Genomic DNA, 55456 nt, shown 5'->3' with positions numbered 1-55456 from the left:
CCATGACAGTTGAGAAACCGCGCGGCAGAGGTATGCTCCCTTTGCCGCGGACTCGGTCGGATCTCGGGGTCGGATCCGCAGCCCTGCCATTTCAGCCCCTATTGGTTTAGCCGCGATGCGCGTTGTCGCCGCCGTTCTGTTGCTCGTGTCCGTCCTTCACGCCGGCATCTGGGGAGTCCTGCGCGACCGGGAACCCGCGCCTGACTTCAAGGGCCTGTTGCCGAGCGTCTCCTACGCGCCGTTCGAGGGCTCGGCCCATCCTGATATCGACAACATTCCGACCATCGAGAAAATCCGCTCAGACCTGAAGACGCTGTCGACGATGACGCGCGCAATCCGCCTCTATTCGTCGACGGGCGGTGTGGAGCTGGTGCCGCCGATCGCCGCCGAGTTCGGCCTCAAGGTCACCGTCGGCGCCTGGATCGACAAGGACCCGGATCGCAACGAGCGCGAGATCAAGGCCGCGATCGAGCTCGCGCGCAAGAACAGCAACGTCAACGGCGTCGTCGTCGGCAACGAGGTGATCTACCGCGGTGAGCAGAAGGTCGAAGACCTCATCGAGATGATCAAGAAGGTGAAGAGCGCGGTGCGCGTGCCCGTCACCACCGGCGAGATCTGGAACATCTGGCGCGACAATCCCGACCTTGCCTCCAACGTCGATTTCATCGCCGCGCACGTGCTGCCATATTGGGAGAACTTCCGCTCGGACCAGGCGGTCGATCAGGCCGTCGACCGCTACAACCTCCTGCGCAACCTGTTCCCGGGCAAACGCATCGTGATCGCCGAGTTCGGCTGGCCGAGCGCGGGCTACAATTTGCGCAACGCCGACCCGGGCCCGTTCCAGCAGGCGCTGACGCTGCGCAACTTCGTCAGCCGTGCCGAAGCCATGGGCATGGAATACAACATCGTCGAAGCGATCGATCAGCCCTGGAAATATTTTGAAGGCGGCGTCGGTCCGTACTGGGGCATCCTCAACGCCAGCCGCGAGCCGAAATTCGCCTGGACCGGCCCGGTCGAAAACCCTGATTATTGGAAGCTGATGACGATCGCGCTGCTGGTCGGCATCCTGATGTCGTTGCCGATCCTGCGGCTGGAGCAGCCGACCGCAAAACAGGCCTTCCTGCTATCGGCCACGGCCAACGGCGTCGGCGCCTGGGCCGCGACCGTGTTCGCATTCTGGAACGGCCATTATTTCATCTTCGGCTCGGCCTTCGCGCTGACGCTCGGCATGATTCTCCTCGTTCCTCTCGTCCTCATCGCGATGGCCCGCATCGACGAGATCGCGGCCGTCGCCTTCGGCCGGCCGCCGCAGCGGCTGCTCACCAAGGGCAAGGCGATCGAGAACGTGCCGGAGAATTACTATCCGAAGGTCTCGATCCATATCCCTGCGTATTACGAGCCGGTCGAGATGCTCAAGCAGACGCTCGATGCGCTGTCGCGGCTCGACTATCCGAACTACGAATGCGTCGTGATCATCAACAACACGCCGGACCCGGCGTTCTGGCAGCCGATCCAGGATCATTGCCGCGCGCTCGGTGAGCGCTTCAAGTTCATCAACGCCGAGAAGGTGCAGGGCTTCAAGGCCGGCGCGCTGCGCATCGCCATGGACCGCACCGCCGTTGACGCCGAGATCATCGGCATCCTCGATGCCGACTATGTGGTCGAGCCCGACTGGCTCAAGGACCTCGTGCCAGCCTTCGCCGATCCGCGCGTGGGCCTGGTGCAGGCGCCGCAGGAGCATCGCGACGGCGACCTCTCGATCATGCACTACATCATGAACGGCGAATATGCCGGCTTCTTCGACATCGGCATGGTCCAGCGCAACGAGCTCAACGCCGTCATCGTGCACGGCACGATGTGCCTGATTCGCCGCGCCGCGATGGACATGGCCGGCGGCTGGTCATCCGACACGATCTGCGAGGACTCCGATCTTGGCCTTGCGATCCAGGAGCTCGGCTGGACCACCCACTACACCAATTATCGCTACGGCAAGGGGCTGCTGCCCGACACCTACGAGGCCTTCAAGAAGCAGCGCCACCGCTGGGCCTATGGCGGCCTGCAGATCGTGAAGAAGCACTGGCGGCAGTTCCTGCCCGGACGGAGCCGGCTGACGCCCGACCAGAAGCGCGAATACGGCCTTGGCTGGCTCAACTGGTTGGGAGCCGAAAGCCTCGGCGTGGTCGTGGCGCTGCTCAACCTCGTCTGGGTGCCGATCGTCGCCTTCGCCGACATCGCCATTCCCGACAAGATCCTGACGCTGCCGATCATCGGCGCCTTCATCGTCTCTCTCGCGCACTTCCTGTCGATGTATCGCGCCCGCGTCGCGATCAAGCCCGGCCAGATGCTGGGCGCCATGATCGCCGCGATGAGCGTGCAATGGACGGTGTCGCGCGCAGTCGCGCAGGGCCTGATCACCGAACACATTGCGTTCGCCCGCACCTCCAAGGGTGGCCTCTCCAGGATGTCGATCGAGTTCCAGGCGTTCTGGGAGGCCGTGATCGGTGTCCTGCTTCTGGTCGGCGCCGGCGTGCTGATCGCCTCCAACTCTTTCCGGCAGATCACCGAGATCTATATCTTCGCCGGCGTGCTGGTGCTGCAGAGCCTGCCGTTCCTGGCCGCGGTTGCGATCGCGATCCTCGAGCTCAGCCGCATCAACTCGTTCCAGTTCTGGCGCGACAGCGCGATCCGCACCGCCGAGCTGATCGGTCTCCGCCCCGTCGCCCTGCCGGGGCCAGGCAACGCGCAGGCCGTGCCGAGCGAGGTGCAGCGGGAGGCGAACTGAGGGGGCGGATCGGCACCCGCTCCCCCCGCGAATGAAAGTTATGAGGTGTTTGGGCGTGGATGACGCCCCGCCAAACAGGTTCAAAACCTCGGCCTAAGCGGTGGAATCGCCAAGCAAATCCCCGCCTCTGCCGCGTGTTTCGGCAGCCAGCCTCGCTATTGACCTCAGCGCCTCATCCCCCTACACAGCGCGGGCCGAAAGCATGATCCGGAAACAGCCGGTTTTCCCCGCGACGCAAACTGAAGCGCAGCGGCAAGACATGCTTCTCGAATGTCCGAAGACGATGGCGATCTCGCAGCCATCAGCGGCCATGGGAGCGCGTAGCTCAGCCGGTAGAGCACGTGACTTTTAATCACGGGGTCCTGGGTTCGAGCCCCAGCGCGCTCACCAAGCTGAAATCGCTATTGATAATTTGACTCCGAGTGTCACAGCGGGGCTCGATTGTTGGAATGCCTCGCCCCCTCACCGCTGCACCTCAAAGCTGCCGCGCACCTTCGCGCAGGCGAGCCCGACCGTGTAGACGTGGATCCCCTCGATCACGCAATGGTCGGGATGGAGCGACAGGAGCCCGATCGCATTCGCGTCGTCGAGTGCCGTGGCCGAGCGGACGACGATACAGGGATAGTCCGCCGCGAGCTTCGCATAGCTCTCAGGACGGAAGTTGTTCTTGAGGACGTGCGTATAGGTGTTGTGGTCCAGCAGCGGCACTGTGAAGGCGCTGGCGTAGGCCGCCGAAAACCTCTCTCGCATCGCCTGGTCGCCCCAGAGCTGCAAGGTCATGTCCCAGCCGTGGTTCATGTCGTTCTCCGGCGCGCGCACGAACATGCCGGAAACATTGGCGCAGGCGGGTCCGGCCGCGAGGACGGCCTTCGAGAGCCTCGCCCCGACCGCGTTCAGGGCCGACCATTCCCGCGCAAGAGCGCTGGCCCCGATCAGCGTCGTCACGCTTGTGACGGCGCACAGGCAGCCCGCCAGCAGGTTCGGCGCGATCGGCCGCAGCGTCGGCACCAGCCGCCTGAGCTGCACCAGGACCAGCACCAGCACCCCCCCGGTCTGGACCCACGGGACCAGCATGTAGTGAAGCGCAAAATGCTTCGACGTCGCCACAAGGTGCGCAGCATAGATCAGGGCAGCGGCGCCGAGCGTCAGGCTGAGCGGATCGCGCCAGCTCCGGGTCCTAACGCTCCAGGTCAGCGCCGTGCCCGCAGCCGCCATGTAGACCCCGAACACGAGCGGCGCGGCTTTGATGATCTCGGCCATGTTCGACCAGAACGATGCGAAGTCAATGAACCCGCGCTCGCCCTCGCCATACTGCCCTTTATGCGTGGCGATCTGCGCCAGCCATCCGAAGCCGCGCGTGATCGTTCCCGGATTGAAGATCAGATTGAAGCCGATAAAGCCGACCGCACCGGAAATGGCGGCGGCAACGAAGGCGCGCCGGTTTCCGAGCAGGCACACGGCGAAAAGGGCCTGCGGGAGATAAAGATATTTGGTCGAGAACCCCAACGCGAAGATCACCCCCGCGACGACACCGAGGCCGGTTGCCGGCGGCTTCTCGTCGAGCGCAGTCTTGATCACGATCGCGATCCCGAATAGTGCGATCGCCGCCAACAGGCTTTCCGGAGCGAGCATCGTCTGGAGGTGAAACACTTCGGGATGCACGAACGCGCCGGCCTGAAACAGCATCGCAGCGATCGCGCTCTGCGTCGTCCGTCCGACAATGAGCCCGCCTGCAAGCAGCGCGCCGGCAAGCACCAGCGCCTCGCTGGTTCGCGCTGCCCATGTGATCGCATCGTAATGCTTGAGCCCGAACGCGACGATGTCCTCGGCCCGCGACATCAGGCCCCACACCCTGATGATCAGCTCGACGAGCAGCGTCGTCGTCGTTCCCGGATGGTCGAACTTCATCGAGCCGTATCCGGCGGCCGCCACGAGTCCGTTCATCGTGTAGGCCGATTCCGGATCGACCGGAAGACCCCAGACGGCCTGCCACGACGAATAGAGCAGCGTCGCCGCCAGGTAAAGCGACGGCAAGATAAGGATGAGTAGAGTCCTGGTCGACTGGCGAATGCGCACGTCCGGGAAAGAGGGAGTGTCAGACATGTACCGTGCTTCAAGTTTGGCCTGAGCGAACGAAGCACCGGACACCGGCACCGGCGCCGACAGGCTTTTCGACAAAGCCCGCGTCACGCATCCAGCGTTCCCGATCTGTCGTGACCGTGGCCGGATACAGGATCAGCAGAATCGGCCGGTCTGGGTGTGCGGCCAACGGGGCCGACGACGCACGGAAAAAATCATCCGGAGTGATCCTCAGACATTTCTCGGCGCCGCGGTTGAAATGAAAGGCGCAGGCCCAGCGCCATTCGGAGAAGATCATCAGGCGCGGACCAAGCTGCTGCATGAACGACAGCATCGGCTCGACCGGCCCGGGTTCTTCCGCCGCCAGCATTCGCAGCTCGATTGCGTTTTGCCGCTGGTGCATCCGTTCGGCGGTGAAGGTCATGCTGGCGCCAATGACCAGGGCCGACGCGACCGCGACAATAGTTGCGGCCAGACCATGTCGACTTGCGTAACCGCGGTTTGCCGCCGGGGGCTGCGGTTCTGATGCAAGACAAGACAGGGGGCGCTCCCGCGCGCTCGCGAAGCGCCGCAGTAACACGCCCGCGCCGGCGCTGGACGTCAGCGCGTACAGCGGCAGCGCCAGCGCGAGATTGCGCCGGTCATAGCTGAAATACACCGCCCATAAAGTGCTGAACGGAATATTGACGGCGAGCAGGATCCAGCGATAGCGCGCATTGAACAACACTGCGACATTGAGGGCAATGAAGCCCGCCAATCCAATCCCGATCACCGCGAACCTGCTAAAGCCGAGCAACGCGTAAACAAAGGTAATGGCGTCGATGGCGCGCGTCAGCTGGCTGCGGTTTTCATAGATGCCCTCGAACAGGTAGCCGAGTTCCGAGCTGTTGCTGCCATTGCGGATGGTCACGAAGGCATAGACGTAGATCGGGGCGCACAGCGCGATGGCCAGCGCCGTCCGCCAGGTCAGGGCGAGACCTTCCATGAACACGGGCGCCAGTCGCCGCTTTTCCTCGTAGGTCCAGCACAGGCACAGCAGCGGCACGGCGCCGATCATGTAGAGGCCGACCTGCTTGGTCATGGCCGCGCCGCTGGCCAGCAGCAAGGCCAGCGCAATCGCGCGCGGCCGCTCGTACGACGAAGCGAACAGCAGAATAGTGACCGTGCTGAGCAGAGCAAAGAACGCGACCGGGACGTCGATGAAATCCTGCACGGATGTGCCGCCGATGCCCCACCGCATCAGGACGAACGCGATCGGAATGCTCAGCAGCAGAACGAAATCGCGCGAGCGGACCGCGACGAAAGCCAGCGTCTCGAACGTCAGCAGCCAGAACACGAACTTGAACGAGGAAGAGAAGAACTCGACGGTCGAGTCGCCCATCAAGACATAAGGAACCGACCACAGCTGTGGGATGAGCTGGGGGTAGTGGTAAATCCGGTTCGGCAGCCGGTTGGCCGCCCAGTCCAGCGCCCACAAATTCCACTGTGCCACCGGATCGTAGCCGACCAGGATCGATCCGAACGAGGCGGCCAACAGGTTTAGCGTGTAGAGGAAAACCAGAACGGCGGCCAGACAGCTCACAAGCGGCAACGGCTGCAGGCGGCCGCCGGTCGGCTTCACGGCATTGCAAAGCCCGCACCAGGCCGCGCGAGCGCCCGTGGCAACCCTATCGAAGGCGAGCCTGCTGTCCTGGATCAGGGTTGCCAATGCCGCCGCCACCACGGCGCCGGCAATCACGCGGGCGACGGCCGTCGTGTAGATGCCGAACCAGACCGCGGATTCGACCATGACGCCGCTCGCGATCACGCTCAGGGCGAACGGGCCGGCCAGCGGCGGCAGCAGCCGCTCGATGCGAAATGCGCGGACGATCAGATAGCCGGGAGCAAAGGCCCCGAAGATGTAGCCGACCGCGCCCCAAAAGAATGTCATGGCAATCCAAGGCCGGCCCCGTGCCGGTCGGGAAGGGAGTTGCGTGCGCTTTAAGCAAATCAGCCCGGTCGCGGCAAGGCGGCTTCAGTTCGCGCCATCCGGATCGGCGGCGGTGCCGCGTCACTGTTTGCCCAGAACAACGAAGCCGTAGCCGGCGCGGGCCGAAAGCATGATCCGGAAACAGCCGGTTTTCCCCGCGACAAGCCAAATCAATGACTTACGGCAAAGTGGCGATCGGCCGAAAATACCCTGATGTCTGCGGTGTCTGCGTCGTGTCTGCAAACCGATCGCGGGCCTGCGCGTCGAGGATGGTGCCGCGATAATTGACTGCCAGCGCCAGCAATCCCGCGCGCTGCTCCGGCATGGCCGCCTGCCCTGCCAGCTGTTGGCAGATGCCCTCCATGCGCGCGAGTTCGTCGATGTCGTGCTGATGCCGTCCCATGTCGCGATCACCCGTGAAGCCCTCACGCGTGGATTTTGCATTTCTGCTGGGTGCGGTAAGATGTCCCCGGGTAGCCACTCACAGTTTGCTCTGGAGTGCATGATGCAGAACTTTGTCACCGGATGCGTTGTGGTCGCTGTGGGTTTTATGGTCTGGCTTGCCTACTCCCAAAAGCACCATCAATGCTGGAATGGGCACGTGCTCGAAGACTTGCACGAGCATGTGCTAACTCGTCAGCCTTGCGGATCCCTCAGTAGTTCCTCCATGTAGGAGTCCGCCGCTCGACGACTTTCGTCGCATCTTCGGCGGCAGCGTCACGCCGCCGATCCGCGCTGGCCAAATCTCTCTCAACCACGAATTCAAGTCGAGCTTCAGCGTGAACCCGCCGGTTCACGCAACATCGCCCCAGGCGATCTGCCCGCCCCTCAGCTCTCCGGCCCTGCAACCGTCGCCGGCGCACTGAGCGGAGCGCCACCGACCGACACCGGCCCGATCGAGACCGGCCCGATCGACTTCGGCTGCCGAACCATCCGCTTGCGCAGCAACAGCCGATCGCGCGCGCGCAAGCGCGGGATGGAGGCCGTGACGTCAGACATCATCGTGTTTTGCAGCGTGTCGATCTTCGCGATCAGCGTCGACAATTGCGGCGATATCTTCTTCACATCGCCGCGCTCGTCGGTGATGCTCTGGCGGAGCGACATCAGGGTCGTCGAATCCTGCTGACGCAGCGCCGTGTTCTGTTGCAGGGATGAACTGATCTCCTGCAGCGCGGCGGCCTGCTGCTGCTGGGCCGACTGGATTTCCTTCAGGGCGACGGCAACAGCATCGGGTTTCGGCGCGGGCTCTTGCTGGCGCGGAAACAGCGCGGCCAGGTTGCTGATGTCCGGCGAAGGCAGATCAAAGGGCAAGGTGTAGATGGCAGCGGAGCCGTTGATCGCCAGGGCACACACCGCGAAGGCCAGGACCGACTTCCGGCTGGAGCGCTTCAGCGGTACTGGAGCGTCCTGGGTCTCGCGCTCAGGCCGGGATTCAGATGCGGCGGCCGCAAGTGCCGCGGCGTCGAGGTGTTCGGCGAAGCCGAGCGTTTCGGATGTCGTGGTCATGCGCATTGACCTCATGAGCGAGCAAAAGGAGGCCGTCGCCGGAACGTCCTCTCGACGTCTCCTTTACGCAGCACTCACTTACACAACTGTCTAAAATTGTGAGCTTTTCGGATTAATTCCACGTTAGCGACGGGCATGTCCCGTGACCCCGGCCGATGACGTGGGCGCTGCGATGGACTTGCGGCGGCAGACGTTCAATTCCGTTCCATCCGCCTGATCCAAAAAAGCCAGGAGACATCAGACCCGAAAAGTGTAGGATTCGACAAAACTGGAGGGAACGGAATGTTTGAAATCACCGGTTTCGACACGGCAGGCGTCGTCAGCCTCAAGCGGGAGTCCCTCGCCGCCGCCCTGAAGAAGGCCAGGGAGCTGATCCAGGACGGGTGCCGCGACGTTCGGATCGTCGATCCCGATGGGCGGGTCCACACCTCCTTCGAGGAGCAGGCCGCCTAAGCCGCCTCACCCTCCCTCCCCAACGCATGCACCGTTGAGCGGCCCGACAACGGCCGCTAGGGTGAGCCTTTGCGGAGGCTCATTTGAAACAGGTCATTAGTGCTGTCGCAGTCCTAGCGCTGCTCTCCACCTCGTCTGCCCGCTCACAAGCCCTCGTCGATCCCAGCAAGGTGGCGCCGGAATACCGCGAGGCGGCCGAAAAGCGCCGCGCCGAGCAGATCCGCCAGCGCGAATGCGCGCAGAAGGCGGATCTGGTGAAGGTGTTGCCGCGAGACCGGACCGACTTTCTCATTCACTGCCTGGATGGGCAGGTGGCGAAGCAATAGCGCCTCGCACGGGATCGCGCGCCGGCGACGACAAAGCGGCAGCCGGCGTTGATGGTTTCTTCAGATGTTCGGCTCACCGTGGCTGCCGATTTCCATCATCATTGTCGCCGGCGCATGAGTTTCGTCCAGATCCAGTGCACGCGTTGCAAGACGATGTTTCGCGATCGCGCGGGACGGCTGCAGGACGGCTATTCAAGGCAATGTCCCTGTTGCGAGGTCGTGCTGTTCTTCGCTGACGACGCTCAACATCCCTTCATCAAGCGCGCGATGCAAAGCGCAAGGCAGGCGCGCAGAGAGCAGCGCGAAGCCGAGGCGATCAGGATCGCGGCGCCGGCAGAACCGCGTGTGGCGCCGCGGTCGAGGTCGTCATCGACGGGGCGGTCTCGGGTGCTGGGAAGATCGGAGTAGCGCCTGCTCGGCCTCCGACGTTGCCTCGATCCAGATCCCGGCGCTGCGGCAGTAGCAACAGTGGGCTGGATGCGAAAAACCCCAGTGCTTGGGGACACTGGGGTGTTTCAAAGACTATAAATTTCAGACTATAAATAAGTAAGGCAATGACACCTCTATAGCAGCCCTCTCCGTGGCGGCTTGTGAACTGGTTCACACCCGATGCGCGCCCGGTCGGACTCTTTGTCACACTCCTGGCTGCCACGCCCGCGGTTGTCGCACACCCCTCGCGGCTAGCTCCGGCGCGACTTCCGCGGAAACAGGCGATCCCTGATGTAGCGCGAGGTCGCGGTCAGGCGGATGCCGCGCGGCTTCTGCCAGGCTGCGCGGTCGATCTCCTTCTTATCGCCGATCGCAAGGCGTCCCTTGGCGCTCTTGGCGATGAAGATCGCGTCGCTCATCTTGCGGCCCGAACGCTTGTTCTTGGCCTTCACCTCTTTCCAGAGGCTGATCCGGCCGAGCTTCAGCTTCGGCAGCTCTTCCTTGATCTCGCGCCGCAGGCAGGCCTTCTCGGTTTCGCGCGCGCGCTTGCGGCCGCCCGGGAACATCCAGAGGCCGTCCGACCGTCTCCTGACCAACAAGACCTTGCCGCGCTTGGCGGCGACCAGCTTGGAAGACTTCGCCATTCCTGTCGCAAACCGAAAAAGAATCTGCGGCCATCGTAACTTGTCTAATTCATTAGACAAGTTACACGGCCGCCCTGAAGGCCACCGCCATCCCCAATTGTCCACACTCTGCGAAAAGCGTTTGGTCAGCGCCTAAGGCGCTATCGGACCTCGTCGGAAGCGGGTGATGCAGCCGTCCGCTTCCCCGTCTCGCTCCCGATCCACGCCGCCGCCATCTCCCACGCCACCGACAGGATGATCGGCCCGATGAACAGGCCGACAATGCCATGGGCCAGCGTGCCGCCGATCACGCCGACGAAGATGACGATGGTCGGCGTGTTGAGGCCGCGTCCCATGACGAGCGGCTTCAGCATGGTGTCGATGAAGCCGACGACGACGAAGAACACGGTGAGCACCAGCGCCGTGGTCACGTCCTTGGCGGTCCAGATCCAGATGATGACAGGCAGCAGCACGAGGAAGGCGCCGATCTGCACGATCGACAACAGCAGCACGAGAAAGGCCAGCAAGCCGGCACTCGGCACGGCCGCGAGCTTGAAGCCGATGCCGGCCAGCAGCGCCTGCACGATGGCAACGCCGATCACGCCTTGCGCCACCGCACGGATGGTGGCGCCGCCAAGCGTGAGGAAATGCTCGCTCTGCTCGGGCACGATGCGCGACAGGAAGCCGCGCCCGGCGGCAACCAGCCGCGGCCCGTGGGGAAACAGGAAGCCGGCCACGAACACCGAGACCAGGAATTGGAGCGTGCCAAGGCTGGCATCGCCAGCGAGCGTCAGCAGCGGTCCTGCCAGCGGCTGGAGATAGGGCGCCACCTCGCGCAGCACCGCGCGGATGTTGGTGTAGGCCTGGTCCCACAGCTCGAACAATGTCGGGCCGATCAGCGGCCATGACTTGATCTGTTCCGGAGCGGACTGCAGCGCGAGGTCACCGGTGCCGAGCTGATGCGCCAGCTCCCTGCCCCCGTCGACGGCACTCACGCCGAGCCAAGTCGCCGGGCCAAGGACGATGCCGAGCGTCACCAAGGTGAGGATGGCGGCTGCGGTCTTGGGCCGGCCGCCAAGCACTTTGGCCAGCCAGTTGAAGGCCGGATAGAACGCGACCGCGAGCACGCCGCTCCAGGCCAGGATCGGCACGAACGGCCGGATGATCAGGAATGTCCAGACGATCAACAGCGCCAACAGGCCGAGCCGGATCACCAGCTGGATGACGTCCTCGCCCGTCAGGAGCTGACGCAGACTTTTCACAGGCACGGCTTTCCTTGCGGCATCAACGCAGCTCCGGCGCTTGCGCGGCCCCGGGTTATTGCGAGCCCCGGGCCGGGCGTCAAGCCGGCCGGAGACGGGCTCGAGCCGCCGGGGTCCGCCAGATCCGGGAAATCCGGCAAGATCCGCCACGTGTGCCCGCATTGCCTAACGGCATTTAACCGGATTTCAGCCGACCAATTTACGCCGATGCAAAGGCTCGCGCCTATCCTTGCCGCAAGGTCCCAAAAACACTCGCGGTGCAATGGCCAATACCATCTGGACGATCGAAGAATTCACCTGCCCCGGTTGCGGCATGAACTACACCGCGACCCGGGAGGAGCATGCCGAGCCACACGCTGGCCAGTTCAAATGCAGCATCTGCAGCGGCGTGGTACACTCCTGGTCCGGCAAGCACCATTTCTTCGGCTGGCAGGCCGTGAAGTCCAAGCCGGCCGTGTTCGGCCGGCGCTGGGCCGGAGTGCAGTGGTAGCGCCGGCAGATCGCTTACCGGCGCACGCCAACGCGGTTGACGCCGCCATTCAGATTGGTCCCGCTCACGGTGCCGGCACGAACCGCGGCACGTGCAACAGGCCGCGGCCGTAGCACCACGCCAGCGCGTGCGACGCAGGACGGCGGATAATCGACATACTGGCAATAGACCACGGCCTTCGCGGGTGTCGGACTGAGGGTCACCCCCGCCGTCCCCAGCAGACCCGCAGCCGCAAGCGCTGCGACTGCTACTGACTTCATCGAACGACGCTTGCTCCGGCGCATGGCGATCCTCCCTCATTGCACGCGTGGATGATGATGGCTGCCGCCCCAGCCCGGCCAGAGGCAACGTGCGTCGCGGTGCACCGGCAATGTTGACCTAGATCAACGGTGGGTGCGGCATCGGAGCTGACCGAAAGCCGCCGCGGCCGCGATGTCATGCCTGCCATTCGGCGGACGATGCGCGGCTTTTGCTGAAGGGCGACACCGGTTAAGTTCGCCCTCTCCGCAACCGAAGCCGCTATGCAATGACCGCTCCTTTCGTCCCGCAGATTGCCCTTTATCGCGACTGGCTTGCCAAGCAGCGTGGCCTCACCTTCGCTGACTACGAGGCGATGCGGCAATGGTCGGTGCGGGATCTCGATGCGTTCTGGCGCAGCATCTGGGACTATTACGACCTGCAATCGTCAACGCCGTTTGCGGCCGTCATCACCGAGCGCAAGATGCCCGGTGCGGTGTGGTTTCCCGGCGCGCAGGTGAACTATGCGCGGCAGGTGTTCCGGCATGTGGACGCCGCGCATGGCGCCGGCCAGCCCGCGATCGTCTCCAGCGGCGAGGACGGCAAGCTCACGGAAACCAGCTGGCCGGAGCTCAAGCGCAAGGCGGCCGCACTGGCGCTGCATCTGAAGAACAAGGGGATCAAGCCCGGCGACCGCATCGCGGCCTACCTTCCCAACATTCCCGAGACCATCATCGCGTTTCTCGCGAGTGCCAGCATCGGCGCGGTCTGGAGCCTCTGCGCGCCCGACATGGCGGCGCCCGCCGTGATCGACCGCTTCAAGCAGATCGAGCCAAGAGTGCTGATCGCCTGTGACGCCGTCACCTATGCCGGGCGCAGGCATGACCGCAAGGACGTCGTCGCCGAGTTGCGCCGCTCGCTGCCGACGGTCGAGCATGTGATCCTGCACAGCGAAGCGCCCGCCGCACCGGACGCCCTGCTCTCGGACATCACCGCAAGGACGGGCACGGCGGTCGACGCCTTCGAGCCGATATGGCTGCCATTCGATCATCCGCTCTGGATCGTCTATTCCAGCGGCACCACCGGCCTGCCGAAGCCGATCGTGCACGGCCATGGCGGCATCGTCATCGTGGTGCTGGCGCTCCTCGGCTTACACAACGACATCGGCTGTTCCTATCACGAGAACTCGTTCGGCGAGCGCTATCACTGGTACTCGTCGACCGGCTGGATCATGTGGAATTCGCAGGTCGGCGGCCTGCTCAGCGGCACCACCTGCTGCATCTTCGACGGCAGCCCCGGCGGCACCAGGGACAAGCCCGACTGGTCCACGTTGTGGCGCTTCGTGGCGCAATCGAAAGCGACCTTCTTCGGCGCTGGCGCGGCGTTCTTCGCCAACTGTGCCAAGGCGGAGATCGACCTTACGGCCGCGGGCGATCTCTCCCGCCTGCGCTGCCTCGGCTCGACCGGCTCGCCGCTCAGCGCCGACACCCAGGCCTGGTTCAACGCGCGCTTCGCTGCGCTGTCGAAGCTCAACGGCAGCAAGGCGCAGGCCGATATCTGGTGGGCGAACATCTCCGGCGGCACCGATTTCGCCGGCGCCTTCATCGGCGGCAACAGGGAATTGCCGCAGACGCCGGGCGCGATGCAATGCCGCCTGCTCGGCGCGGCCGTGGAAGCCTTCAGCGAACAGGGCCGCGCCGTGACGGGCGAGGTCGGCGAACTCGTCTGCACCGAGCCGATGCCGTCGATGCCGCTCTATTTCTGGAACGACAGGGGCAACGCGCGCTATCTCGCCAGCTATTTCGAGACCTATCCCGATCATTTCGACGGCAGCGGCCGCGGCCCGGTGTGGCGGCACGGCGACTGGCTCAAGATCAATCCGGACGGCTCCTGCGTGATCTACGGCCGCAGCGATGCGACGATCAACCGGCACGGGCTGCGCATGGGCACCAGCGAGCTCTATTCCGCCATCGAGGCGCTGCCGGAGGTGCTCGACAGCCTCGTCGTCGACCTCGAATATCTCGGCCGCGAAAGCTACATGCCGCTGTTCGTCGTGCTGCGCGAGGGCGTCGCCTTGGATGGCGCAATGCAGGCGAAGATCAACAAGGCGATCGAGGCCCGCCTGTCACGCCGCTTCCTGCCGAATGAGATCTTTGCCGTCGCCGAGATCCCGCGCACGCTGTCGGGCAAGAAGCAGGAGCTGCCGATCAAGAAGCTGCTGCTCGGCCAGCCCGTCGAGAAGGTCATCAACAAGGAAGCGATGGCCAATCCGGCCTGCCTTGATTGGTATCTTGCGTTTGCCCGGGACTATCTGGCCCGAACCGCGGCCTGATCCCGGGCTGATCGGACCAATTGCGCCTTCGGCATTTGCACTCCGTTCATCGATGACAGCTAGACGGGTCAGGATCCCTGCAACGAGCAGCACGCCAGAACAGCACACTATGGCCGACCTCAACGCTGTCCTCACCCGGCTCAACGACCGCCTGCTTCGCCTCGAAGGCGAGCTGTTCGTGCTGCGCTCGCTGGCGCGCGCGACGCTGACGGCAGGCGACGACCACGCGGCGCGGATGCGCAAGCTGGTCGAGGCCGCCAAGGTTGCGCTCGATGACGAGGCCAAACGCGAGCTCGACAACCCCACGCGCAAATATGTCGATGCGGCAACCGCGCTGGTGGAGGAATTGCTGGTCGAGCCGACCCCGGCGCGACCGCTGTTCACCGTGATCGATGGCGGACGGCGCGACTAAAGCGTCAGATGTCCGTGGATTCAGCCTTCAGCCGGCTGAGACCTTCCTCGATGATCGCGATCTCCTCGTTGATCTTGCTGATCGGCAGGCTCAAATCGTACGCGCCTGACCTGCCCTTCAGGTCAACGGCGAGCCGCTGCCTGTGCATCATCAGCTCGTCGAGGCCACGGCGGTTCTTCAGCCGCACATAGGCGTCCACGATCTGCGCAATTGCGTTCGACATGACATCGGTCCCGGCAAAAATGCCCGCGCGGCGCACCCACGCCGGCGGGACATTTTTGGTGTCGCGGTACGCAATACAAATCCGCGACGGATTCGTCGATACGACAACTGGGTTGAGAACGTGTTACCGTTTGATGATCCGGTGCGGCGGACAACGAAAAGGCCGCTGCTCCGGCCCAAGGTCACAGTGCGGTTATGGAAGCACCGGAACGGCCAATGATGCGTTCGCCGCGTTCATCGGTCCTGTGCACCCCTGCATTGTTGATAACCGGTGCAAACGCCGCGCGGGTGGTGACAGGGCGCCCGGACGTGTTATCGGGGGATGACGCAGTTGCGAGACGGATCAGACACCCATGCGCATTACCCTCGTCGGCTCCCGCCATTTCGGCGTGACCACCCTGAACATGCTTCGCGAACACGGCGTCGGGGTCGTGCGGGTCGTGGTGGCCGACGCGGACGACCGCCTGGCCGCGACGGCCAAGGCCGCCGGCATCGAGGTGGTGGTGCAGGCCAATCCCAAGCTGGTGGTGGCCTCCGAGATTGCCCCCGACACCGATCTGATCATCACCGCCCACAGTCATGCCCGGGTTGGCAAGGACGCGCTCGCAGCCAGCAAGCTCGGCGGGATCGGCTACCACCCCTCGCTGCTGCCGCGCCATCGCGGCAAGGCCGCGGTGGAATGGACCATCAAGGAAGGCGACCCGATCGCCGGCGGCACCATCTATCACCTCGCCGACCGTATGGACGCCGGCGCCATCGCTGCTCAGGACTGGTGCTTCGTGAAGAAGGGCGAGACCGCTCGCGAGCTTTGGGAGCGTGCGCTGGCCCCGCTGGGGCTCAAGCTGCTCGCCGACGTGATCGACTACGCCAAGGTCCACAAGGCGTTGCCGGCCAAGACTCAGGACGAGCAGTTCGCGACCTCAGCACCAAGTCTTTCCTAGGAGATCTTTCCTGAGTCGCTTCTCGCGTTAAGGATGAACGTGAGGTCGCATTGATTCTGCTTCAAAAATCGGAGCCAAAATCGCAAATAAACCATTGTTTGCACAGGAACAATTTTCGCAATTGCATCGCACCAAATTTCCGTCACATTTGGCCCGAATAACAGTCAGCATATCAGACACATTCAAGGACGGAATTCATGCGTTTTGGTCGCATTGCGGCGTTCTGTGCCGCTTCAATTGTTACTGCCAGCCTCGCCGCTCCCGCTTTCGCCCAGACTCCCTATGACGGCAATTGGCAGGTCACCATCGTGACCAAGACCGGTTCGTGCGAGCCGACCGCAAGCTCCATGCTGACGGTCGCCGACGGCAAGATCACCGCACCCGGCGCTAACGTTTCCGGCACCATCGGCAGTGGGGGTCTTGTGAAAGTTTCGATCAATGGTGCATATGCCAACGGTCAACTCAGCGGCAATGCCGGATCGGGGAAGTGGAATGGAGCATCTGCAGGTATACCGTGCAGCGGGCGGTGGGAAGCATCGCGCCAATAAGCAATTCGGAACTGGTGTCCTCAATCGGCGGCTGCTCACGGCGGCCGCCGTTTTGTTGGTGACAGCTGTTGCCACCAGCTCGGAGAGCAAGGCCCAAGCCGGTCCCTTCGCACCGCTGGCGGGCAGCTGGAGCGGCGGCGGCACGGTGACGCTGGATGACGGCTCGACCGAGCGGATCCGCTGCCGGGCCAAATACGCCCCGATCGGACCGACCATGGAGATGTCGCTGACCTGTGCCAGCGACGCCTACAAGTTCAACCTGGCTGCCAGCGTCAAGGCCGAGGGGAGTGCCATCACCGGTAGCTGGTCCGAGGCCAGCCGCAATATCAGCGGCTCGCTTCAGGGACGCGGCGGTGGCGGGAACTTCGAAGTGGTGGCCTCTGCCGCTGGATTCAACGCCAACATCGCGTTGAGAACGAGCGGCAACAAGCAGAGCGTTACGATGCGCGCGGACAGCCAGTTCCGCGGCGCCAATATCTCGCTGTCGAAATAGGACGACAGCACGGCGATACGACCATCGACCCGGCGACCTCGCCGGGTCGATTTTTTATGGGCCCGGCACGAACGCCCTGCCCCGATTCGCGCCCGCGCCCGGTGAACCACCGCGCGGCTTGAGGCGACAAATCCAGGTGGTCGAGCGTGATTTGGATCACGTTGGAGGGGCATTCCATCGTGCACATTCGATCACAGAGCTGCGGGTTGAGTCAGTCGTTTTGCTAGCGCGAGGCCAGGCGGTTTCGTGTAGGTTCGACACCAATCTGTTGCTGCCTGTCATTCGATTCTGTTGGGGATTTCAGATGCGCACTCTCACCATCATCGTTTCGCTGATGTGCATGGCGCTGTCGGTCAGCGCCGCCAAGGCCGACCGCCGCGTCGCCTTTGTCGTCGGCAACGGCGCCTACAAGAACGTCGCGCAATTGCCGAACCCGCCGATCGACGCCAAGGCGATGGCATCGACGCTGCGCAATGTCGGCTTCGAGGTGATCGAAGGCTCCAACCTCACCCGCGACCAGATGACCGAGAAGCTGCTCGATTTCGGCCGCAAGGCCCAAGGCTCCGATATCGCAGTGTTCTATTATGCCGGCCACGGCATCGCCGTCAGCGGCACCAACTATCTCCTGCCCGTCGATGCCGACATCAAGTCGGAGATGGACGTCAAGCTTGGCGCCGCCATCAACGTCGACCTGACGCTCGACCAGACCATGGGCGATGCCAAGGTCAAGCTGGTGTTCCTCGACGCCTGCCGCGACAACCCGTTCGCCGCCAAGATCAAGTCGAACTCGGCCACCCGCAGCGTCAATGTCGGCAGCGGCCTAGCCGAGATGAAGTCGGGCGAAGGCACGCTGATCGCGTTCGCCACCGGCCCGGGCCAGACCGCGCTCGACGGCCAGGAGGGCAACAACAGCCCGTTCACCCGCGCGCTGATCGACAACATCACCAAGCCCGGCGTCGAGATCCAGCAGGCGATGACCTCCGTGCGCGCGCAGGTCAATGAAGAGACCCACAAGGGCCAGCTGCCGTGGGGCCACACCAATTTGATCGGCGCGGTCTATCTCAACCAGGCGCCGACGACCCAGGTTGCCAACGCGGCGCCGACGGCAACCGCCGCGCCAGCCGCAGCGGCCGGCAACTCCGAGGCTGAAGTCGAGTTCTGGCGCTCGGTGAAGGAATCCAACAAGCCGGAAGAGCTCAACGCCTACCTCTCCGCTTATCCCAACGGCCAGTTCAAGCCGCTGGCAATGGCGCGGCTCGCGGCGATCCAGAACGGTCCGTCGACCACGACCCGCAACCTCAATGCCGGCGTCGATCCCGCAACTTTCACCGACGACGCTACCCAGCTCACCGAGGACCAGATCGGCCTCGACAAGGGTCAGCGCCGCGACGTGCAGCGCCGCCTCACCGGCCTCGGCTTCGACACCAAGGTCACCGGTGTCTTCAATGACGAGACCCGCTCGGTGCTCAAGCGCTGGCAGGCCGCTCGCGGCTATCCGTCGACGGGCTTCCTCAACAAGCTCCAGCACAAGGCCCTGTTGTCCGAGATCGTCGCGACGACGACCGTGAGCGATGACAGCGCGAAGCCGGCCCGGCGCGCGGCACCAGCGCCAGCACAGGCGCAGAGCGCACCGGTTCAGCATCGCAACAGCGGTGGCGGCGACGCGGGTGCGGCCTTCGTGGGCGGCGTGGTCGGCGGCATGATGGGCGGCATGTTCCGCCGCTGAGCCGCAAAGCCCGATCGCAAATACAAAAGCCCGGCTCACGCCGGGCTTTTTCTTTGCTCTCCTCGGTCAAGGCAGAAGGAAAATGCTGCCGCAGACTTCGTCATTGCGAGCGTAGCGAAGCAATCCAGAATCCCTCCGCGGCAATAGTCTGGATTGCTTCGTCGCAAGAGCTCCTCGCAATGACGAGGAAAGAGGCGTGCCTTACACGGACGTATCGGGCCGCGGAGATTTACTTCCCCGCCGCCTTGCGCAGCGCCTCGTTGATGCGGTCCTGCCAGCCGGGGCCGCCTTCCTGGAAATGCTCGAGCACGTCCTGATCGATCCGCAGCGTCACCTGCTCCTTGATCCCGGGTGCCGCGTTTTTCTTCGGCGGCGGCTCCGCCACTTTAGCCGTCACCTTCTTGAACGCCGCCTCGGCTTCAGTGCGCGCGTCGCCCAATGTCCGCGGTCGCCTCGGTTGATCCGCCATCTCTCAGATTCCTTCAAACAGAGCCGTCGAAAGATAGCGCTCGGAGAAGGACGGCACGACAGCCAAAATGGTTTTTCCCGCCGCTTCCGGCCGCTTGCCGATCTCGAGCGCGGCGGCGATCGCGGCACCGGAGGAAATGCCACCCGGAATGCCCTCATGCCGCGCCAGCGCGCGCGACGTTTCGATCGCGGTCGTCGAGTTGATCTTCACGATCTCGTCGATCACGGAGCGGTCGAGAATGTCGGGTACGAAGCCCGCGCCGATACCCTGGATCTTGTGCGGCGTGTGGGCGCCCCCCGATAGCACCGGGCTCTCCTCGGGCTCGACCGCGACCACCCGCAAGGACGGCTTGCGCGGCTTCAGAACCTGACCGACGCCGGTGATGGTGCCGCCGGTGCCGACGCCGGCGACGAAGTAGTCGATATTGCCTGATGTGTCGTTCCAGATCTCTTCCGCCGTGGTACGGCGATGCACCTCCGGATTGGCGAGGTTCTTGAACTGCTGCGGCATCACCGAGTTCGGCGTCGTCTTCAACAGCTCTTCGGCGGTCGCGATCGCGCCCTTCATGCCTTGCGCCGCCGGCGTCAGCACCAGCTCGGCGCCGAGGAACGCGAGCATCTTGCGCCGCTCGATCGACATGGATTCCGGCATCACCAGCTTCAGACGGTAACCACGTGACGCCGCGACGAAGGCGAGCGCGATGCCGGTATTGCCTGACGTCGGCTCGATCAGCACCGTGTCGGGCTTGACGATGCCCGCCTTCTCCATCGCGATGATCATGGCGGCACCGATACGGTCCTTCACGCTGGCGGCCGGATTGAAATATTCGAGCTTTGCCAGAACCGTCGCGTCGACGCCGCGCATGCCCGGCAACCGGCGCAGGCGAACGATCGGCGTGTCGCCGAAAGCCTCGACGATCGAGTCGTAGATCCGGCCGCGACCGGGTTGGTGCGCTGCACCCATCTTTGCAACCTTCTCGGACGATGCGTCCATGTTGAACTCCCTGTGGCAGCAATTACGCTTCTCGCGCAGCGTTTGCGCAGTTACGGACAGCTAGTGACGACACGCAAGCGACAATGCGGCACATGTTAAATACGCTGCATCGCAAAATCGCGTGAGCACTAATTAGCAGAAAATCAACGCATTCGTGTTGCGACCTCGTCAACTGATTCTGTTTATGTTAGACTTAGGTCTCAAAGCAGGGAGGTCACCACGATGTCAGCAGTCGCTGAAGTGTTGTCGACCGTCGCGGCAAGGCGTGATCCGCGTTGTAGCGAGTTGCCCACGTGTCCCGTCTGCGCCGATTCCATGGTCGCCGCTGAAGCGTCCGCCTACGTCTCGGATCACATGATCTCGTATCTCTGGACCTGTGACAATTGCGGCTACGGTTTCGTGACCAAGCATGCCGTCAAGCAGCGGATCGTGTGCAACTGACGCGATTGCTGGAGCATGATCTTGTCGGAAAACCGCTGCACACTTTGCGCTAACGCGGCCCTTCGGGTCCAGATCATGCTCTCGCCCTAGCGAGGGGCGATGTCGCCCCTCGCCCAGTCCTCGCGCGTACGCCGATAGAACTCGTCGAATGTTCCGCGTGCGATCGCGTCCCTGATGCCCTGCATCAGGAACTGGTAGTAGGCGATATTGATTTCGGACAGCAGCATCGCTCCCAGCGTCTCGCCCGCCTTGACGAGATGGTGCAGATAGGCGCGTGCGCAATTGCGCGTTGATGGCCACGCACTCTCCTCGTCGAGCGGACGCGGATCGTCGGCGTGGCGGGCGTTGCGCAAATTGACCTGGCCGAAGCGGGTGAAGGCGACGCCGTGGCGGCCATTGCGCGTCGGCATCACGCAATCGAACATGTCGACACCGCGCTTCACCGCCTCGAGAATGTCGTCGGGCGTGCCGACGCCCATGAGGTAGCGCGGCCGGTCCGCCGGCAGCGCCGGCGCCGTCTCGTCGATCATCGCCAGCATCACGGCCTGCGGCTCGCCTACGGCAAGACCGCCGATCGCATAGCCATGGAAGCCGATCTCGACCAGGCCTTGCGCACTCGCATGGCGCAGTTCCGGCACGTCGCCGCCCTGGACGATGCCGAACAGCATGTAGCCGTCTGGCGCGCTCTCGAAGGCACGCTTGCTGCGTTCGGCCCAGCGCAGCGACAGCCGCATCGCGCGCTCGACGTCATCGCGCTCGGCCGGCAGCCGCACGCATTCGTCCATCTGCATCGCAATGTCGGAGCCGAGGTAGCGCTGCACCTCGATCGAGCGCTCCGGCGACAGTTCGACCTTGGCGCCGTCGATATGGGAGCGGAACGTGACGGCGTGCTCGCTGACCTTGCGCAGGTCCGCCAGCGACATCACCTGGAAGCCGCCGGAATCCGTCAGCATCGGCCCGTTCCAGCCGGTGAACCGCTGCAATCCGCCGAGCGCGTGGATGCGCTCCGCGCCGGGACGCAGCATCAGATGATAGGTGTTGCCGAGCACGATATCGGCGCCGGCATCGCGCACCTCGCGCCAGTGCATGCCCTTCATGGCACCGGCGGTGCCGACAGGCATGAAAGCAGGCGTCCGCACCACGCCATGGGGCGTGGTCAGGTGGCCGGTGCGCGCGGCGCCATCGGTGGCCAGCAGCTCGAAATGATTGGGTAGACCGGTATCGGGAAGATTCATGGCGGTGCTTATTGCGTGTCGGGCGAGCCCGATCAACCCGCACGATGCCCCAGACTGGCACGGCGTTGACGCGGACGTGATGACAGGGGCTGCTTGATGAACAAAACGATACAGTGTAGTTTTACTGCCGGGGCTGGACGAGACGCCGCGGCACACGGCCTGCGGCCGCAGATGCGTGATCGCCAGCCATCGACCAATGCCCCTCCCCACATGTTCGACGGACGTCTCCAGCCGCGCGGGCGACTGGGTAAGGCGCATGGTTGGCCACCTGATCAGGTCACTGGTCGTGTTATCCAGCCTGACACTCGCCGCCTGCACCTCAATTCCCCGCACGCCCTACACGGCGGCCGATGCCAGCAGCTCGCGCGTGCTCGATATCGAGGGCCTCAGGCGCTACGCCGACGAGCCCATCACCAAGTTCAGCTTCGCGCAGGACAAGGCGACCGGAAGCCGAACCTATCTGGCGCTCTCCGGCGGCGGCGCCGACGGCGCCTACGGCGTCGGTGTGCTCAACGGCTGGAGCGCAGCACGCAACCGTCCGACCTTCTCCGTCGTATCAGGGGTGAGCACCGGGGGCCTCATTGCCCCCTTTGCCTTCCTCGGATCGCAGTACGACGACACGCTGCGCGAGCTCTACACCAGCGGCATCGCCGAGAGCCTCTTGAACGATCCCAGCATCATCCGCGTGCTGTTCGGCTCCGGCCTGTTCGGCAATACGCGGCTGCGCGAGCTGGTCGCGCGCTATGTCGGACCCGAGCTCATGGCGCAGGTCGCGCGCGAGAGCGCCAAGGGCCGGCGGCTGCTGGTGGTCACCACCGATCTCGACACCCAGCGCACCGCGATCTGGGACATGGGCAAGATCGCCGCGGTCGGCACGCCCGAGGCGCTGAAACTGTTTCGTGACGTGATGGCGGCCTCCGCCAGCATTCCCCTGGTGTTTCCGCCCATCCTGATCGAGGCCGAAGGCCAGGGTCGCAAATTTCAGGAGATGCATGTCGACGGCGGCGTGACGGCGCCGGTGCTGACGCTGCCCGAGGCCTTGCTGTTGCAGGGACGCCTGCCCGGCAACGCGAAGATGGACATCTACATCCTCGTCAACAAGAAGATCGAACGCAATTTCGAGCTGGTCGCCAACAGCACGATCGACGTCGCCTCACGCAGCCTGTCCGCCATCACGCAATCGCAGACGCGCGCGATCATCCTGTCGACCTACGATTTCGCGGAGCGCAACCACCTCGGCTTCCATCTCTCCTATATCGAGCGAGATTATCCGGCGCCGCCGTCGGAAGGCTTCGACACCGGCTATATGCGGGCGCTCTACCAGTACGGCTACGAGAAAGCGGCCGGCGGCCAGGCCTGGACCTCGCGGATGCCGTGATATCCGCATCGCGGAACGGTGGTGGCGGAAGACCGTTGACGATCCGGCCAATTCGGCCAGATTCGCCATGACGCCTTGGTTGCTGCGCGTTATAGAGCAATGATCACTGTCGGGAACGCGCAGGAACCACTGGGCATGGGATTGACTGCGACCAAGGCAAAAACGGCAACGGCGCGACGCGAGGTGTCGAAATCGCGCGGCGGCCGGCCGACCAAGAGCGCCGCGATCGAGCGCGATCAGCGGCTGATCGAGGTCGCCACCCGCCTGTTCCTCGATCGCGGCTTTGACGCAACCTCGCTCGATGCGGTGGCCGAGGCCGCGCGGGTCAGCAAGCCCACCGTCTATTCCCGTTACGGCGACAAGCGCGGCCTGTTTGCCGCCGTGCTACGCCGCGAGATTGCGCGCTGGCTGGCGCCGCTGTCGGCTGCGGCGGAAACGCAGCTCAGCAGCGCCTCCGATATCCCTGTCGAACAGCGGCTGGTCGAGATCGGGCGCGAGATGCTGAATTTCACCTGCGGTCCCGACGCCGTGGCCTTCAGCCGCATGATGACGTCACAGGCCATCAACTTCCCTGATGTCGCCAAGCTCGGCAAGGAAGAGGGCTGGTTGAAGGCCGTCGCGACCACCGCCCGCTTCTTCGACCATCTGGCGGCGCAAGGCGCGCTCGATGTCGACGACACCACGATCGCCGCCGAAGTGTTCCTCGACGTTGTCGTCGGCCACACCCACCGCATGGCGACGTTCGGCACGCCGATGGAGTTCAAGGCGGCAGAGAAGCGGATGCGCGCGGCGATCAAGCTGTTCCTGGCCGGCGCGATCGGCCCTGCGAACCGCATCCAGGGCGCACCAAAAGCCGCGCAACGGCGCCGCCCCTCCCGCTGACATTTCCGTGAGACCGGCGATTTGTCCCAGCAGAGGATGGTCGCTTCGTTGACCAAAATAAAACGATACGGTATGGTTTTGTTTGTAGAGCGGTGCGGGCCACTTTTTTCACCAGCCCCAAAAGAGGACCGAACCGCTTAGATCGCCGCGACGGGTACAGCCCGCTAGCGACGCTCCGCGGCCGGCCGGTGCCCAAGGCCGGCCGCGATTTCTTTACGAACATTCGGCAGACTTGCTGGTGCGAGACCTGCCGGCCGAAGGTTTGGACCATGAGCGCGACAAGACCAGGGATATGCGGATTGCTGGTGATCGCCCTGTCAGGGCTGCTCATCGCAGCGCCTGTTCGCGCGACCATCTCGGCGGGCTCTACGCCCGCCACCCTCCACAGCGAGACAGATGGGGACGCCGCGACCGATCGCCAGGCCGTCAGCCGCGAAATCGAGCGATTCCGCTCATCGTCGATCTCGATCAGCCAAGCGATGGCGATCGCGGAAGCCCGTCATGCCGGCGCGACCACCGCGGATATCAGTTTCGACGGCGGCTCGGGCGTGCCGGTCTACCGGGTCAAGACCCTGCACAACGACCGGATCTGGCGGTACACCATCAACGCGGCGACCGGCGAGGTCATCGGCGGCGAGGCCGCCCTGCCCCTCACCGAGCTCGACAATGAGGATCGCAGCAACCTCGCCGCACTCGGCATCATCAAGCACCGCCTGGCTGACGCCGTGCGCGTCGCCGAGAAGGCGGCATCAGGCAAGGCCATCAGCGGCGGGCTGGTGCGCGAGGGCGGCCGGCTCAATTTCGCGATCGTCGTCATCAGCGGTGACGATCTCAAGGAGGTCCTGCTCGAGCCACCGGGCGTGCGGGGCAAGTAACGAGGCCAAAATCCCGCCGAAAAGCCATTGACGGACGCAAAACTCTCCCGCATAAGTCCCGCCATGTTCACGACCACCAAACGCACGACCAAAACCACCACGGCCTTCGGGGCCCGGGGAGGCGTGCGCGCATAGTCGTCGACTAAAACGCATCAAGCTCTGCCGAAGCCCCGCCCATGATGGTCCGGGGCTTTTTTGTTGCCTGAATCCCAGCTCAACCGAAATGCAATGGAGGACAAAGTGAGTAACGATCCCGTCGTCGCGATTGTCGGCGTCACCGGTGCGGTGGGCGCCGAATTCATCGCCACCATGGACAAGCGCGGCTTTCGCGTCGGCAAGCTCAAGGCGCTTGCCAGCGCCCGCTCCGCCGGCAAGACGGTATCGTTCCGCGGCCAGAACATCGTCATCGAGGAATTGACCGAGCGCGCCTTCGAGGGCGTCGACATCGCGCTGTTCTCCGCCGGGAGCGGCATCTCGAAGAGGTTCGCGCCCATCGCGGTCAAGGCCGGCGCGGTCGTCGTCGACAACTCCTCGGCCTTCCGCATGGATCCGAACGTGCCGCTGGTCATCCCCGAAGTGAACGCTGGCCGTATCCGCGACCACAAGGGCATCATCGCCAACCCGAACTGCGCCGCGATCACCGCGCTGGTGCCGCTCTGGCCGATCCATCAGAAGAACCGCATCAAGCGCGTGATCATCTCGACCTATCAAGCCGCCTCCGGCGCCGGCGCGGCCGCAATGGACGAGCTCGTCGAGTCGACCCGCGCCAATCTCAACGGGCAGGTCTACACGCCCAAGGTGATGCCGCACCCCTACGCGTTCAATCTCTTCAACCACAACACGGCCGTCGATCCCGAGACCGGCTACAACGACGAAGAGACCAAGGTCATCAAGGAAACCCGCAAGATCTTCGAGGACGAGAATATCGCGATCGGCGTCACCTGCGTCCGCGTGCCGGTGCTGCGCGCCCATTGCGAGGCCATCACCTTCGAATGCGAGAGGCCGATCACCGAGGACCAGGTCCGCAGCCTCATGGCGCAGGCGCCAGGCGTGAAGGTCGTCGACGACCGCCTCAAGAACTACTTCCCGATGCCGATCGACGCCTCGGGCCAGGACGATGTCCTGGTCGGCCGCATCCGCAAGGACCTCAGCGACCCCTCCGGCCATTCGATCTCGATGTTCGTGGCGGCCGATCAGCTGCTCAAGGGCGCCGCGCTGAACGCCGTGCAGATCGCGGAGCTCCTGCCGCAGCGGGTGATGGCGTAACCGGAGCTGTAAGAACAGGCCTCGTAGGGTGGGCAAAGGCGCGCAAGCGCCGTGCCCACCGTTCTTATCCGGATTCAAGAAAGACGTGGGCACGCTTCGCTTTGCCCACCCTACGGCACTACGGCACTGCCCGAAACAGAAGACACGCGTCCCCATACGAATAGAACCGGTACCCGTTCGCGATCGCATGCGCATAGGCCTGCTTCATCGTACCCAGCCCCGCGAACGCCGACACCAGCATGAACAGCGTCGACTTCGGCAGATGGAAATTCGTCATCAGAATATCGACCGCGCGAAAACGATAGCCGGGCGTGATGAAGATCGAGGTCTCGGCCGCGAACGGCTGGATGGTGCCGTCCTCGGTGGTGGCGCTTTCCAGCAGCCGCAATGACGTGGTGCCGACGGCGATGATGCGGCCGCCGTTTTTTCGCGCGCTGTTGAGCCGCTCCGCAATCTCGGCGGAGATCGTCCCCCACTCGGCATGCATCTTGTGAGCGTCGGTGTCATCGACCTTCACCGGCAGGAACGTCCCTGCCCCGACATGCAGCGTGACCCTGACGATGCCGACGCCGCGGTCGCGTAGCGCCTGTTCGAGCGCCGGGGTGAAATGCAGCCCCGCGGTCGGCGCAGCCACCGCGCCTTCGTTCGTCGCGAACATCGTTTGGTAGTCCGCGAGATCCTGATCGTCAGGAGTGCGCTTGGAAGCGATGTAGGGCGGCAGCGGCGGACTGCCGAGATCGGCGATCGCCTGGTCCAACGCGGGCCCATGGAACGAGAAGCCAAGCGTCACCTCGCCTTCCATCCCCTTGGCCTCGACCTCGGCATCGAGATGGCCGAGCAGGCAGACCTTGCCCTCATTGCCGAAGCGGATGCGGTCGCCGGGTGTGAGCTTCTTAGCGGGCTTCACCAGCGCCTGCCAGCGCGAGCCGTCGAGCCGCTTGATCAGCGTCGCCTCGATCTTCGGCTCGGTCTCCCGACCGATGCGACGGCCCTTGAGCTGCGCCGCGATCACCTTGGTGTCGTTGACGACGAGCTGGTCGCCCGGCTTCAGCCAGTGCGGCAGATCCGCAATGGTCTGGTCGCACAGCGCGCCGTTCTCCACGACCAGCATTTTCGCGGAGTCGCGGGGACTGGCCGGGCGCAAGGCGATGCGCTCCGGCGGCAGGTCGAAATCGAAGAGGTCGGTGCGCATGGTCCGCTATGACGTCATTCCGGGGCGCGCAAGGCGCGAACCCGGAATCTCGAGGTTCCGGGTTCGGCTCTGCGAGCCGCCCCGGAACGACGACAGATGCCTATTCCTTATCGGCCGCCATCCGCGCCTTGACGATCTTGTCCGGGTTCTGGACCGGCTCGCCGCGCTTGATCTTGTCGACGTTCTCCATGCCCTCGGTGACCTTGCCCCACACCGTGTATTGGTTGTCGAGGAAACGGGCATCGTCGAAGCAGATGAAGAACTGGCTGTCGCCGGAATCCGGGCTCGCCGCGCGCGCCATCGAGGCGGTGCCGCGCACGTGCGGCTCCTTGTTGAACTCGGCCTTCAGCTTCTTGCCGGAGCCGCCGGTGCCGGTGCCGTGCGGGCAGCCGGTCTGGGCCATGAAGCCCTCGATCACGCGATGGAACACGATGCCGTCGTAGAAGCCCTCACGGACCAGCTCCTTGATGCGGGCGACATGGCCGGGCGCGAGGTCCGGACGCATCTCGATGGTGACGGGGCCCTGCGTGGTCTCGAGGATCAATGTGTTTTCGGTGACGCTCATGCTCGTCTCTCTTGTGTTGGAGGTGAAGTCTTCCGGCGACGGATCGGGATCGCGAAGGGACGTCCCGCGGCCGCGCCGGCCATTGCATCGGTAAATGGCAACGGCGTGCAGCGTTGCAATGTCTCCATCACCGCGATGCGGTACTGCAGCCGGTCTTCGTCGGTGGCATCCGCGGATTCATAGGAAATTCGCGGATGGCCCAAAATGTTTCCACTCCGGTTAAAGCTCACGATGACGGTGATGTCGATGGGGTGAGCCTTGCTGGCGGGTGGCGGTTTCCAGCAGGTTTGCAGGTACCTGGAAATGTCCGCGATGGTGTCGACCTTCGCGTCGTCGGCAGCGGCACCGATGGTGGCGAGCAGGAGCGCTGCGGCAGCGAGCAGAAGCCTGTCGCCGCGGCGCGCCATGAGCCCTCCTACTTGATGTCGGAGGCGACCTGCACCTTCACCATCTTGTCGGGATCGGTGACGGTGCCGCTCGGCGAGCCGGCCGGTGCCTTCTTCAGCTTGTCGACCACGTCCATGCCCTGCACGACCTCGCCGATTACGGTGTACTGGCCGTCGAGGCTGCCGCCGTCGGCGAACATGATGAAGAACTGCGAGTTGGCGGTATCGACGCTGTCGCCGCGCCGTGCCATGCCGACGATGCCGCGCGCGAAGTGAACCTTGGAGAATTCCTGCTTCAGATTCGGATATTTCGAGCCACCGGTGCCGTTGCCGTTCTGGCCGTCGCCGGTCTGGGCCATGAAGCCGTCCATCACGCGGTGGAACGGCACGTTGTTGTAGAAGCCCTCGCGCGCCAGCTGCTTGAGGCGCTCGGCGTGCTGCGGCGCCAGGTCGGTCCTGAGCTTGATGACGATGCGGCCCTTTGTGGTGTCGATGACGAGCGCATTGGCCTTGTCGAGATTGGCCGGCAGCTGCTGCGCCACGGCCGGGGCCGCGCCAATAAGCGCGACAAACATCGTGGCAAGGATTGCGAAACGACGGTTCATGAAAGCTCCGGATCAGATGAGATGAAGAAGTGCGCCGTTATCAGGCGAATTTGGCCTTGAGCAAGGATGCAACGAGCGGCGGCACGAAGGCCGACACGTCACCACCCATACCCGCGATCTGTCGCACCAGTGTGGCGGTGATCGGGCGGACCATGGGGGATGCCGGCAGGAAGACCGTATGCACCTCCGGCGCCATGGCCTCATTCATGCCTGCGAGCTGCATTTCGTAGTCGAGGTCGGTGCCGTCGCGCAAACCTCTGATCATGATGGTGGCACCATGCTTGCGGGCGGCGGTCACCGAGAGGTCGTCAAAGGTGGTGGTCTCCAGCGTACAGCCCGCCTGGGCCGCCACCGGCCCGCAGACATCATGCAGCATTTTCAGCCGCTCCTCGGTCGAGAACAGCGGCTTCTTGCCGGGATGAGCGCCGATAGCGACAACAAGCCTGTCGCACAGGGGGACGGCATGCCGGACCACGTCCAGATGGCCGTTGGTGATGGGGTCGAAGGAACCTGGGTAAAAGGCAATGCGCGGCATGGCCCCGTCCTACCTCGCCCGGCCCTGCCCGGCAAGCCGGGCCGGTTCCCTGCGCGCATCCTGCCGATTTTTCCGGCATTCCGAGTCGGAACGGGCCGGTTTGTTTCGTCCTGGGGGCGTCCACGACACACAACCGGATACGCACGAAACCATTTCCGGCATCAGCGAAGACGTCCGGAAACTGGGCATGGTTACTAATCCAGCCAACGAATGACGGGCCGCATATTGGGCGTAGCGGCCGCATCACAGGGGACCGTCAATGATCAAGGCTCTTTCAGCGATCGCTGTTGCTGCGTGTGTTGCTGCAGCCCTCACCCTGCTGCCCGGCTTTGCTCCCACCGTTGAAGCGAGCGTGCCGCAACCGCTGGCCAAGGCCGACCGGCTCGACATCAAGGCCATCGGCAGGGATTGCTCGCAGCAGGCTTGGCCGAACTTCGAGGCGTCCTGCCTGCGCCGCGCCGGCACCAAGACCGACGTCCGCGTTGCGCGCCTGGTCACGGCAGACCGCACCCCTTAGGCGACTTGTCAGGCTGGCGTCATAAACGCCGGCACAAGCTCCGATAGAAACCCCGATAGAAATCCCATGGCAATTTGCGACGTCTCGTCGCAGAGTGGTTGACGCGCGCCCGTCGGAATGACCCGACGGGTGCGATTCCCATCGAAGGGTTTGCAATTGTCCAGTACGCCCGCCGTCGCTTCCGGCCATCGTCCCAATCCGCTTCCGCTTGCCATGACCATGGGCGCCCTCGGGGTGGTCTATGGCGATATCGGCACCAGCCCCCTCTATGCCCTGAAGGAAGCCGCCAAGGCGGCCGCCCATGGCGGCACAGTGACACAGGATGCTGTGCTCGGCGTCGCCTCGCTGATCCTGTGGGCCCTGCTGCTGATCATCTCGCTGAAATATGCGCTGTTGATCCTGCGCGCGGACAACCGCGGCGAAGGCGGCATCGTTGCGCTGCTGGCGCTGCTGCATGCCCGCCACGCCCAGCCCGGGACCTGGCGCGCGCACCTGCTCGTCGTCGGCCTGGTCGGCGCGGCGCTGCTCTACGGCGATGGCGCGATTACGCCGGCCATCTCGGTGCTATCGGCCATCGAAGGCCTCAAGGTCGACGCGCCCTCGCTCTCGCCCGTGGTCGTGCCCGTTACCATCGCCATCCTGGTCGGCCTGTTCGTGATGCAAAAGCAAGGCACCGGCTTCATCGGCCGCATCTTCGGCCCGGTCATGCTGGCCTGGTTCATCGTGCTGGCCGCGCTCGGCATCCACGGCATCCTCAAGGCGCCGGCCGTGCTGGCCGCGCTCAGCCCGTTCTATGCCTTCGACTTCCTGATCCATCAGGACTTCCAGATCTCCTTCGCGATCCTCGGCGCGGCCTTCCTCGCGGTGACAGGTGGCGAGGCGATGTATGCCGATATGGGGCATTTCGGCCGTCTGCCGATCCGGCTCGCCTGGTTCGCGATCTGCTTGCCGGCGCTGGTGCTGAACTATTTCGGCCAGGCTGCGCTGCTGGTCACCGATCCCTCGATGATCGAGAATCCGTTCTTCCAGCTTTGCCCTGACTTCCTGCATTACGGTCTGGTCGCGTTCTCGGCCATTGCGACCGTGATCGCCTCGCAGGCGATCATCTCCGGTGTGTTCTCGCTGACCCAGCAGGCGATCCAGCTCGGCTTCCTGCCGCGCATGCAGATCCGCCACACGCAGAGCGACGCGATCGGCCAGATCTACGTGCCGCTGGTGAACTGGCTGCTCGCCGCCGCAACGCTCGGCGCTGTGCTGAGCTTCGGCACCTCGGACGCACTCGCCGGCGCCTATGGCATCGCGGTGTCGCTGCTGATGGCGATCACCACGCTCCTTGCGGCCCTGGTCGCGATCCAGTGGGGTTTTTCGCCGTGGCTGGTGGTGGCCGTGAACGGCTTCTTCTTCGTCATCGACATGATCTTCTTCGCGGCCAACTCGATCAAGCTGTTCGAGGGCGGCTGGTTTCCGCTGCTGCTCGCCGGCCTCGTTGCCTTCGTCATGCTGACCTGGCGGGCCGGCGTGAAACTGGTCGAGGCCGCGCGGGCAAGGCTGCGACAGCCCGAGGAGGACCTGATCGAGACCGCGGTCAACAAGTGCAGCGCGCGCCTGCCCGGCACAGCGGTGTTCCTGGCCTCGGCCCCGAAAGGCGTGCCGCTGGCGCTCACGCAGTTCGTCAAGCACAACCGCGTGCTGCATGAACGCGTGCTGCTGGTCACCGTGCTGATCGAGGAATCCCCGCATGTCCCCGACGAGGATCGGGCCGAGGTGATCGAGATCATTCCCGGCATCACCCGCGTGATCCTGCATTATGGCTTCATGCAGAATCCGACCATCTACGAAGGCCTGACCCTCACGTGCCGCCAAGGCAAGCTGCCCGGCATCGACCTCGCCGACATCACCTATTACGTCGGCCGCGAGACCATCATCCCGCGCGAGGACGTCCCTGGCATGTGGGTCTGGCGCGAAGGCCTGTTTGCCTTCCTGCAGCGCAACGCCGAACGCTCAGCGGCGTTCTTCGGCGTGCCGACCAAGCAGGTCGTGGAATTCGGCACGGAGCTGGAGATCTAGGCCAAGTGGTAGCCCGGATGGAGCGCAAGCGTAATCCGGGATTCCGCGCAACGGCAGGCAACGTCCGGGCTTCGGGGCTATTGTCGTTTCACCCAGCCACGGTCGAAACGCGTCAAAATGGCATTGCAATTTCTGCCCAGAATCGGCGGGAAATGCGCGCAGGGCAATGTGATCGCCGTCTATCCAGTGCCTCTCTCCATCCGGGCGACGGATTTGCGACCGCCTCATAGTCTGCTCAGTGCGGCAAAGGCCTCATTCCGGACTTGGTGATCACCGTGGCAGCATCCGCGGAAGACAGGAAGCGCAACAAGGCCATCGCGGCGTCGGACTGTTGTGAATTCCTGGGCAAGGCACCGACATACAGTGTCGGTGGCTGAACCTCGGACGGCACGGTGCCCACGAAATCGATTCCCGGCACGTGGATCAGTTCCGGGACTTGCTGGAAGCCGATCTCTGCCTCACCGCGGGCGACCACGGCAGCGACCGGTTCACCTGACGGCGGGCCGCGCACCTTGCGGGTTTTGCCGGAGATCTCATCGGCGACGCCGAGCTTCTTGAATCCGATCGTCGACAGATAAGTGCCGCTGGAACTGTCCGAATAGGCGATGGACTTCGCCGCAAGCAGCGTCTTGCGAAGCGCATCCATCGTGCTGATGTCGGGCTTGGGTTGTCCGGCCCGCACCACCATGCCGATGAACGATTCCGCCAAGGGCACCCGGCTGCCCGCGCGCGTCAGTCCCTTCTGGTCCAGCAGATCGACGCCAATGCCGTCCATGATCACGACGTCGGCCTCCTCGCCGCGCGACAGGCGCGTCGGAATGGCTTCCGGTGAATCACCGACCGAAGGGCCGCGCGTCGTGATGAGCTTGTGTCCCGTCGACTTCTCGAAGGCTGGACCGAGCTCTTCATACACGGCGAAGAACCCGGCTGAGATCATCACCCTGACATCAGCGGCAGACGCGCTGGTCGCAAAAGTGACGGCCAGAAGGACGGCAAACAGGTAACCAATGGCGCGCTGCATACGTTACGCCCCGTTGCCGTTCTCGCCATTGCCGCTCTCCGCCTCTTCCGTGATGTGCTCGACCGAGACGACATGCTCGTCCTCGGCGGTGTCGAACACGATCACGCCCTGCGTTGAGCGGCCGGCGATGCGGATGCCTTCGACCGGGCAGCGGATCAGCTGGCCCTTGTCGGTGACCAGCATGATCTGATCCGCGTCCTCGACGGGGAAGGACGCGACCAGGTTGCCGTTGCGGTTGTTGACGCTCATGGCGACGATGCCTTTGCCGCCGCGGCCCGTCGTGCGGTACTCGTAGGACGAGGTCCGCTTGCCATAGCCGTTGACGGAGACGGTGAGCACGACCTGCTCGGCCGCCGACATCTCGGCATAGCGCTCCTGCGCGAGCTGGAAGCTGCCGGAGGTCTCCTCGCCCTCGGCGTCCGCTGCCGGCTCCTCGGCCGCAGCTTCGCCGGCGACTGCGCGGCGCATCTTCAAATAGGCCGAACGCTCGTCCGAAGTGGTTTCGACATGGCGCAGGATCGCCAGAGAGATCACCTTGTCACCCTCGCCAAGCGCAATGCCCCGCACGCCCATCGAGGTGCGCCCGGTGAACACGCGCACGTCGGGGACCGGGAAACGGATGCACTGGCCGCCGGCCGCGGTCAGCAGCACGTCGTCATGCTCGGTGCAGATCTGCACGTCGACGATCGCTTCGCCGTCGTCGAGCTTCATTGCGATGATGCCGGAGCGGCGAACGTCGACGAAGTCGGACAGCTTGTTGCGGCGAACGTTGCCGCCTGTGGTGGCAAACATCACGTCCAACTGGCCCCAGGTGGATTCATCCTCGGGCAGCGGCATGATGGTGGTGATGCGCTCGCCCTGCTCCAGCGGCAGGATGTTGATCAGCGCCTTGCCCCGCGCGTTGGGAGCTGCCATCGGCAGCCGCCAGACCTTCTCCTTGTAGACCTGGCCGCGCGACGAGAAGAACAGGACCGGCGTATGAGTCGACGCGACAAAGAGCCGGCTGACAAAGTCCTCGTCCCGGGTCTGCATGCCGGAGCGGCCCTTGCCGCCGCGGCGCTGGGCGCGATAGGCCGACAGCGGCACGCGCTTGACATAGCCGGCGTGCGAGACGGTGACCACCATGTCCTCGCGCTGGATCAGGTCCTCGTCCTCGACCTCGCCTTCCTGCTCCATGATCACGGTGCGGCGCGGGGTGGCGAACTCGGCCTTCACCTCCGCAAGCTCGGTCTTGATGATGTCGAGGATGCGGGCGCGTGAGTGCAGGATATCGAGATATTCGCCGATCTCGCCGGCGAGCTTTGACAGTTCGTCGCCGATTTCGTCGCGACCGAGCGCAGTCAGGCGCGCCAGACGCAGTTCCAGGATCGCCTTGGCCTGGTCCAGCGACAGGCGGATGGTGCCGTTCTCGTTGATGCGATGGCGCGGGTCATCGATCAGCGTGATGATGTCCTCGACATCACGGGCCGGCCAGTCGCGCGTCATCAGGGTGTCGCGGGCGGCGGCTGGCGTCGGCGAGGTCCGGATCACCTTGATGATCTCGTCGATATTGGCGACCGCGATCGCGAGGCCGACCTGCTCATGCGCCCGCTCGCGCGCCTTGCGCAGCTTGTATTTGGTGCGGCGGGTGATGACCTGCTCGCGGAAGCCGACGAAGATCGTCAGCATGTCCTTCAGGTTCATCGTCTGCGGGCGGCCCGAGTCGAGCGCGACGGCGTTGACACCAAAGCTCGTCTGCAGCGGCGTGAATTTATAGAGCTGGTTCAGCACCACGTCGGGCACGGCATCGCGCTTGAGCTCGACCACGACTCGGTAGCCGTCGCGGTCGGATTCGTCGCGCAGATCGGCGATGCCCTCGATCTTCTTTTCCTTGTAGAGCTCGGCGATGCGCTCGACCATCGTCGCCTTGTTCACCTGGTACGGGATCTCGGTGATGACGATGGCTTCGCGCTCTTTCCGGATCGTCTCGAACTCGACCTTGCCGCGCATCACGATGGAGCCGCGGCCGAGATGATAGGCGCTGCGGATGCCCTGGCGTCCGAGGATGATGCCGCCGGTCGGGAAGTCGGGGCCCGGGATGATGTTGTTGAGCTCGTCGATGGTCAGCGACGGATTGTCGACCAGCGCCAGGCAGGCGTCGATGACCTCGCCGAGATTGTGCGGCGGGATGTTGGTGGCCATGCCGACCGCAATGCCACCCGCACCGTTGACCAGCAGGTTGGGGAACCGCGCCGGCAGGACCACGGGTTCCTTGGTCGAACCGTCATAGTTGTCCTGGAAGTCGACCGTCTCGTTGTCGATGTCGTCGAGCAGCTTGAGCGCGATCTTGGTCAGCCGCGACTCGGTGTAGCGCATCGCCGCCGGCGGATCGCCGTCGACCGAGCCGAAATTGCCCTGCCCGTCCACCAGCAGCTCGCGCATCGAGAAAGGCTGCGCCATGCGCACCAGCGCGTCATAGATCGCCTGGTCACCATGCGGATGGTATTGGCCCATGACGTCGCCGACGATACCGGCCGACTTCTTGTGCTTCTTGTCGGGCGTGTAGCCTTCCTCGTTCATGGAGAACAGGATGCGGCGGTGCACGGGCTTCAACCCGTCGCGCGCATCAGGCAGCGCCCGCGACACGATCACGCTCATGGCGTAATCGAGGTAGGACTTTTTCATCTCCTCGTAGATCGAGACGGGGCGAATGTCCGAGGGTTGCGCCGGCTGGTCGCCGGGCTTGTTGTCGTCGTCAGCCAAGGGGGAATCCGGTGAGGTTTATCTGGGAATCATATAGCGCATCGAGGCCCCGATAACCACCCTTGCGGGGGGCAGGGCAGCGCTTTTTCCGACTGTTTTTCCAGAGGCTTACGCCCAGCTCGGCACCATCAGGGGCGTGGTCTCGGTGAGCCGCCGGGAACCAGCGCTCAAGTCCCGAAAACCACGTGGTGCATGATGCGCCCGGGCAGCAGCGTGAACAGTCCCGCCACCACCAGCGCGCCTGCAAACATCAGGATCATGATCCGCCGGTGATCGGTCACGCGGTGGGTATGCGCCCGCCAGACCGCGAGCGGCAGACCAGGCACGACGTGAATTTGAGGCAACACATCAGGCCAGCCCGGAAAGCCCAGCTCGGCCCGCCAATTGGTAAGAAAATCTGCCTCTTTAGGCGAGCGAGGCAAAGGCGGCGCAAAAACCCCGCTTGGCCTAGAACGGGATATCGTCGTCCATGTCGTTGTTGCGGCCGCCGCCGCCAGCGGCCACGGGGCGACGCGGTGCGCTGCTGACCGGACCGGACGAGCCGAAATCGCCGCCACCCTCATCGCCGAAGCTGCCGCCTCCTCCGCCACCGCCGCGGCCGTCGAGCATCGTCAGGGTCGAGTTGAATCCCTGCAGCACGACCTCGGTCGAATACTTCTCGACGCCGCTCTGGTCGGTGTACTTGCGGGTCTGTAGCGCGCCCTCGATGTAAACCTTGGCGCCCTTCTTCAGATACTGTTCGACGATCTTGCAAAGCGGCTCGGAGAAGATCACGACACGATGCCACTCGGTCTTCTCCTTGCGCTCGCCGGTGTTCTTGTCGCGCCAGGTCTCGGACGTCGCGATGCTCAGATTCGCGATCGGCCGCCCGTCCTGGGTGCGGCGGATTTCCGGATCCTTGCCGAGATTTCCGACCAGAATGACCTTGTTGACGCTTCCCGCCATCGCCGCTCTCCACTCCAAATGCCACTGAATTTCGAAGGCGCGCCCGCGCCGCCGCCTGTTAAGCCGACCCTATACGCTTACAGGGGCCGATCGGCCCGGCACACCCTCGGTTATCCCCACATATAGCATCGATCGAACATTCGTTCCAGATTTGTTCCTCTCGAAATAGCGCGACCCAAGCGTGCAAACAGCGACTCATGCCGCTATGCACGCCGCCATGAATTGGAACCGGCGCAGGAAAAAAATGATTAACATTCATTAGGTTACGCCCAGATCAATTGCCTGGCGACTGTTGCATTCCAGAGACGGACTCGGCCGCCCGGTTGGACTACGGTTGAGTCGGAATTGGTTCAATGATGGGCGTCGCGCCTGATTGACCGCTTCAGGGGACTTCTGGAGCGGACGACACTGGGGAGACTGCAATGAAGAAAATTCTGTTTGGTACAATTGGTATTGTTGCCTTGGGCTTGTCAGCACCGGCGAGTGCTGCCGATCTTGCGGCACGTCCCTACACCAAGGCGCCGCCGCCGATGGTCGCCACCATCTACGACTGGAGCGGCTTCTACATCGGCATCAACGGCGGCGGCGGATCGAGCCACAAATGCTGGGACTTCGTCGCACCGACCACCGGCACCCTGTTCGGCGAGGGTTGCCACAATGCCACTGGCGGCACGGTTGGCGGCCAGATCGGTTATCGCTGGCAATCGGCCAACTGGGTGTTCGGCCTCGAAGGCCAGGGCAACTGGGCCGACTTCTCCGGCGACAATGTCAGCACCCTCATCCCAACCCAGCGCAACCGCTCGAAGATCGACGCCTTCGGCCTGATCACGGGCCAGATTGGCTACGCCTGGAACAACGTGCTGTTCTACGTGAAGGGCGGCGGTGCCGTGGTCGCCGACAAGTTCAATATCTACACCGCGCCCGGATTCGCCGGAGCCGGCACCCTGCTCGCCTCGGCCAGCGACAACCGCTGGGGCGGCACGGTTGGCGCCGGCCTCGAGTTCGGCTTCGCGCCGAACTGGTCGGTGGGCGTTGAGTACGACCACATCTTCCTGGGCAGCAGGACTCTGACGCTCAACGCGCCCGGTGGCACCGCATTCCAGACCGATCGCATCAGCCAGAATGTCGACATGGGTCTTGTCCGCCTCAATTATCGCTGGGGCGGCCCGGTCATCGCGAAATACTGATCCACCTGAAATCGTTTGAGAACAAAGGCCGGCCTCGCGCCGGCCTTTCGCTTTTCTGTTCCCGACGGGAACCATGGGTCAGCCGGTCTTACATTTTGTATTTGTTGTGGCTTTTGAGAGACGCAACTTGCAGCTTTGGTGGTGTAAGCACGGCACCAGTTGGACCACAGCGTCCGATGCCCTTCCGATCTTGCGGAAGGCAACAACAGAAACTGGGACTGGGATAAGTTGAAAATGAAGAAGGTTTTGTTGGCTTCGGCCGCTCTGATCGCCCTCACCGGCGCCGCTTCGGCTGCCGATCTGGCGGCGCGCCCCTACACCAAGGCTCCCGTGGCCGTGGCCTCGGTCTACGACTGGACCGGCTTCTATCTCGGTATCGTCGGTGGCGGCGCCTGGGAAGCTGCTTCTGGCGACCCGAAGATGAAGGGTGGCTTCGTCGGCGGCACCGCCGGCTACAACTGGCAGACCGGCAACGTCGTGTTCGGTGTCGAGGCCGATGGCGCCTGGGCTGACGTCAGCGCTACGGCTACGGGTACGGTTTTCGTTCCCGGCGTCGGTGGCGTTCCGGCCTCTCTGACCTCGAAGACTGACGCGCTGGGCACCGTTCGGGGCCGCATCGGCTATGCCGTTAACAACGTTCTGTTCTACGGCACCGGCGGTTACGCTTGGATCGACAACAAGCTCACCGCCACCTTGGGCGCTGCATCGGTCTCCGACAGCAAGTTCCACTCCGGCTGGACCGTCGGCGCAGGCGTCGAAGCGTTCTTCGCGCCGCAGTGGTCGGTCAAGGGCGAGTACCTCTATCGCAGCCTCGGCGGCGAGACCTACTTCTCGGGCGCCCTGCCGACCGGTACGCTCAACCTGCACACCGTGCAGGTCGGCGTGAACTATCACTTCGGCGGCCCGGTGGTCGCGAAGTACTGATCTACGCAACCGACGTCACATCGTCACGAAAGGCCGGCCTCGCGCCGGCCTTTTTGTTGTTCCAGCCAAGGCCATTGCCATGAGCTGCTGCCAAGTAGCTGCTGCCAAGTCCCGCCAGTGCGCCAACAATCCGTTGACGATTCGCAAGTCCCACTGGAAATCCGTCTTCGTTCTTCCTACGTTCGCTCAGAACCCCATTGGCGCCGATCCCGGTTCCGGGCGAAGCGCGCCTTAAACGTTGGCGCGATCGCGTAGCTTTGGGATTCCTCGAGGGCAAACCGGATGGATGAAGTGATCAAGGCGAAGCGCCAACAGCAGAACGCGGGCTCCAGCCTGCGCGCAATTACGATTCGTGGCGCGCGCGAGCACAACCTCAAGAACATCGACGTCGAGATTCCCCGCGACAAGCTCGTGGTATTCACCGGCCTCTCCGGCTCCGGCAAATCCTCGCTCGCCTTCGACACCATCTACGCGGAGGGCCAGCGCCGCTACGTCGAATCGCTCTCGGCCTATGCCCGCCAGTTCCTGGAGATGATGCAGAAGCCCGACGTCGACCAGATCGACGGCCTGTCGCCGGCGATCTCGATCGAGCAAAAGACGACGTCGAAGAACCCACGCTCGACGGTCGGCACCGTCACGGAGATCTACGACTACATGCGCCTGCTCTGGGCGCGCGTCGGCGTGCCCTATTCGCCGGCCACGGGACTGCCGATCGAGAGCCAGACCGTCTCGCAGATGGTCGACCGCGTGCTGGCGCTGCCCGAGGGCACCCGCCTCTATCTGCTCGCCCCCGTCGTGCGCGGCCGCAAGGGCGAGTACCGCAAGGAGCTCGCCGAATGGCTCAAGAAGGGCTTTCAGCGCGTCAAGATCGACGGCACCTTCTATGAGCTCGCGGAAGCGCCTGCGCTCGACAAGAAATTCCCGCATGACATCGACGTCGTGGTCGACCGCATCGTGGTGCGCGCCGATATCGGCCAGCGCCTCGCCGAAAGCTTCGAGACAGCGCTGAAGCTCGCCGAGGGCCTCGCCGTCGTCGAGTTCGCCGACGCGCCGGCAGCGACGCCGGTCGAAGAGAAAAAGAAGACGGCCAAGATCCATGACAAGAGCGGACCCGAGCGCATCCTGTTCTCGGAAAAGTTCGCCTGCCCGGTCTCCGGTTTCACCATTCCCGAGATCGAACCGCGCCTGTTCTCGTTCAACAACCCCTATGGCGCCTGCCCGGCCTGCGGCGGCCTCGGCGTCGAGCAGCATGTCGACGAGGATCTGGTCATCCCCGACAAGGAGGTCGCCATCGGCAAGGGCGCGATCGCGCCCTGGGCCAAGTCGTCGTCGCCCTATTACGTGCAGACGCTGACCGCGCTCGGCAAGCACTACAAGTTCACGCTCACCACAAAATGGAAGGATCTGCCGAAGAAAACGCAGAACGCCATCCTGCATGGCTCCGGCGAGGACGAGATCAAGTTCTCTTACGAGGACGGGGTGCGCTCCTACGACACCAAGAAGCCGTTCGAAGGCGTCATCACCAACATCAACCGCCGCTACCGCGAAACCGAGAGCGAATGGGCGCGCGAGGAGCTCGCAAAATATTTCCACGACGTACCCTGCGGCGCCTGCAATGGCTTCCGGCTGAAGCCTGAGGCGCTCTGCGTCAAGGTCGGCGGCAAGCATATCGGCGAGATCTCGGAGCTGTCGGTGAAGGGCGCCGGCGCCTGGTTCGAGACCGTGCCTGATGCGCTGAACGCGCAGCAGAACGAGATCGCCGGGCGCATCCTGAAAGAAATCCGCGAGCGCCTGACCTTCCTGCTCGACGTCGGCCTCAACTATCTCACCTTGTCCCGCTCCTCCGGCACGCTGTCCGGCGGCGAGAGCCAGCGCATTCGCCTGGCCTCGCAGATCGGCTCGGGCCTGACGGGCGTGCTCTACGTGCTGGACGAGCCGTCGATCGGCCTGCACCAGCGCGACAACGCGCGCCTGCTCGACACGCTGAAGCGGCTTCGCGACCTCGGCAATACCGTGGTCGTGGTCGAGCATGACGAGGACGCCATTCGCCTCGCAGACTACGTGCTCGACATCGGCCCCGGCGCCGGCATGCACGGTGGCAACATCGTCGCCGAAGGCACGCCCGAACAGATCATGCGCAACCCGAAATCGCTCACCGGCAAGTACCTGACCGGCGAGCTCGAGGTCGAGGTGCCGGAACGGCGTCCGCCGAACCATCGCCGCACCATCAAGGTGGTGAACGCGCGCGGCAACAATCTCAAGAACGTCACCGCGGAGATTCCGCTCGGCCTGTTCACCGCCGTGACAGGCGTCTCCGGCGGCGGCAAGTCGACGCTCCTCGTCGATACGCTCTACAAGGCCATCGCGCGCAAGCTCAACAACGCCAGCGAAGGCGCCGCCCCGCACGACCGCATCGAGGGCCTCGAGCATATCGACAAGATCATCGACATCGACCAGTCGCCGATCGGCCGTACCCCGCGCTCGAATCCGGCGACTTATACCGGCGCCTTCACGCCGATCCGGGAATGGTTTGCTGGGCTGCCTGAAGCCAAGGCCCGCGGCTACGAGCCCGGCCGCTTCTCCTTCAACGTCAAGGGCGGCCGTTGCGAGGCCTGCCAGGGCGACGGCGTCATCAAGATCGAGATGCACTTCCTGCCCGACGTCTACGTCACCTGCGACGTCTGCAAAGGCAAGCGCTACAACCGCGAGACGCTGGAGGTCCTGTTCAAGGGCAAGAGCATCGCCGACGTGCTCGACATGACCGTCGAGGAAGCCGCCGAGTTCTTCAAGGCGGTGCCGCGCGTGCGCGAGACTTTCCAGACGCTGCACCGCGTCGGCCTGGACTACATCCATGTTGGCCAGCAGGCGACGACTCTTTCAGGCGGCGAAGCCCAGCGCGTCAAGCTGGCAAAAGAGCTGTCAAAGCGCGCCACCGGCCGCACGCTCTACATCCTGGACGAGCCGACCACCGGCCTGCACTTCCACGACGTCAAGAAGCTCCTGGAGGTGCTGCACGAGCTGGTCGCGCAGGGAAACACCGTCGTGGTCATCGAGCACAATCTCGAAGTCATCAAGACGGCAGACTGGGTCATCGACCTCGGCCCCGAAGGCGGCGACGGCGGCGGCGAGATCGTCGCCTGGGGCCCGCCGGAAGACATCGTGAAAGCGCAACGCAGTTACACCGGCAGGTTCCTGGAGCCGGTGCTGAAGAAGGCGCGCAAGCCGAAGCGAAGGAGCACGAGTGAGGCGGCGGAGTAAATGTTGGAGCCGTAGGGCGGATTAGCGAAGCGTAATCCGCCGCTGCCCTTCTTGTGAGAAGCGAGATTCGGGAAGCCGACATGTCCGCAGGCCTCGTTCAAACCTATCGCGCCTTCGCCTACAACAATGCCTGGGCGAACCATCGCCTGCTGACCGCCTGCGCCGGTCTCAGCCAAGCCGAGTTCGAAGCCCCGCGAACCGGCTTCTTCCCGAGCATTCAACGCACGCTGAACCACATCTACGTCATCGATCTCTTCTACATCGATGCGCTCGAGGGCGGCTGGCTCGGACCACGCGCCTGGGCAAACGAGGTGCGGTACCCCTCACTTGCTGCGCTGAAAGCGGCTCAAGGCGCCATGGACCGACGCTTGATCGTCATCTGCGATGCGCTGACACCAGAGCTTCTGGAGGGCATGGTCCGGATCAACCGCGACACGCGCGTCCAGACCGAACGCCGAGACCGGCTGTTGATGCATCTGTTCCAGCATCAGATCCACCATCGCGGACAGGCCCACGCCATGCTGTCGGAAACGTCGGTCGCACCGCCACAGCTCGATGAATTCTTCGCAGAAGGGGAGGCCCCGCTGCGGGCTGCCGAGTTCGCCGAACTCGGCTGGAGCGAGCAGACGGTTTGGAAATCCTAGGGCCCTAATCTCTCGCCATGTTCTGAGCATCGTCCGTGCCACAATACTTAGTTCGTCCATCAGCAACCTCTGGTTAGTTGCTGATCCTTGCTGTACTGCTCTGATTTCGCCGTCGGGAGATCAGATTTGAGCAACGCAACTGAAGCAAGCGGCTTTCATTTCGAATTTCAAGTCACCAGAGCCGAAGACCGCGCTTTTGCAAATCTTACTGGTAAACAGCTCGGGGCTCTCATTGACAAGCGCATCAGCGCTGGTGCGCCACTCGTCGCGATCTTCCTGATCATCGTTTGGGCCTGCACAGCCGTGGATCGAGGTCGGACGACGTCGGGCGCGGCATTCGGATCGTTACTATGGTTCATGCTGGGGTATTTCTTCGCATTCTTCGTGATGGGCTGGTGCAATCGCCGAATGTTCGACAAATTGTTCGAGATGCGTGGAGCCGCGCAGAAGACGTGGCAAGTTATTTTTGATGATGTCTCGATAATCGTTAGGACTCCGGGTACCGAAAGCCGGGTGCTCTGGAATGCGATTGCAGCGGTGAAGGATACTGATACGCTGGTCGCGCTCTGGTACGACGCACGGATTGGCTTTTTTATTCCAGCCAGGGTTTTCGCTGACTCGGCGTCGCGTATTGCATTTGCAGAGTGGGCCAATGAGCATGTGCGACGCGCCGCATCCTCGGCCAAATCATCCGCAAGCCCGGCTATCGGCTAGTAGCCTCCCTTCATGCCCTACTCCCTCGCCATCTTCGACCTCGACGGCACCCTCGTCGACAGCTTCCCCTGGTTCCTGCGCACCATCAACGACGTCGCCGACCGCTTCGGCTTTCGTCGCGTGCGGGATGAGGATATCGAGGAGCTCAGGCATGCCTCGACGCGGGAGATCCTCTCCCGGCTCGAAGTGCCCGTGTGGAAGCTGCCCGCGATCGCGCGCTATGCCCGGCGGCTGAAGGGCGAAGCGGCCGCAGAGATTCCGCTGTTTGCCGGCACTGATGCGATGCTGCGGACGCTCGCGGAGAACGGCGTGCAGCTTGCGCTGGTGACGTCGGACAGCGAGGTCAACGCGCGGCAAAAGCTCGGTGCGTCGGCCGCGCTCTTCCAGCATTTCGACTGCGCCGCGTCGTTGTTCGGCAAGGCCGCGAAATTCCGCCGTGTGATCCGGCGCGCCGAAGCCGTTCCGAAAAAAGTCATTTCCATCGGCGACGAGGTCCGCGACATCGAGGCGGCGCGCGCGGTGGGTGTTGCCTGCGGCGCGGTCAGTTGGGGCTATGCCGCGTCGTCCGCGTTACAGGCGCTTTCGCCCGACTACATGTTCGCACAGATGGATGAGATCGCGGCCGCCTTATGCGGGAACGTAGGGTGGATTAGCGAAGCGTAATCCACCTCTGTTGGCATCCGCAGGGCCAAAGGCGGCGGATTACGCTTCGCTAATCCGCCCTACGCATTACGCTCTCCCACCATCCGCGGCGTTGCCCGACGGGCAAAACACACCACCGCTCGGTCAATGCTTGCCAGTGCAAATAATTCGCTTTACTCGAATTCGGAAATGACGCATACAGGATCCACCCTGCCCGGTCCGAGGGGCGTATCGCGATCGTCACGACACGCGGGTGGGATGTGGTGGACGCAGGCCGCATTGGCGCGAAGGTCCTCGCGGGGCGGGAAACCGTGAGCGAAGACCGTCGCGCAAACGACCGGTGCAGCCTGCGTACGGCAAAATCGTGTGGTCCTGGCGCCCGGAGTCTGTGCGCCAAGTCTCGTGGTGATGTGCGATGTCCAACCGGGCGTGCACATCAGCCATCCGCGAGGCGACGGGGGCAATAGTGCATCGCTCCCCGGGGAGAGCACGACATAAGCCGTTCCAACCACTGCGCAGGGAAGGCCGGGATGTCCTGGCTTCACCTGTATGCCGCTGTGCAGCCTTTTGTAGCGCAGACTATCGCACAGTGGACCGCGGGTGCCAGCCGGCTCCCGGCCTTCCCTGCGCCCTCGGCACTCTTGAGGGCGATGACCACCGCAAAGCTCGGGCACGACGTGCCGCGAGACGGCGAAGACATGCGCGACTGCAATACCAAGGGATGAGCTTACGCGCGCTTGCTTGCGGGAGGCTTGCGGAAGCGCTCTGACGATGCGGCCCTTCGACGCAAGAAATACCTAAAGTTGTCGCCCAGAATCGCAGTAATGAACCGAAACAATGTTTCTGCGTGCTGGCATGAGGCCAGTCCCTGCCTCGCGACCCGGCAATGACTGACGGACGTCCAGGCCTCCTCGACAAGCCCAGCCTCGCCGTCAGGAATGCCCATGGTGTCGACCTATTTCAACTACAGCTATATCGCGCGCAATCTCACACAGTCGCTGACGCGGGTGGCGCAGCAGTCGGACGTCTCGCGGGAAGCTGCTTACTACAAGGCCAACATCGGCAAGGTGCACAGCGTCGACGATCTGATGAGGGACTATCGCCTGTATCACTACGTCACGAAAGCCTATGGTCTGGAAGACATGGCCTACGCCAAGGCCTTCATGAAGAAGGTGCTGCAGAGTGATCTCTCGGACCCCAGGAGCTTCGCCAACACGCTGATCGACAAGCGTTACCGGGAATTCGCCGCGGCCTTCTCCTTCGGCGGCGGCACAACGAAAATCGCGCAATCGGAAAGCCAGACCGAGGACATGATCGGGCTGTACACCGCAGCCATGAAGAGCAACGTCGATGCCATTGCCGCCGACGCGAAATACTACAATGCCAAAATTGGCACCGTGACCAGCGTCGGCCAGATTCTGAGCGACGATCGTCTCCGCAACTATGTCGCCTCGGCATTCGGCATCGACCAGAGCAAATGGTCGCGCGACACGATCAAGCAGGTCCTGACCAGCGACCCGTCAGATCCGAACAGCTACGTCAACGTCACTTTCTCGTCCAAGCTGGATGGCCTGAACGCGCAGCTTGCCCAGGCCAAATCGGATGCAGCGGACGCCAGCACGAAGATCGCCGACTACACGACGCAACTGTCGCAGCCCGGCGCCGACGTCAATCAATTGAAGGTCCAGATCCTGGTCGAAAGATATCGCCTGCAGTCGGCCGTGAGCAGCATATCCAGCACCAACGACGCGATCGCGACGACCGGCGGGTTCATGGATCTCGCCGCCGCGTTCGATTTTTCAGCCGACGGCTCGCTTCCACCGGGGACCCCGGCACAGACCGCTGCAAACCTTGCCAGCACCAACAAGAGATTCGACGACAGCAAGTCGGCGGTCTATGCGGCGGCCAGCCCGCTACAGGAAGCTGTGCTGATCGGGCAATTCAGAAAAGCCATCCCGAGCGTGACTTCACTGCAGGCGCTGGTCTCCATACCGGGCGCGTATGGTTTTGCGTTGGCTGCCGTCGGCCTCGATCCCACACAAGTGTCGCAATCGACCGTGAAGGCTGTCCTCGAAAGCGACCTCAGCGATCCCAAGAGCTATGTCTATACGCTCAAGGACGATCGCTATGTCAAGCTCGCGCGTGCCTTCAATTTCGACGCCAAAGGCAATCTGACCACCCCTCTGGCGGCCCAGGATCCAGCCGAAATCCTCGATATCGCGAAGAACTACGTCATTGCGAAACTGAAATTTGCAAGCCCGCAGGCCCAGCCGAAGATCAAGGTGCAGGCACAGAAGGACGCCTCGGACTATCAACAGGCGATCGGCGGCATCAAGAGCGTTTCCGATCTGCTCGCGAACAGGAAGCTGGTCGACTTCATCCTGGTCGCCAAGGGTTTGGACCCCGCAAAGGTGAGCACCACCTATCTCAAGAAAATTTTTGCTTCCGATCTGAATGACCCCAAGAGCTTCGCAGACACGGAAAGCGATCCTCGCTTTGCCGAGATCGCAGCATCGTTCAATTTCGACAAGGACGGCAACGTCGCGCGCCTTGCGATGGAGGGTCCGCAAAAGCGCGATCAATTCCTGTCAACGCAGAAGAACTATCTCGAGCAAAGCCTGGAGCAGCAGCAGGGCGATGCCAATCCGGGCGTGCGCCTCGCACTGTATTTCCAGCGCATGGCGGGACACATCACATCCGCCTACGACATTCTCGCCGACAAGGCGCTCTCGGAGGTGTTCCGCACCACCTTCGACTTGCCCGATCAGATGGCCTCAATGCAGATCGATCAGCAGGCCAAGATCGTGGAGAAGTACCTCAATCTCAAAGACCTCGGAGATCCCACGAAAGTTGCAAAACTTCTCAGCCGCTTCTCGGCCATGTATGACGCGAAGAACGCCAGCCAAACCTACTCGCCCGTGCTCGACCTCTACCAGGGATCGAGCTCGGGGACGTCAGGCATCAGTGAATCGACATATCTCGCCATGGCAAAAATGCGCGCCAGCCCGTGGTGACGGATCGCCTACTCTGCCAGCGTCGCCTCGACGAATCCGCGTGGGTTTGCGCAGAACTCGCGCATCACCCTGTAGTGATCTGTCTGCTCCACTGTAACAGGCTCGAGTCCGTATTTGCCGAGCCGCAGCAGCTGCGCATTGGGATAGGCCATCAGCAACGGCGCATGGGTCGCCATGACGACCTGGCAGATGCGAGAGTCGTCCATACGTCGCAGCAGCTTCAAAAACTCGATCTGCCGCGCCGGCGACAGCGCGGATTCCGGCTCGTCGAAGATAAAAATGCCCTGGCGCTGGCAGCGTTCTTCGAAAAAGCGGAGGAAGCCTTCGCCGTGCGAGTGCGACAGGAAATCGGGACCGACCTGACCAGCATCACGCGCGGCCTTGTCCAGATATCGCGCGACCGAGAAAAAACTCTCGGCGCGAAAAAACCAGCCGTTGGTGATCTTCGGCAGCCAACTTGCGCGCAAAGCCGTGGAGAGCTGGCCGCCCATCTTCTCGCGCGCCTCGGAGTGATCGACCGGCATGTATCCTTTGCCTCCACCGGCATCGTCGTAGCCGGCCAGCGCTGCGATGCCCTCCAGGACCGTCGACTTCCCGGTGCCGTTCTCCCCAACGATGATCGTGATGCGCGCCTCGAAATTGAGTTCGAAATCATCCGGAAAGATGGGCAAGCAAAACGGATACATCTCGCGATCGCGAACTTGCGACGGATCGAGCCAGACTCGCCTCAGATACGGCGCAGGCAGATTGATCGTCCGATAGCCCTTCCGCGCCATTGCCGCTCCGCTCCTCCACCCAGATAAGAACATAACAGGAACAATTGGATTGCAAAGAGGTATCTTGTACCGCCCTTGGGCGCAGAGCCTACTCCAGCGCCTCCAGCACCAGCTCCATGGTCATCAGCACGGGATTGTCGCCGCGGATCAGGCGGCCCTCGGCGATGCCGCCGGTGTAGTCGATCAGGGCAACGTCAAGCGCGGCTTCCAGCGCGCCGGACGCGCCAGGCGCGATCGTCCCGTTTGTGATCGCGAGCTCCGTGGCAAACGGCTCGGTCACACCGCCATGGGTAAAGCGCGCGCCGACGGTCGAACCGACGCCGCCGTGGATTTTGGCGCGCGCGATGCCGTGTGCGCGGCAGAAGGCTTCGAGACAGCCAGCAAAATCCTGGTTGGGGCGCAGCCGCAGGGCAAAGGCGCGGCCGCTCGTACGCGCGCCTATGCTTGCGGCTGCGACAGGCCCGAACAGCTTGAAATTGGTCTCGGGGTCGGGCTCGACGATGAACATTGCGCCATCCACGCCGAAGGCCTGCACCTCGAACGGCTCGGCGATGACAGTCTCGTCCGGCAACATGTGGCCGCCGCTCGCCTTGCCGTCCGCCTCGGTCCAGAGCCCGTGGCAGTGAAAGAACGGCGCCCCGTCGCGCGATCCCAACGTCATGCTGCCGAGCTTGGTGCGTGTCACGCCCGCGGGCCGATAGGTATCGCTGTAGAACGCTGCATTCTCGCCCGTCTTCGACAGCGCCGGCATGACATAGCCGAACGGTCCGAGTGCGCCCTGACCGAAATTCAGCACGCCGCCGGCAAATCCTTCGGCAGCAAAACCGCGGCGCGCGGCTTCGAGCAGCGGCAGGCCCGCCTCAAGCCTGAACGAAAAGGCGCGTCCCCTCGCCTCCACCCATTGGATACGTTCAGTGACGGGCACACCCGGCTGCTTGATGCTCCGCATGATCAGCGCTCAGCCCGTCTTCGTCTTGTCGAGATCGAGCAGCCCGCGCGCCTCGAGCTCGTCGCGCACCATGCGTTTCGGCACCTTGCCATAGCCGGATTTCGGCAAGGCCTCCCAGAAGAAGAACCGCTTCGGCATCTTGTAGCGCGGCACCTTCGGCGACAGGAACGCGGCCATCTCGGCCTCGCTGACCGGCTTCGCACCCTCGCGCGCAACGCAGACGGCGATACCGACCTCACCCCAGGTCGCATCGGGCACACCGAGGACAGCGACCTCGCCGACCGCGGGATGCGTCAGGATCTTTTCCTCGATCTCGCGCGGATAGATGTTGGAGCCGCCGGAGATGTACATGTCCGACGCTCGTCCGGTGATATAGACGAAGCCCTCCTCGTCCATGTGGCCGAGATCGCCGGTACGGAACCAGCCGTTGCGGAACGCCTTCGCATTGGCTTCGGGATTGTCGTAATAGCCTGCGAGCACCGCAGGTCCGATCACGCAGATCTCGCCACTCTGGTTCGCGCCGAGCTCGCGGCCCTCGTCGTCCTGGATCGAGACCTGCATGCCGGTGCGCTCGAAGCCGCAGGTGCCGATCTTCGCATGCGGGCCGTCCTCGGGATCATGCAACGCCGCCGGCAGCACCGTGATGTTGCCGGTGACCTCGCCGAGGCCGAAATACTGCACGATGACCTTGCCGAGCTTTTTGAGCGCAGCCTTCTGGTCCTCGCGATACATCGGCGCGCCGGCATAGATCACGTGACGCAGCGAGGAATGATCGTATTTGTCGGCGGCGGGATGCTCGACCATCATCTTCAAAATCGTCGGCACCGTGAACAGATTGGCGATGCGGTGTTTTTCGATCAGGCGGAACGCCTCGTCGATGTCGAATTTCTCGGTCGGCAACAGCACGGTGCAGACGCCGCGCGCGGTCTGGACCAGCTGATGCACGCCGGCGCCATGCGACAGCGGTGCCACCACCAGCGACGCATCCGCTTCCGTCACGCCGGGGGTGAGATCGGCGAGATGATTGGTGACGACAAAGCCCATCTGGCCATGCGTCAGCACCGCGGCCTTGGAGCGGCCGGTGGTGCCTGAAGTGAAGAAGAACCAGCAGGGATCGTCATGCTCGACCGCGACGTTCTCGACCACGGTGCCCGCCTGCGACGCGATGGCGTCAGCCACGGACCCCTCGCCGAACGAGGCCTTACCGTCGACGCTCCAGGTGAACTCCAACGCGCCGCCCCTCACCGCCGCGGCATGCCCGGGGAAATCGACATGACACAGGAATGCCTTCGCGCCGGAGGCCTGCGCGAGATAGGCGACCTCATCCGGCATCAGGCGGAAATTGGTGGGCACCCAGACCGCGCCGAGCCGGAAGGCGGCGAACATCGAGACAAACATCTCCTCGCCATTCTTGGAATGGACGAGGATGCGATCGCCCTTGGCGATGCCACGGGCGGCGAGCGCAGCAGCGAGAGCCGAGACTCGCGCATCGATCTCGCGCCAGGTCCACGATTTGTCTCCCCAGACGAACCCGGGCCGCGATCCATGCCGCCGCGCGTTCTGCGTCAGCATGTAAGCGAGATTCATGACGCGGCGAGACATGCGGAGCGGTTGCATCGGGCTTCCTCTTCGACGGCGAACGGCACTCATCCCGTCCGCTCATTGCAGCCCATTTATCGCGATCCGCCGCGGTGTAGCAAGGCCGCCGGCCGCGCACCTGCGTTACGGCTTTTTGAACTCGAACGGCGTCGCCGTGATCGCCCTTTCCTTGACGCAGGCCTGCGAACCGAAACCGCCGCAATAGCTGCCGTGCAGGTCGAAGCGGACGGTGCGCGCCGCACCTCGCTTCATCGGCGACGCCACAATGCTATAGCTGCGGACATAGCCGTCGAACACGGCGCGCACGCTGCCGTCGGGTCGCGTCACCAGGATATCCAGCAGGCAACCGCCGGTTCCGCAATAGATGCTCTCGCGTTCGCCGCATTTGGTATCGCGGAAATCGACGATGTAATCGTCGCGGCCATCGCCGGTCAGGTCGATCTTGCGCACCGTACCGGGCGCGAAGCTCACCGCGCCGCCGCCCTGACTTTCACATTCCTCATGGGCATAGCGCAGCGCCTTCTGCACAGCGGGCGGATAGTCGGCTGGATCAAACGGCTTGGCATCATCGGCGCGCGCCGCGGCCGTGAGCATCGTGAGCAGGAGGAACAGATATCGCATACGTCTTGGTCGCCGGCGCGGCCGCATCGTTCAGGGAATTTTAAACATGATCAGCGCAACCTCGCTCAGTTCTCGCGTACAGAGTGCCGCACCATGGTCAAAGCGCCCGTCTTCCTCCTGCTGTCGTTGGCGCTTGCCGGATGCGCGGTGGCCCCGCAAGCCCACCTCGCCTCAGATCCCGTATTCCAGCCCGCGCGCTATGCCTGGGACGGCGCAGGCGAGAATCCCAATCAGCAACGCGCCACCGAGCGAGCAACACGCATCGCCGCCAAGCCCGCGCACGACGGAACCGACGCCGACCAGGACGCCAAGGTCAATCGCTCGCTGGTCATCTGCCAGGGCTGTCTCCCCGCAAAACCCCAGCAAGAAGATGCGCGGCTCGCCAAGGCGACGGATTGAACCTAACTGCGACTCCGCCTATTTCGTGCGCGAAGCCGGCAGCTGAAGATCGACGACATCAAGGGTTCCTCCGACGGCGAGCCTGGTCGATCCGCAAGATGCTGACAGACTTGCTGAAGAGCTGATTGGAGAGTCGATGAGCGACGTGATCAACAACAAAGCCCATCACCGCTACGAGCTTGAGGTCGAAGGCTATCTCGCGACGGAGCATTACAAGCTCGACGGCAACGTCATCACGTTCGAACATACCGACGTGCCGAAGGAGCTCGGCGGCAAGGGCGTCGGCTCGAGGCTGGTGCAAGGGGCGCTCGACCAGGTCCGCGCTGCCGGGTTGAAGCTAATCCCGCAATGCCCGTTCGTGAAGGCGTGGATCGAGAAACATCCGGACTATCAGGACCTGGTGAAGGTCTAGCCGAACCGGAGCGTCACAGCGCCCCAAGCTTCCTCAGCGAGTCCTGCGCTGTCTGCAACCCGGGCTTCAATTCCAGCGCCTTGCGGAAGTCGGCGATCGCTCCCTTGACGTCGCCAAGCCTCATCTTGGCCTGGCCACGATTATTCCAGGAAAATACATCGGCCGGATCATACTCCAGCGCCTTGTCGTAGTCGGCAAGACCGCCCTTGTTGTCGCCGAGATAGAGCCGGATCATGCCACGATTGCGCCAGCCGCGCGCATCGGTCGGCGCAACGCGGATCGCCTCGCCATAATCGGCGGCCGCGCGGTCGAGTTGCTCGTTGTCTCGGTAGACGTTGCCGCGGTCGATATAGGCGAGCAGATCGGGTGCGAGCTTGATCCGCATGCTGAAGTCGGCCAGCGCATGAGCCGTGTCGTGCTTGCGGGCGTAGACGTAGCCCCGATTGGCGTAGGCGGTGGCATAGTTGGGATTGCGCTTGATCGCAGCGTCGAAATCGGCGATCGCGCCGTCGAGATCGCCCTTGTTGTAGCGGGACTCGCCACGATTGCTGTAGGCCGTCGCCATCGACGGATCGAGCTTGATAGCCTCATCGTACTCGGCGATGGCACGATCATAGTTGTGCTTGAAGCTGTGGACGCGGCCGCGATTGTTATAGGCGCAGGCATAGGTGGGATCCAGGCGCACGGCTTCATCGAGATCGGACAGCGCCGCGTCAAACTCGCGCTTCTCGGTCAGACCATGACCGCGGTTGCAATAGGCGCCGGCGAGCCTGCGGCCGGTCTCGCCGTTGCTGTCGATCACCGTCGAGCAGGCCTTCACCCGCTCGTCCGGCGTGCTGCTCAACCCCACGCAGGCTTCCCAGGCCGGGCCGCCCTCGGCAGCGGCCGGCACCGTCGCCGTCAAGGCCAGCATGGCGAGCAAGGCCATCAGACTGAGCTGGACACGCATTTTGCAGATATCTCCCCTGCGGCAACCTCCCTTGGTCGCGCCTTGGCAAGGGTGGGTTCAGGTGCCTAGATCAGGGAACGAGCACGCTTCGGAAGGATCAGGCATGGCGGCATCGGTACGCGACAACAAGGTCAGGAGCCGCTTCGAGCTCGATGTCGGCAGCGAGCTCGCCTTCGCCAATTACCGGCTGACGCCGTCGGCAGTCATCATCACCCACACTGAGACGCCGCGCGCCCTGCGCGGCCGCGGCATTGCGTCTGAGTTGATCAAGGGCGTGCTCGAGATCATCCGCCGCGACGGCAAGAAGGTCATCGCGGGCTGCGGCTTCGTCGTCGACTATCTCGACCGGCATCCGGAGGATGCGGATCTGGTGGCCTGAACGACAAAGAGCCCGCGAGGTCGCGGGCCCTTTTTGGTTGCTTGGCGTCGACCGATGCGCGTCGGTCAGTGCTTGATTTCGGGCGGCAGCTTGCCGCCATTGGCGGCGAGCTTGGACATCACCTGCTTGTGCAGCCAGACGTTCATGCTGGCGGAGTCGTTCATGTCGCCGGTATAGCCGAGCTCCTTGGCGAGATCCTTGCGCGCAGCCAAGCTCGAATCGACGTCGAGTGCCTTCATCAGGTCGACGATCGAGGTGCGCCACTCCAGCTTTTCGCCCTTATGCGCGGCGGCGGCCGCATCGACGATCGCGGCGACGTCCACCGTTTGGGCCGGCGCGGCGGCGGGTGCAGACGCTGGCGCCGATCCGCTCGGCGCGGCTCCTGCAGGCGCGCTGCCCGCGGATGCGCCGCCTGCGGGCGCAGCGGAAGCCGTATGGCTGCCGAAGATTGCGCCCATGATTTTCCCGAAAATGCTCATGTCTGCTCCCCGAAAAGGATCCCGTTGGAAGGCCCTGAGTGGGCACTTATAGACGATGTTACGCTGATGCGCCCGCGAAGTTCCGCGAACCACAAACAGCATGAGCTTATCTGCGGCGAAATGACGACCCGATGACGTCAGCGCGGTTGCACTGCGGCAACGAATCTCACCCAGGCGTGAGGGACAGGACTCGGAAATAGGGGTACGCTTCCCGCTCAGCTCGCGATGCCACCCGGAATTCGCTGCTGGTTGGACTCGCGAAACCCAAAAAAGCGGCCGCTTGCGCCGTAGTCGGCGTCGAGTTCGGCTGCATGGCAAGGGAGCAAGCCGACCATGGCCACACTCTATCAGGGCAATGTCCCCAGGATGGGCCAGACCGCAGACGCGGCTGGACCGGTGATCCGAACCATAGAACTCTCCGACCTGCACGATGCACTCAAGCGCGGCTGGGAAGACTTCAAGGCAGTCCCAAGCCACGCCATCATCCTCTGCGTGATCTATCCGGTGCTGGGCCTCGTGATCGCGCGCGTCGCGATGGGCTATTCCGTGATACCGTTGTTGTTTCCGCTCGCCGCGGGCTTCGCGCTGATCGGTCCGTTCGCAGCGCTCGGCCTCTACGAGCTCTCCAGCCGCCGCGAACGTTATGAGGAAGCAAGCGCCTGGGATGCCATGGATGTCCTGCGCTCGCCCTCCTTCGGCGCCATGCTCGGCCTCGGCACCTTGCTGCTCGCACTGTTTGTGACCTGGGTCGCGACCGCGCAGGCGATCTATGTCGCAGCGTTCGGCTATGAAGGCGTCACCGGAATTTCGGACTTCCTGAGGCGGGTGCTGACAACCTCTCAAGGCTGGTGGCTGATCGTGGTGGGCTGTGGCACGGGCTTCCTGTTCGCGCTCGCAGCGCTCTGCATCAGCGCGGTATCATTCCCGCTGATGCTCGACCGCCATGCCGGCGCCCTGGAGGCAATGGTCACCTCGCTGCGCGTCGTCGCCAAGAACCCGGTGCCGATGGCGGCCTGGGGCCTCATCGTGGCGGTGTTGCTCGCGCTCGGCACGATCCCCGCGTTCCTCGGGCTCGCGGTCGTCATTCCCCTGCTCGGCCACGCCACCTGGCATCTCTATCGCAAGGTCATCGTCTCCGAGCCCGGTGCCCGGCCAGTGCCGCCCCCACCACAGCGCCCGCGCAAGCCTGCGGCCGATTTCCCCGCCAATCTCTTCCCGTGGCGGAACAGGGAATAGGACTGAAGCCAGACGATCTCATCTGGGCGCTCCTGCCCGGGTCACCCCGGCGGGAGCGCTGCTGCCATAGGCCTTGCTTTGGCCGCGGTTACATCAGAGATTGCCGCCGCCGGTCGTGCCCCATCACGGAATCAATTACCTCTGATGACCCTGACGATTTCTCGTCTCGCTCTTGCAGCCCTCGCCCTTTCAGCCTCAATCCTGTCCGTCGAACCCGCTCTGGCCGCGGTTGCCTGCGGCTCGGGCAATTTCGATGCCTGGCTTGCGGATTTCAAAACCGAGGCCGCGGCCAAGGGCATCTCGCAACAGGCCATCACCGCCGGACTTGCC

Annotated in this window: 57 protein-coding genes and 1 tRNA gene (1 of these 58 running past the window's edge); 31 read left to right on the top strand and 27 right to left on the bottom strand. The window is 63.7% G+C overall.

The window, feature by feature from the left end; all coding sequences use genetic code 11:
- Positions 1–115 precede the first annotated feature (115 nt).
- The gene (locus tag XH80_RS27350) at positions 116–2782 is read left to right on the top strand and encodes a glycosyltransferase (protein WP_271601237.1); all 2667 of its coding nucleotides are present in this window, start codon (positions 116–118) and stop codon (positions 2780–2782) included.
- A 314-nt stretch (positions 2783–3096) separates the two neighbouring features.
- Positions 3097–3172, top strand: a tRNA-Lys gene (locus tag XH80_RS27345).
- Positions 3173–3244: 72 nt separating this feature from the next.
- On the opposite strand, the gene XH80_RS27340 is transcribed toward XH80_RS27345, so the two are convergent.
- From XH80_RS27340 to XH80_RS27320, 5 genes are all read right to left on the bottom strand, one after another.
- A complete protein-coding gene (locus XH80_RS27340) occupies positions 3245–4885 on the bottom strand; it encodes a hypothetical protein (RefSeq protein ID WP_271601236.1) in 1641 nt (546 codons plus the stop codon).
- 10 nt (positions 4886–4895) lie between these two features.
- A complete protein-coding gene (locus tag XH80_RS27335) occupies positions 4896–6650 on the bottom strand; it encodes a hypothetical protein (protein WP_271601235.1) in 1755 nt (584 codons plus the stop codon).
- Positions 6651–7008: 358 nt separating this feature from the next.
- Positions 7009–7233, bottom strand: a complete 225-nt coding sequence (locus XH80_RS27330) for a hypothetical protein (RefSeq protein ID WP_271601234.1) — start codon at positions 7231–7233, stop codon at positions 7009–7011.
- Positions 7234–7311: 78 nt separating this feature from the next.
- Entirely contained in the window at positions 7312–7455 is a 144-nt protein-coding gene (locus XH80_RS27325; RefSeq protein ID WP_271601233.1) for a hypothetical protein, read from the bottom strand.
- Between the two features lie 203 nt (positions 7456–7658).
- Positions 7659–8336 carry a hypothetical protein gene (locus XH80_RS27320; protein WP_333968848.1) on the bottom strand — a complete coding sequence of 226 codons (678 nt, stop codon included), beginning with the start codon at positions 8334–8336 and terminating at the stop codon, positions 7659–7661.
- Positions 8337–8618: 282 nt separating this feature from the next.
- Between XH80_RS27320 and XH80_RS27315 the strand changes: the two genes are divergently transcribed.
- Both XH80_RS27315 and XH80_RS27310 read left to right on the top strand, forming a co-directional pair.
- Positions 8619–8789, top strand: coding sequence for a hypothetical protein (locus XH80_RS27315; protein ID WP_167354010.1), 171 nt, complete (start codon positions 8619–8621; stop codon positions 8787–8789).
- Between the two features lie 83 nt (positions 8790–8872).
- A complete protein-coding gene (locus tag XH80_RS27310; protein ID WP_271601231.1) occupies positions 8873–9115 on the top strand; it encodes a hypothetical protein in 243 nt (80 codons plus the stop codon).
- A 680-nt stretch (positions 9116–9795) separates the two neighbouring features.
- Here the strand turns inward: XH80_RS27310 and XH80_RS27305 are convergent.
- Positions 9796–10188: an NUDIX hydrolase gene (locus XH80_RS27305; RefSeq protein ID WP_057755621.1), complete on the bottom strand. Its 393-nt coding sequence runs from the start codon at positions 10186–10188 to the stop codon at positions 9796–9798.
- A gap of 140 nt (positions 10189–10328) precedes the next feature.
- Complete coding sequence (locus tag XH80_RS27300) at positions 10329–11435, bottom strand: AI-2E family transporter (protein ID WP_271601230.1); 1107 nt, start codon at positions 11433–11435, stop codon at positions 10329–10331.
- A gap of 256 nt (positions 11436–11691) precedes the next feature.
- On the opposite strand from XH80_RS27300, the gene XH80_RS27295 reads away from it, so the two are divergent.
- On the top strand, positions 11692–11919 hold the full coding sequence (locus tag XH80_RS27295; protein ID WP_220004323.1) for a hypothetical protein: 228 nt from the start codon (positions 11692–11694) through the stop codon (positions 11917–11919).
- 14 nt (positions 11920–11933) lie between these two features.
- On the opposite strand, the gene XH80_RS27290 is transcribed toward XH80_RS27295, so the two are convergent.
- A complete protein-coding gene (locus XH80_RS27290; RefSeq protein WP_271601229.1) occupies positions 11934–12179 on the bottom strand; it encodes a hypothetical protein in 246 nt (81 codons plus the stop codon).
- A 266-nt stretch (positions 12180–12445) separates the two neighbouring features.
- Here XH80_RS27290 and XH80_RS27285 point away from each other — a divergent pair, with 266 nt between their 5' ends.
- Both XH80_RS27285 and XH80_RS27280 read left to right on the top strand, forming a co-directional pair.
- Positions 12446–14488: an acetoacetate--CoA ligase gene (locus tag XH80_RS27285; protein ID WP_271601228.1), complete on the top strand. Its 2043-nt coding sequence runs from the start codon at positions 12446–12448 to the stop codon at positions 14486–14488.
- Positions 14489–14597: 109 nt separating this feature from the next.
- Entirely contained in the window at positions 14598–14900 is a 303-nt protein-coding gene (locus tag XH80_RS27280) for a hypothetical protein (protein ID WP_271601227.1), read from the top strand.
- Between the two features lie 4 nt (positions 14901–14904).
- On the opposite strand, the gene XH80_RS27275 is transcribed toward XH80_RS27280, so the two are convergent.
- On the bottom strand, positions 14905–15123 hold the full coding sequence (locus tag XH80_RS27275) for a hypothetical protein (RefSeq protein WP_271601226.1): 219 nt from the start codon (positions 15121–15123) through the stop codon (positions 14905–14907).
- Between the two features lie 352 nt (positions 15124–15475).
- Between XH80_RS27275 and XH80_RS27270 the strand changes: the two genes are divergently transcribed.
- From XH80_RS27270 to XH80_RS27255, 4 genes are all read left to right on the top strand, one after another.
- Complete coding sequence (locus XH80_RS27270) at positions 15476–16063, top strand: formyltransferase family protein (RefSeq protein ID WP_057755630.1); 588 nt, start codon at positions 15476–15478, stop codon at positions 16061–16063.
- 197 nt (positions 16064–16260) lie between these two features.
- A complete protein-coding gene (locus XH80_RS27265) occupies positions 16261–16611 on the top strand; it encodes a hypothetical protein (RefSeq protein WP_271601225.1) in 351 nt (116 codons plus the stop codon).
- On the top strand, positions 16556–17104 hold the full coding sequence (locus tag XH80_RS27260; RefSeq protein WP_271601224.1) for a hypothetical protein: 549 nt from the start codon (positions 16556–16558) through the stop codon (positions 17102–17104). The genes XH80_RS27265 and XH80_RS27260 overlap by 56 nt, the downstream gene beginning before the upstream one ends.
- Before the next feature lie 304 nt (positions 17105–17408).
- Positions 17409–18830: a caspase family protein gene (locus tag XH80_RS27255; RefSeq protein ID WP_271601223.1), complete on the top strand. Its 1422-nt coding sequence runs from the start codon at positions 17409–17411 to the stop codon at positions 18828–18830.
- 229 nt (positions 18831–19059) lie between these two features.
- Here the strand turns inward: XH80_RS27255 and XH80_RS27250 are convergent, their stop codons facing one another.
- Both XH80_RS27250 and cysK read right to left on the bottom strand, forming a co-directional pair.
- A complete protein-coding gene (locus XH80_RS27250; RefSeq protein WP_271601222.1) occupies positions 19060–19299 on the bottom strand; it encodes a BrnA antitoxin family protein in 240 nt (79 codons plus the stop codon).
- A gap of 3 nt (positions 19300–19302) precedes the next feature.
- The gene (gene cysK, locus XH80_RS27245) at positions 19303–20292 is read right to left on the bottom strand and encodes a cysteine synthase A (RefSeq protein WP_271601221.1); all 990 of its coding nucleotides are present in this window, start codon (positions 20290–20292) and stop codon (positions 19303–19305) included.
- 222 nt (positions 20293–20514) lie between these two features.
- Between cysK and XH80_RS27240 the strand changes: the two genes are divergently transcribed.
- Complete coding sequence (locus XH80_RS27240; protein ID WP_057755648.1) at positions 20515–20733, top strand: hypothetical protein; 219 nt, start codon at positions 20515–20517, stop codon at positions 20731–20733.
- Positions 20734–20819: 86 nt separating this feature from the next.
- Here the strand turns inward: XH80_RS27240 and tgt are convergent, their stop codons facing one another.
- Positions 20820–21968: a tRNA guanosine(34) transglycosylase Tgt gene (gene tgt, locus XH80_RS27235; RefSeq protein ID WP_271601220.1), complete on the bottom strand. Its 1149-nt coding sequence runs from the start codon at positions 21966–21968 to the stop codon at positions 20820–20822.
- Positions 21969–22224: 256 nt separating this feature from the next.
- On the opposite strand from tgt, the gene XH80_RS27230 reads away from it, so the two are divergent.
- From XH80_RS27230 to XH80_RS27215, 4 genes are all read left to right on the top strand, one after another.
- Positions 22225–23346, top strand: a complete 1122-nt coding sequence (locus tag XH80_RS27230; RefSeq protein WP_271601219.1) for a patatin-like phospholipase family protein — start codon at positions 22225–22227, stop codon at positions 23344–23346.
- A gap of 135 nt (positions 23347–23481) precedes the next feature.
- Positions 23482–24228, top strand: coding sequence for a TetR/AcrR family transcriptional regulator (locus XH80_RS27225; protein WP_271601218.1), 747 nt, complete (start codon positions 23482–23484; stop codon positions 24226–24228).
- A 269-nt stretch (positions 24229–24497) separates the two neighbouring features.
- A complete protein-coding gene (locus XH80_RS27220; RefSeq protein ID WP_271601217.1) occupies positions 24498–25103 on the top strand; it encodes a PepSY domain-containing protein in 606 nt (201 codons plus the stop codon).
- A gap of 228 nt (positions 25104–25331) precedes the next feature.
- Positions 25332–26369, top strand: coding sequence for an aspartate-semialdehyde dehydrogenase (locus XH80_RS27215; protein ID WP_271601216.1), 1038 nt, complete (start codon positions 25332–25334; stop codon positions 26367–26369).
- Positions 26370–26487: 118 nt separating this feature from the next.
- Here XH80_RS27215 and queA read toward each other — a convergent pair whose 3' ends face one another.
- From queA to coaD, 5 genes are all read right to left on the bottom strand, one after another.
- Positions 26488–27561 carry a tRNA preQ1(34) S-adenosylmethionine ribosyltransferase-isomerase QueA gene (gene queA, locus XH80_RS27210; RefSeq protein WP_271601215.1) on the bottom strand — a complete coding sequence of 358 codons (1074 nt, stop codon included), beginning with the start codon at positions 27559–27561 and terminating at the stop codon, positions 26488–26490.
- Positions 27562–27661: 100 nt separating this feature from the next.
- Positions 27662–28126: a peptidylprolyl isomerase gene (locus XH80_RS27205; protein ID WP_035702663.1), complete on the bottom strand. Its 465-nt coding sequence runs from the start codon at positions 28124–28126 to the stop codon at positions 27662–27664.
- A complete protein-coding gene (locus XH80_RS27200; protein ID WP_057755662.1) occupies positions 28123–28533 on the bottom strand; it encodes a hypothetical protein in 411 nt (136 codons plus the stop codon). Before XH80_RS27200 ends, XH80_RS27205 begins: the two co-directional genes overlap by 4 nt.
- 8 nt (positions 28534–28541) lie before the next feature.
- On the bottom strand, positions 28542–29117 hold the full coding sequence (locus XH80_RS27195; RefSeq protein WP_057755664.1) for a peptidylprolyl isomerase: 576 nt from the start codon (positions 29115–29117) through the stop codon (positions 28542–28544).
- Positions 29118–29157: 40 nt separating this feature from the next.
- Positions 29158–29652 carry a pantetheine-phosphate adenylyltransferase gene (gene coaD / locus XH80_RS27190; RefSeq protein WP_057755666.1) on the bottom strand — a complete coding sequence of 165 codons (495 nt, stop codon included), beginning with the start codon at positions 29650–29652 and terminating at the stop codon, positions 29158–29160.
- Between the two features lie 259 nt (positions 29653–29911).
- On the opposite strand from coaD, the gene XH80_RS27185 reads away from it, so the two are divergent.
- Together XH80_RS27185 and XH80_RS27180 are read left to right on the top strand one after the other, a co-directional pair.
- On the top strand, positions 29912–30169 hold the full coding sequence (locus XH80_RS27185; RefSeq protein ID WP_271601214.1) for a hypothetical protein: 258 nt from the start codon (positions 29912–29914) through the stop codon (positions 30167–30169).
- Positions 30170–30382: 213 nt separating this feature from the next.
- On the top strand, positions 30383–32236 hold the full coding sequence (locus XH80_RS27180; protein WP_271601321.1) for a potassium transporter Kup: 1854 nt from the start codon (positions 30383–30385) through the stop codon (positions 32234–32236).
- A gap of 235 nt (positions 32237–32471) precedes the next feature.
- Here the strand turns inward: XH80_RS27180 and XH80_RS27175 are convergent, their stop codons facing one another.
- The 4 genes from XH80_RS27175 to XH80_RS27160 all read right to left on the bottom strand — a co-directional run bounded on the left by XH80_RS27175 (position 32472) and on the right by XH80_RS27160 (position 36944).
- Positions 32472–33257 carry a substrate-binding domain-containing protein gene (locus tag XH80_RS27175; protein WP_271601213.1) on the bottom strand — a complete coding sequence of 262 codons (786 nt, stop codon included), beginning with the start codon at positions 33255–33257 and terminating at the stop codon, positions 32472–32474.
- Positions 33258–33260: 3 nt separating this feature from the next.
- Positions 33261–35999 (bottom strand): DNA gyrase subunit A, encoded by a 2739-nt coding sequence (gene gyrA / locus XH80_RS27170; protein ID WP_271601212.1) that lies wholly within the window; start codon positions 35997–35999, stop codon positions 33261–33263.
- A gap of 167 nt (positions 36000–36166) precedes the next feature.
- On the bottom strand, positions 36167–36346 hold the full coding sequence (locus XH80_RS27165) for a hypothetical protein (protein ID WP_271601330.1): 180 nt from the start codon (positions 36344–36346) through the stop codon (positions 36167–36169).
- Between the two features lie 100 nt (positions 36347–36446).
- Positions 36447–36944 carry a single-stranded DNA-binding protein gene (locus tag XH80_RS27160; protein ID WP_057755676.1) on the bottom strand — a complete coding sequence of 166 codons (498 nt, stop codon included), beginning with the start codon at positions 36942–36944 and terminating at the stop codon, positions 36447–36449.
- A gap of 422 nt (positions 36945–37366) precedes the next feature.
- Here XH80_RS27160 and XH80_RS27155 point away from each other — a divergent pair, with 422 nt between their 5' ends.
- The 8 genes from XH80_RS27155 to XH80_RS27120 all read left to right on the top strand — a co-directional run bounded on the left by XH80_RS27155 (position 37367) and on the right by XH80_RS27120 (position 47327).
- Positions 37367–38131, top strand: coding sequence for an outer membrane protein (locus XH80_RS27155; protein ID WP_271601211.1), 765 nt, complete (start codon positions 37367–37369; stop codon positions 38129–38131).
- A gap of 234 nt (positions 38132–38365) precedes the next feature.
- Entirely contained in the window at positions 38366–39055 is a 690-nt protein-coding gene (locus tag XH80_RS27150; protein WP_057755681.1) for an outer membrane protein, read from the top strand.
- Positions 39056–39337: 282 nt separating this feature from the next.
- On the top strand, positions 39338–42313 hold the full coding sequence (gene uvrA / locus XH80_RS27145; RefSeq protein WP_271601210.1) for an excinuclease ABC subunit UvrA: 2976 nt from the start codon (positions 39338–39340) through the stop codon (positions 42311–42313).
- Between the two features lie 80 nt (positions 42314–42393).
- A complete protein-coding gene (locus XH80_RS27140; RefSeq protein ID WP_271601209.1) occupies positions 42394–42957 on the top strand; it encodes a DinB family protein in 564 nt (187 codons plus the stop codon).
- Positions 42958–43083: 126 nt separating this feature from the next.
- The gene (locus XH80_RS27135) at positions 43084–43671 is read left to right on the top strand and encodes a YcxB family protein (protein ID WP_271601208.1); all 588 of its coding nucleotides are present in this window, start codon (positions 43084–43086) and stop codon (positions 43669–43671) included.
- Positions 43672–43683: 12 nt separating this feature from the next.
- The gene (locus XH80_RS27130) at positions 43684–44334 is read left to right on the top strand and encodes an HAD-IA family hydrolase (protein ID WP_271601207.1); all 651 of its coding nucleotides are present in this window, start codon (positions 43684–43686) and stop codon (positions 44332–44334) included.
- Between the two features lie 509 nt (positions 44335–44843).
- Positions 44844–45038 carry a hypothetical protein gene (locus XH80_RS27125; RefSeq protein WP_271601206.1) on the top strand — a complete coding sequence of 65 codons (195 nt, stop codon included), beginning with the start codon at positions 44844–44846 and terminating at the stop codon, positions 45036–45038.
- A gap of 219 nt (positions 45039–45257) precedes the next feature.
- Positions 45258–47327, top strand: coding sequence for a DUF1217 domain-containing protein (locus XH80_RS27120; protein WP_271601205.1), 2070 nt, complete (start codon positions 45258–45260; stop codon positions 47325–47327).
- An 8-nt stretch (positions 47328–47335) separates the two neighbouring features.
- On the opposite strand, the gene XH80_RS27115 is transcribed toward XH80_RS27120, so the two are convergent.
- From XH80_RS27115 to XH80_RS27100, 4 genes are all read right to left on the bottom strand, one after another.
- The gene (locus tag XH80_RS27115) at positions 47336–48103 is read right to left on the bottom strand and encodes an AAA family ATPase (RefSeq protein ID WP_271601204.1); all 768 of its coding nucleotides are present in this window, start codon (positions 48101–48103) and stop codon (positions 47336–47338) included.
- Between the two features lie 88 nt (positions 48104–48191).
- The gene (locus XH80_RS27110; protein WP_271601203.1) at positions 48192–49052 is read right to left on the bottom strand and encodes a PCC domain-containing protein; all 861 of its coding nucleotides are present in this window, start codon (positions 49050–49052) and stop codon (positions 48192–48194) included.
- Positions 49053–49061: 9 nt separating this feature from the next.
- Positions 49062–50669, bottom strand: coding sequence for an acyl-CoA synthetase (locus XH80_RS27105; RefSeq protein WP_271601202.1), 1608 nt, complete (start codon positions 50667–50669; stop codon positions 49062–49064).
- Positions 50670–50774: 105 nt separating this feature from the next.
- The gene (locus tag XH80_RS27100; protein WP_271601201.1) at positions 50775–51272 is read right to left on the bottom strand and encodes a hypothetical protein; all 498 of its coding nucleotides are present in this window, start codon (positions 51270–51272) and stop codon (positions 50775–50777) included.
- Positions 51273–51365: 93 nt separating this feature from the next.
- Between XH80_RS27100 and XH80_RS27095 the strand changes: the two genes are divergently transcribed.
- Both XH80_RS27095 and XH80_RS27090 read left to right on the top strand, forming a co-directional pair.
- Positions 51366–51671, top strand: a complete 306-nt coding sequence (locus tag XH80_RS27095; RefSeq protein WP_057755713.1) for a hypothetical protein — start codon at positions 51366–51368, stop codon at positions 51669–51671.
- A gap of 136 nt (positions 51672–51807) precedes the next feature.
- Complete coding sequence (locus XH80_RS27090) at positions 51808–52083, top strand: GNAT family N-acetyltransferase (RefSeq protein WP_271601200.1); 276 nt, start codon at positions 51808–51810, stop codon at positions 52081–52083.
- A 13-nt stretch (positions 52084–52096) separates the two neighbouring features.
- Here XH80_RS27090 and XH80_RS27085 read toward each other — a convergent pair whose 3' ends face one another.
- Entirely contained in the window at positions 52097–53032 is a 936-nt protein-coding gene (locus XH80_RS27085; protein ID WP_271601199.1) for a tetratricopeptide repeat protein, read from the bottom strand.
- Positions 53033–53135: 103 nt separating this feature from the next.
- On the opposite strand from XH80_RS27085, the gene XH80_RS27080 reads away from it, so the two are divergent.
- A complete protein-coding gene (locus XH80_RS27080; RefSeq protein WP_271601198.1) occupies positions 53136–53411 on the top strand; it encodes a GNAT family N-acetyltransferase in 276 nt (91 codons plus the stop codon).
- Between the two features lie 65 nt (positions 53412–53476).
- Here the strand turns inward: XH80_RS27080 and XH80_RS27075 are convergent, their stop codons facing one another.
- On the bottom strand, positions 53477–53890 hold the full coding sequence (locus XH80_RS27075; protein ID WP_220006420.1) for a DUF3597 domain-containing protein: 414 nt from the start codon (positions 53888–53890) through the stop codon (positions 53477–53479).
- A gap of 333 nt (positions 53891–54223) precedes the next feature.
- On the opposite strand from XH80_RS27075, the gene XH80_RS27070 reads away from it, so the two are divergent.
- Positions 54224–55126: a DUF2189 domain-containing protein gene (locus tag XH80_RS27070; RefSeq protein WP_271601197.1), complete on the top strand. Its 903-nt coding sequence runs from the start codon at positions 54224–54226 to the stop codon at positions 55124–55126.
- Between the two features lie 144 nt (positions 55127–55270).
- On the top strand, positions 55271–55456 hold the start of the coding sequence (locus tag XH80_RS27065; protein ID WP_271601196.1) for a lytic murein transglycosylase. Its footprint extends 639 nt past the window's final position; the window shows 186 of its 825 coding nt (coding positions 1–186); its start codon is at positions 55271–55273; the stop codon falls past the right edge of the window.

Origin of the sequence: Bradyrhizobium sp. CCBAU 45384, from assembly GCF_028128665.1 — a bacterium.
In the GTDB taxonomy this organism is placed as follows: domain Bacteria; phylum Pseudomonadota; class Alphaproteobacteria; order Rhizobiales; family Xanthobacteraceae; genus Bradyrhizobium; species Bradyrhizobium manausense.
Note: the sequence above shows the minus strand (reverse complement) of the source record. Positions and strands in the feature narration are given on the sequence as shown.

Excerpts from the sequence above, each read along its gene's own strand:
- XH80_RS27350 (WP_271601237.1), top strand. The coding sequence starts at position 116 with ATGCGCGTTGTCGCCGCCGTTCTGTTGCTCGTGTCCGTCCTTCACGCC.
- XH80_RS27340 (WP_271601236.1), bottom strand. The coding sequence starts at position 4,885 with ATGTCTGACACTCCCTCTTTCCCGGACGTGCGCATTCGCCAGTCGACC.
- XH80_RS27335 (WP_271601235.1), bottom strand. The coding sequence starts at position 6,650 with ATGGTCGAATCCGCGGTCTGGTTCGGCATCTACACGACGGCCGTCGCC.
- XH80_RS27330 (WP_271601234.1), bottom strand. The coding sequence starts at position 7,233 with ATGGGACGGCATCAGCACGACATCGACGAACTCGCGCGCATGGAGGGC.
- XH80_RS27325 (WP_271601233.1), bottom strand. The coding sequence starts at position 7,455 with ATGCTCGTGCAAGTCTTCGAGCACGTGCCCATTCCAGCATTGATGGTG.
- XH80_RS27320 (WP_333968848.1), bottom strand. The coding sequence starts at position 8,336 with ATGACCACGACATCCGAAACGCTCGGCTTCGCCGAACACCTCGACGCC.
- XH80_RS27315 (WP_167354010.1), top strand. The coding sequence starts at position 8,619 with ATGTTTGAAATCACCGGTTTCGACACGGCAGGCGTCGTCAGCCTCAAG.
- XH80_RS27305 (WP_057755621.1), bottom strand. The coding sequence starts at position 10,188 with ATGGCGAAGTCTTCCAAGCTGGTCGCCGCCAAGCGCGGCAAGGTCTTG.
- XH80_RS27295 (WP_220004323.1), top strand. The coding sequence starts at position 11,692 with ATGGCCAATACCATCTGGACGATCGAAGAATTCACCTGCCCCGGTTGC.
- XH80_RS27290 (WP_271601229.1), bottom strand. The coding sequence starts at position 12,179 with ATGAAGTCAGTAGCAGTCGCAGCGCTTGCGGCTGCGGGTCTGCTGGGG.
- XH80_RS27285 (WP_271601228.1), top strand. The coding sequence starts at position 12,446 with ATGACCGCTCCTTTCGTCCCGCAGATTGCCCTTTATCGCGACTGGCTT.
- XH80_RS27280 (WP_271601227.1), top strand. The coding sequence starts at position 14,598 with ATGGCCGACCTCAACGCTGTCCTCACCCGGCTCAACGACCGCCTGCTT.
- XH80_RS27275 (WP_271601226.1), bottom strand. The coding sequence starts at position 15,123 with ATGTCGAACGCAATTGCGCAGATCGTGGACGCCTATGTGCGGCTGAAG.
- XH80_RS27270 (WP_057755630.1), top strand. The coding sequence starts at position 15,476 with ATGCGCATTACCCTCGTCGGCTCCCGCCATTTCGGCGTGACCACCCTG.
- XH80_RS27265 (WP_271601225.1), top strand. The coding sequence starts at position 16,261 with ATGCGTTTTGGTCGCATTGCGGCGTTCTGTGCCGCTTCAATTGTTACT.
- XH80_RS27260 (WP_271601224.1), top strand. The coding sequence starts at position 16,556 with ATGGAGCATCTGCAGGTATACCGTGCAGCGGGCGGTGGGAAGCATCGC.
- XH80_RS27255 (WP_271601223.1), top strand. The coding sequence starts at position 17,409 with ATGCGCACTCTCACCATCATCGTTTCGCTGATGTGCATGGCGCTGTCG.
- XH80_RS27250 (WP_271601222.1), bottom strand. The coding sequence starts at position 19,299 with ATGGCGGATCAACCGAGGCGACCGCGGACATTGGGCGACGCGCGCACT.
- cysK (WP_271601221.1), bottom strand. The coding sequence starts at position 20,292 with ATGGACGCATCGTCCGAGAAGGTTGCAAAGATGGGTGCAGCGCACCAA.
- XH80_RS27240 (WP_057755648.1), top strand. The coding sequence starts at position 20,515 with ATGTCAGCAGTCGCTGAAGTGTTGTCGACCGTCGCGGCAAGGCGTGAT.
- tgt (WP_271601220.1), bottom strand. The coding sequence starts at position 21,968 with ATGAATCTTCCCGATACCGGTCTACCCAATCATTTCGAGCTGCTGGCC.
- XH80_RS27230 (WP_271601219.1), top strand. The coding sequence starts at position 22,225 with ATGGTTGGCCACCTGATCAGGTCACTGGTCGTGTTATCCAGCCTGACA.
- XH80_RS27225 (WP_271601218.1), top strand. The coding sequence starts at position 23,482 with ATGGGATTGACTGCGACCAAGGCAAAAACGGCAACGGCGCGACGCGAG.
- XH80_RS27220 (WP_271601217.1), top strand. The coding sequence starts at position 24,498 with ATGAGCGCGACAAGACCAGGGATATGCGGATTGCTGGTGATCGCCCTG.
- XH80_RS27215 (WP_271601216.1), top strand. The coding sequence starts at position 25,332 with ATGGAGGACAAAGTGAGTAACGATCCCGTCGTCGCGATTGTCGGCGTC.
- queA (WP_271601215.1), bottom strand. The coding sequence starts at position 27,561 with ATGCGCACCGACCTCTTCGATTTCGACCTGCCGCCGGAGCGCATCGCC.
- XH80_RS27205 (WP_035702663.1), bottom strand. The coding sequence starts at position 28,126 with ATGAGCGTCACCGAAAACACATTGATCCTCGAGACCACGCAGGGCCCC.
- XH80_RS27200 (WP_057755662.1), bottom strand. The coding sequence starts at position 28,533 with ATGGCGCGCCGCGGCGACAGGCTTCTGCTCGCTGCCGCAGCGCTCCTG.
- XH80_RS27195 (WP_057755664.1), bottom strand. The coding sequence starts at position 29,117 with ATGAACCGTCGTTTCGCAATCCTTGCCACGATGTTTGTCGCGCTTATT.
- coaD (WP_057755666.1), bottom strand. The coding sequence starts at position 29,652 with ATGCCGCGCATTGCCTTTTACCCAGGTTCCTTCGACCCCATCACCAAC.
- XH80_RS27185 (WP_271601214.1), top strand. The coding sequence starts at position 29,912 with ATGATCAAGGCTCTTTCAGCGATCGCTGTTGCTGCGTGTGTTGCTGCA.
- XH80_RS27180 (WP_271601321.1), top strand. The coding sequence starts at position 30,383 with ATGACCATGGGCGCCCTCGGGGTGGTCTATGGCGATATCGGCACCAGC.
- XH80_RS27175 (WP_271601213.1), bottom strand. The coding sequence starts at position 33,257 with ATGCAGCGCGCCATTGGTTACCTGTTTGCCGTCCTTCTGGCCGTCACT.
- XH80_RS27160 (WP_057755676.1), bottom strand. The coding sequence starts at position 36,944 with ATGGCGGGAAGCGTCAACAAGGTCATTCTGGTCGGAAATCTCGGCAAG.
- XH80_RS27155 (WP_271601211.1), top strand. The coding sequence starts at position 37,367 with ATGAAGAAAATTCTGTTTGGTACAATTGGTATTGTTGCCTTGGGCTTG.
- XH80_RS27150 (WP_057755681.1), top strand. The coding sequence starts at position 38,366 with ATGAAGAAGGTTTTGTTGGCTTCGGCCGCTCTGATCGCCCTCACCGGC.
- uvrA (WP_271601210.1), top strand. The coding sequence starts at position 39,338 with ATGGATGAAGTGATCAAGGCGAAGCGCCAACAGCAGAACGCGGGCTCC.
- XH80_RS27140 (WP_271601209.1), top strand. The coding sequence starts at position 42,394 with ATGTCCGCAGGCCTCGTTCAAACCTATCGCGCCTTCGCCTACAACAAT.
- XH80_RS27130 (WP_271601207.1), top strand. The coding sequence starts at position 43,684 with ATGCCCTACTCCCTCGCCATCTTCGACCTCGACGGCACCCTCGTCGAC.
- XH80_RS27125 (WP_271601206.1), top strand. The coding sequence starts at position 44,844 with ATGTCCTGGCTTCACCTGTATGCCGCTGTGCAGCCTTTTGTAGCGCAG.
- XH80_RS27120 (WP_271601205.1), top strand. The coding sequence starts at position 45,258 with ATGGTGTCGACCTATTTCAACTACAGCTATATCGCGCGCAATCTCACA.
- XH80_RS27115 (WP_271601204.1), bottom strand. The coding sequence starts at position 48,103 with ATGGCGCGGAAGGGCTATCGGACGATCAATCTGCCTGCGCCGTATCTG.
- XH80_RS27110 (WP_271601203.1), bottom strand. The coding sequence starts at position 49,052 with ATGCGGAGCATCAAGCAGCCGGGTGTGCCCGTCACTGAACGTATCCAA.
- XH80_RS27105 (WP_271601202.1), bottom strand. The coding sequence starts at position 50,669 with ATGCAACCGCTCCGCATGTCTCGCCGCGTCATGAATCTCGCTTACATG.
- XH80_RS27100 (WP_271601201.1), bottom strand. The coding sequence starts at position 51,272 with ATGCGATATCTGTTCCTCCTGCTCACGATGCTCACGGCCGCGGCGCGC.
- XH80_RS27095 (WP_057755713.1), top strand. The coding sequence starts at position 51,366 with ATGGTCAAAGCGCCCGTCTTCCTCCTGCTGTCGTTGGCGCTTGCCGGA.
- XH80_RS27090 (WP_271601200.1), top strand. The coding sequence starts at position 51,808 with ATGAGCGACGTGATCAACAACAAAGCCCATCACCGCTACGAGCTTGAG.
- XH80_RS27085 (WP_271601199.1), bottom strand. The coding sequence starts at position 53,032 with ATGCGTGTCCAGCTCAGTCTGATGGCCTTGCTCGCCATGCTGGCCTTG.
- XH80_RS27080 (WP_271601198.1), top strand. The coding sequence starts at position 53,136 with ATGGCGGCATCGGTACGCGACAACAAGGTCAGGAGCCGCTTCGAGCTC.
- XH80_RS27075 (WP_220006420.1), bottom strand. The coding sequence starts at position 53,890 with ATGAGCATTTTCGGGAAAATCATGGGCGCAATCTTCGGCAGCCATACG.
- XH80_RS27070 (WP_271601197.1), top strand. The coding sequence starts at position 54,224 with ATGGCCACACTCTATCAGGGCAATGTCCCCAGGATGGGCCAGACCGCA.